General features: G+C 55.6%; 39 protein-coding genes. 15 read left to right on the top strand and 24 right to left on the bottom strand.

Annotated elements, in window-relative coordinates:
* Positions 1 to 68 precede the first annotated feature (68 nt).
* From JW953_03375 to JW953_03365, 3 genes are all read right to left on the bottom strand, one after another.
* Complete coding sequence (locus JW953_03375) at positions 69 to 305, bottom strand: hypothetical protein (protein MBN1991719.1); 237 nt, start codon at positions 303 to 305, stop codon at positions 69 to 71.
* Complete coding sequence (locus JW953_03370; protein MBN1991718.1) at positions 271 to 603, bottom strand: hypothetical protein; 333 nt, start codon at positions 601 to 603, stop codon at positions 271 to 273. Before JW953_03370 ends, JW953_03375 begins: the two co-directional genes overlap by 35 nt.
* A gap of 201 nt (positions 604 to 804) precedes the next feature.
* Entirely contained in the window at positions 805 to 966 is a 162-nt protein-coding gene (locus JW953_03365; GenBank protein MBN1991717.1) for a hypothetical protein, read from the bottom strand.
* Between the two features lie 188 nt (positions 967 to 1,154).
* Between JW953_03365 and JW953_03360 the strand changes: the two genes are divergently transcribed.
* Together JW953_03360 and JW953_03355 are read left to right on the top strand one after the other, a co-directional pair.
* Complete coding sequence (locus JW953_03360; GenBank protein MBN1991716.1) at positions 1,155 to 1,460, top strand: nucleotidyltransferase family protein; 306 nt, start codon at positions 1,155 to 1,157, stop codon at positions 1,458 to 1,460.
* Complete coding sequence (locus JW953_03355) at positions 1,450 to 1,794, top strand: DUF86 domain-containing protein (GenBank protein ID MBN1991715.1); 345 nt, start codon at positions 1,450 to 1,452, stop codon at positions 1,792 to 1,794. The genes JW953_03360 and JW953_03355 overlap by 11 nt, the downstream gene beginning before the upstream one ends.
* A gap of 93 nt (positions 1,795 to 1,887) precedes the next feature.
* Here the strand turns inward: JW953_03355 and JW953_03350 are convergent, their stop codons facing one another.
* From JW953_03350 to JW953_03340, 3 genes are all read right to left on the bottom strand, one after another.
* A complete protein-coding gene (locus tag JW953_03350; protein MBN1991714.1) occupies positions 1,888 to 2,061 on the bottom strand; it encodes a hypothetical protein in 174 nt (57 codons plus the stop codon).
* Positions 2,062 to 2,193: 132 nt separating this feature from the next.
* On the bottom strand, positions 2,194 to 2,877 hold the full coding sequence (locus tag JW953_03345) for an RHS repeat-associated core domain-containing protein (GenBank protein ID MBN1991713.1): 684 nt from the start codon (positions 2,875 to 2,877) through the stop codon (positions 2,194 to 2,196).
* A gap of 127 nt (positions 2,878 to 3,004) precedes the next feature.
* On the bottom strand, positions 3,005 to 5,377 hold the full coding sequence (locus JW953_03340) for a YfhO family protein (protein ID MBN1991712.1): 2,373 nt from the start codon (positions 5,375 to 5,377) through the stop codon (positions 3,005 to 3,007).
* A 133-nt stretch (positions 5,378 to 5,510) separates the two neighbouring features.
* Here JW953_03340 and lspA point away from each other — a divergent pair, with 133 nt between their 5' ends.
* Genes lspA through JW953_03325 form a run of 3 tightly spaced genes read left to right on the top strand, consistent with a single transcriptional unit; the run spans position 5,511 to position 7,322 of the window.
* Positions 5,511 to 6,095, top strand: a complete 585-nt coding sequence (lspA, locus tag JW953_03335) for a signal peptidase II (protein ID MBN1991711.1) — start codon at positions 5,511 to 5,513, stop codon at positions 6,093 to 6,095.
* Positions 6,092 to 6,376 (top strand): hypothetical protein, encoded by a 285-nt coding sequence (locus JW953_03330; protein MBN1991710.1) that lies wholly within the window; start codon positions 6,092 to 6,094, stop codon positions 6,374 to 6,376. Before lspA ends, JW953_03330 begins: the two co-directional genes overlap by 4 nt.
* 7 nt (positions 6,377 to 6,383) lie before the next feature.
* On the top strand, positions 6,384 to 7,322 hold the full coding sequence (locus JW953_03325; protein MBN1991709.1) for an RluA family pseudouridine synthase: 939 nt from the start codon (positions 6,384 to 6,386) through the stop codon (positions 7,320 to 7,322).
* Positions 7,323 to 7,334: 12 nt separating this feature from the next.
* On the opposite strand, the gene JW953_03320 is transcribed toward JW953_03325, so the two are convergent.
* Both JW953_03320 and ablA read right to left on the bottom strand, forming a co-directional pair.
* On the bottom strand, positions 7,335 to 8,474 hold the full coding sequence (locus JW953_03320) for a M48 family metallopeptidase (GenBank protein MBN1991708.1): 1,140 nt from the start codon (positions 8,472 to 8,474) through the stop codon (positions 7,335 to 7,337).
* 69 nt (positions 8,475 to 8,543) lie between these two features.
* Positions 8,544 to 9,950, bottom strand: a complete 1,407-nt coding sequence (ablA, locus tag JW953_03315; GenBank protein ID MBN1991707.1) for a lysine 2,3-aminomutase — start codon at positions 9,948 to 9,950, stop codon at positions 8,544 to 8,546.
* A gap of 346 nt (positions 9,951 to 10,296) precedes the next feature.
* Between ablA and JW953_03310 the strand changes: the two genes are divergently transcribed.
* Positions 10,297 to 10,752 (top strand): Lrp/AsnC family transcriptional regulator, encoded by a 456-nt coding sequence (locus JW953_03310; protein MBN1991706.1) that lies wholly within the window; start codon positions 10,297 to 10,299, stop codon positions 10,750 to 10,752.
* Positions 10,753 to 10,754: 2 nt separating this feature from the next.
* Here the strand turns inward: JW953_03310 and JW953_03305 are convergent, their stop codons facing one another.
* The 3 genes from JW953_03305 to JW953_03295 are packed head-to-tail and all read right to left on the bottom strand — an operon-like array spanning position 10,755 to position 13,240.
* Positions 10,755 to 11,939, bottom strand: a complete 1,185-nt coding sequence (locus tag JW953_03305; GenBank protein MBN1991705.1) for a glycosyltransferase — start codon at positions 11,937 to 11,939, stop codon at positions 10,755 to 10,757.
* A gap of 14 nt (positions 11,940 to 11,953) precedes the next feature.
* Positions 11,954 to 12,172 carry a DUF951 domain-containing protein gene (locus JW953_03300; protein MBN1991704.1) on the bottom strand — a complete coding sequence of 73 codons (219 nt, stop codon included), beginning with the start codon at positions 12,170 to 12,172 and terminating at the stop codon, positions 11,954 to 11,956.
* A 60-nt stretch (positions 12,173 to 12,232) separates the two neighbouring features.
* A complete protein-coding gene (locus tag JW953_03295) occupies positions 12,233 to 13,240 on the bottom strand; it encodes a flippase-like domain-containing protein (protein ID MBN1991703.1) in 1,008 nt (335 codons plus the stop codon).
* 105 nt (positions 13,241 to 13,345) lie between these two features.
* On the opposite strand from JW953_03295, the gene JW953_03290 reads away from it, so the two are divergent.
* Complete coding sequence (locus JW953_03290) at positions 13,346 to 13,609, top strand: hypothetical protein (protein MBN1991702.1); 264 nt, start codon at positions 13,346 to 13,348, stop codon at positions 13,607 to 13,609.
* 31 nt (positions 13,610 to 13,640) lie between these two features.
* Here JW953_03290 and queG read toward each other — a convergent pair whose 3' ends face one another.
* The 4 genes from queG to JW953_03270 are packed head-to-tail and all read right to left on the bottom strand — an operon-like array spanning position 13,641 to position 18,703.
* Positions 13,641 to 14,735 carry a tRNA epoxyqueuosine(34) reductase QueG gene (gene queG / locus JW953_03285; GenBank protein MBN1991701.1) on the bottom strand — a complete coding sequence of 365 codons (1,095 nt, stop codon included), beginning with the start codon at positions 14,733 to 14,735 and terminating at the stop codon, positions 13,641 to 13,643.
* A 60-nt stretch (positions 14,736 to 14,795) separates the two neighbouring features.
* Positions 14,796 to 16,340 carry a CBS domain-containing protein gene (locus JW953_03280; GenBank protein ID MBN1991700.1) on the bottom strand — a complete coding sequence of 515 codons (1,545 nt, stop codon included), beginning with the start codon at positions 16,338 to 16,340 and terminating at the stop codon, positions 14,796 to 14,798.
* Between the two features lie 11 nt (positions 16,341 to 16,351).
* The gene (locus tag JW953_03275; GenBank protein ID MBN1991699.1) at positions 16,352 to 18,211 is read right to left on the bottom strand and encodes a 2-oxoacid:acceptor oxidoreductase subunit alpha; all 1,860 of its coding nucleotides are present in this window, start codon (positions 18,209 to 18,211) and stop codon (positions 16,352 to 16,354) included.
* Positions 18,212 to 18,235: 24 nt separating this feature from the next.
* Positions 18,236 to 18,703 (bottom strand): CBS domain-containing protein, encoded by a 468-nt coding sequence (locus tag JW953_03270; GenBank protein MBN1991698.1) that lies wholly within the window; start codon positions 18,701 to 18,703, stop codon positions 18,236 to 18,238.
* A 360-nt stretch (positions 18,704 to 19,063) separates the two neighbouring features.
* On the opposite strand from JW953_03270, the gene JW953_03265 reads away from it, so the two are divergent.
* Positions 19,064 to 20,119, top strand: coding sequence for a BMP family ABC transporter substrate-binding protein (locus JW953_03265; GenBank protein ID MBN1991697.1), 1,056 nt, complete (start codon positions 19,064 to 19,066; stop codon positions 20,117 to 20,119).
* Positions 20,116 to 23,040 carry a SpoIIE family protein phosphatase gene (locus JW953_03260; GenBank protein ID MBN1991696.1) on the top strand — a complete coding sequence of 975 codons (2,925 nt, stop codon included), beginning with the start codon at positions 20,116 to 20,118 and terminating at the stop codon, positions 23,038 to 23,040. The genes JW953_03265 and JW953_03260 overlap by 4 nt, the downstream gene beginning before the upstream one ends.
* A gap of 121 nt (positions 23,041 to 23,161) precedes the next feature.
* On the opposite strand, the gene JW953_03255 is transcribed toward JW953_03260, so the two are convergent.
* Together JW953_03255 and JW953_03250 are read right to left on the bottom strand one after the other, a co-directional pair.
* Positions 23,162 to 24,445, bottom strand: coding sequence for a DUF418 domain-containing protein (locus JW953_03255; protein ID MBN1991695.1), 1,284 nt, complete (start codon positions 24,443 to 24,445; stop codon positions 23,162 to 23,164).
* A 22-nt stretch (positions 24,446 to 24,467) separates the two neighbouring features.
* Entirely contained in the window at positions 24,468 to 24,953 is a 486-nt protein-coding gene (locus JW953_03250; GenBank protein MBN1991694.1) for an SAM-dependent methyltransferase, read from the bottom strand.
* 252 nt (positions 24,954 to 25,205) lie between these two features.
* Between JW953_03250 and JW953_03245 the strand changes: the two genes are divergently transcribed.
* Entirely contained in the window at positions 25,206 to 25,739 is a 534-nt protein-coding gene (locus JW953_03245) for a GyrI-like domain-containing protein (GenBank protein MBN1991693.1), read from the top strand.
* Positions 25,740 to 25,755: 16 nt separating this feature from the next.
* Positions 25,756 to 26,613, top strand: a complete 858-nt coding sequence (locus JW953_03240) for an AraC family transcriptional regulator (protein ID MBN1991692.1) — start codon at positions 25,756 to 25,758, stop codon at positions 26,611 to 26,613.
* A 3-nt stretch (positions 26,614 to 26,616) separates the two neighbouring features.
* Here the strand turns inward: JW953_03240 and JW953_03235 are convergent, their stop codons facing one another.
* The 3 genes from JW953_03235 to JW953_03225 form a co-directional block, all read right to left on the bottom strand.
* Entirely contained in the window at positions 26,617 to 27,120 is a 504-nt protein-coding gene (locus JW953_03235; GenBank protein MBN1991691.1) for a DUF4332 domain-containing protein, read from the bottom strand.
* 173 nt (positions 27,121 to 27,293) lie between these two features.
* Complete coding sequence (locus JW953_03230) at positions 27,294 to 27,995, bottom strand: HAD family hydrolase (GenBank protein MBN1991690.1); 702 nt, start codon at positions 27,993 to 27,995, stop codon at positions 27,294 to 27,296.
* Between the two features lie 127 nt (positions 27,996 to 28,122).
* Positions 28,123 to 29,142, bottom strand: a complete 1,020-nt coding sequence (locus tag JW953_03225; GenBank protein MBN1991689.1) for an AIR synthase family protein — start codon at positions 29,140 to 29,142, stop codon at positions 28,123 to 28,125.
* A gap of 273 nt (positions 29,143 to 29,415) precedes the next feature.
* Between JW953_03225 and JW953_03220 the strand changes: the two genes are divergently transcribed.
* From JW953_03220 to JW953_03210, 3 genes are all read left to right on the top strand, one after another.
* Entirely contained in the window at positions 29,416 to 31,011 is a 1,596-nt protein-coding gene (locus JW953_03220) for a methionine--tRNA ligase (protein ID MBN1991688.1), read from the top strand.
* Positions 31,012 to 31,476: 465 nt separating this feature from the next.
* The gene (locus JW953_03215) at positions 31,477 to 32,832 is read left to right on the top strand and encodes a GNAT family N-acetyltransferase (GenBank protein MBN1991687.1); all 1,356 of its coding nucleotides are present in this window, start codon (positions 31,477 to 31,479) and stop codon (positions 32,830 to 32,832) included.
* A gap of 42 nt (positions 32,833 to 32,874) precedes the next feature.
* On the top strand, positions 32,875 to 34,527 hold the full coding sequence (locus JW953_03210; GenBank protein ID MBN1991686.1) for an ABC-F family ATP-binding cassette domain-containing protein: 1,653 nt from the start codon (positions 32,875 to 32,877) through the stop codon (positions 34,525 to 34,527).
* Here the strand turns inward: JW953_03210 and JW953_03205 are convergent.
* On the bottom strand, positions 34,524 to 35,390 hold the full coding sequence (locus tag JW953_03205) for a patatin-like phospholipase family protein (GenBank protein MBN1991685.1): 867 nt from the start codon (positions 35,388 to 35,390) through the stop codon (positions 34,524 to 34,526). The genes JW953_03210 and JW953_03205 overlap by 4 nt on opposite strands.
* A 42-nt stretch (positions 35,391 to 35,432) precedes the next feature.
* Positions 35,433 to 37,292, bottom strand: a complete 1,860-nt coding sequence (locus JW953_03200; GenBank protein MBN1991684.1) for a long-chain fatty acid--CoA ligase — start codon at positions 37,290 to 37,292, stop codon at positions 35,433 to 35,435.
* A gap of 861 nt (positions 37,293 to 38,153) precedes the next feature.
* Here JW953_03200 and JW953_03195 point away from each other — a divergent pair.
* Positions 38,154 to 38,918 (top strand): sugar phosphate isomerase/epimerase, encoded by a 765-nt coding sequence (locus JW953_03195; GenBank protein ID MBN1991683.1) that lies wholly within the window; start codon positions 38,154 to 38,156, stop codon positions 38,916 to 38,918.
* Positions 38,919 to 38,952: 34 nt separating this feature from the next.
* Here the strand turns inward: JW953_03195 and JW953_03190 are convergent, their stop codons facing one another.
* The gene (locus JW953_03190) at positions 38,953 to 39,540 is read right to left on the bottom strand and encodes a hypothetical protein (protein MBN1991682.1); all 588 of its coding nucleotides are present in this window, start codon (positions 39,538 to 39,540) and stop codon (positions 38,953 to 38,955) included.
* A gap of 67 nt (positions 39,541 to 39,607) precedes the next feature.
* Positions 39,608 to 41,767 (bottom strand): DUF2723 domain-containing protein, encoded by a 2,160-nt coding sequence (locus JW953_03185; GenBank protein ID MBN1991681.1) that lies wholly within the window; start codon positions 41,765 to 41,767, stop codon positions 39,608 to 39,610.
* Positions 41,768 to 42,503: the final 736 nt, after the last annotated feature.

Genomic DNA, 42,503 nt, shown 5'->3' with positions numbered 1-42,503 from the left:
TACACAGATTATGTCAAAAAAACTAAAGAAAAATCCGTGAAATCTGTGTTCATCTGTGTCCTCTTTCCTTATCCCGAACTGAGGTTAATATTATTTCGGTTTACAATGAGCCGGAAGAAGTCGCTGCTCAGGCTATACATCACCTCAAGATTGCGCTCCACCTCCCGCACCACCATCAAGGGCACCAGCACCCGTAATGTGTCAAGGCGATCAAGCAGTTGGACACAACTGGCCTTACTCCCGCTCAACCCAAAGATGTATTCGTTGCTATCAAGGATCAAAGGTGTAGTAGGGCCGATAGTCATGCTCCCAAATCTCCTGGCGTATTGTTCGTAATTGAGCCATCACTTCTGCTTCGCTCAAAGAAGAATGTCCCTGTTCGGCTTGCTTTTGCTGAATTTGCGCCCGTAGTTTTTCCAGGCTGATTTGCCAGCGTTCGGGTTCCAGTTCCAGGAGTCGTTGAGCTTCTCGTAGCTCCCGCCGCAGGCCGGCCCCAATCAAATCGGACAAGTCGCGAAAAAGGCCCAGGGCCATCATTCTCAGCGAGGCTTCGTAGAGATATTCAGGAATCGTGACCGTTATTTCCTTGGTATGGTTCATCATTCACCTCATCAACTTCATGCGGTCCTATCTTTATGGTTAGTTTAGCACACCCCCTGGCAATTGTCGAGTGCAGCCAAACATCTGTATCTCCTTTGTTTCCAGCCAAAAGCTTGCTCATTTCTGTTGAAAGTTTACCCCAGCTTGACCGAAGGGGCGATTCAAATTCCGGGCCGGGCAATTCTGTTTGCCCGCCCTGTCTCTTTACCCTGCTCCCGCAGCCCCCAACACTTGCCCCGCCCAAATGGGAATGGGTTGAAAGGGGAACCCAAACCGCTTGAGGCCATACCCGCCACCCCACCCGGCGCGAGCCTGGGGACGGCGACGGCGCGGCCATTGGCTAAATTGTTCAATTGCAGCCAGCATAAGATGGCCTCCTGGGGGGGTAGGATGGGTTGAATAGACACCGGCCATATTATTCCCAGGGGGCGGTTTTTTCCGGCGTTCATCGTTTCTGCAAAAACAGGTTATGTCACTTTGACATTCAAGGTCTTTGTCATTATGATGCCTTCAGAGACAAAATTCTGCGGTTAGCAACGTTTGCCGGAGTTATGATGACGGTCAAGATAGATATACCTACCATCAAAATTGTTAATTTCTGCCGGCGGCATCAAATCCGTGAATTGGCCCTGTTTGGTTCTGTTTTGCGAGGGGATTTTGAGCCTGACAGCGATGTGGATGTGCTGGTTGAGTTCAAGCCGGGGATTGAGGAAGAACTGACCTTGCTGGATTTGTCGGGGATGCAAATAGAGTTGTCAAAAATATTGGAGCGCGAGGTTGATTTGGTGCTGCGTGATGGTCTCAAGCCGTTCATCAAGGATGAAGTGCTGGCGAACCTGGAGGTGGTTTATGCGCTCTGAGCAACAATACCTGGCCGATATGGTTGAGGCAGCGGAGGCGATTGCCCGTTTTGTGGCTGACATTGATCGGGAAACGTTTCTGGCGGATGAATTGCGCCAGAGCGCGGTGATGCAGAAGATAGGCGTGATTGGGGAAGCAGCCGGGAAAATTTCACCGGAGTTTCGGCAGCGCCACCCTGAAGTTGAGTGGCCGGTGATTGTGGGGATGCGCAATATTCTGGTCCACTCCTACTTTTCGGTGAAACAGGGGATTATCTGGCAAACTGCCACCCAGGCCGTGCCGGATTTGCGGGTGAAGGTTGCGCGCGTTTTGACCCAAGAATTTGGCTTGTGAGTGACCCCTATCCTTTTCGTATCTCCTTTGTTTCCAGCCAAAAGCTTGCTCATTTCTGTTGAAAGTTTACCACAACTTGACCGAATGGGCGATTCAGATTCCGGGCCGGGCAATTCTGTTTGCCCGCCCTGTTTCTTGACCCTGCTCCCGCAGCCCCCAACAATTGCCCCGCCCGAATGGGAATGGGTTGAAAGGGGAACCCCACCCGGCGCGAACCTGGGGCTGGCGGCGCAGCCATTGGCTGAATTGTTCAATTGCAGCAAACATAAGATGGCCGCCTGGGGGACATAAGGTTGAAGAGACACCGGCCATATTACGCCCGGGAGGCGATTTTTTCCCAGGGGGGTCGGGGGTGGGGGAGAGTTCCCGGCCCCAAAGGGGATGATGGGTTTCCTTTCGTCAACCCATCCTACTTGCTACGGTCTCCGACGTAGCCCCTGCTTCTAAGCCTCCACCACCTATCATCGGGACAGACGCCCCGATCTCTAACGCCCCCTCTACTGCACTTGCTACTCCTCCGGCTAATCTTCCTGACTGGAAGGCTACATTATCCTGATTATCAACGGCTAATGCCTCGGCTTTTTGCCTATAACTGAACTCAGAAGAGAGTAAGGCAGCATCATAATTATTGGTCACCAATTCATAGGCAAACCCTTGCAGGAAATCATTGATAGGGCCACTATGGCCAGTAGGATCGCCCCCTTGTAACGGCCGATTCAAAACATAGCTGTATCGGTTCAGGCTTTGAGGATTATTTGGCCTTGGGACAATCGTATCCGCCGAGATAAAGCGGCCAAGATAAGGGCTGTAATACCGCGCGTTGTAGTCGTAAAGCCCAAAGCCCTCTTTCCGCTGGGAGGTGAAACCAAAGTCCGTCACCGCCGCGCCGTCTGCACACCGCTCCCGGCCGTAGGGCAAATACCTCGCCTCCGAGACCACCGCGCCCGTGCCGGCGGTGGTTAAAGAGGTGCTGCCCAGGCCTGTCCTGAGCAAAGCCGAAGGATGGTCGCCGTGCAGGTAGTATACCACATCCCCCTGGCGCAGTGCCACTCGCTGGCCGTTGAAGGTGTAGTACTTGCTCACTCCACTGACCTCCACCGGCCCCGCTTCGACCCCGGGCGCTGGGATTGTTCACATTGTTTACGGCTCGCACCTGGAAGGAGGAAGAAGGATGGCGAGAATCAAGAGGCCCTAAGGGATTGCCAACCCTTCAGGATTTTTTTGTGAGGGAAAAAATAGCCATTATCGCCAGGGTACTCACCACCAATGTCGCCAGCCCCAAGCCCAGCTTAAAAGACCCCGGTTGATATGCAAACCGGATCACGTGTTCCCCGGCCGGCGCAAAAACAGCCCGGCCAATATAATTGGCCCGGTAGATGGGTGTGGCTTGACCATCTATGGCGGCAATCCAGCCCGGATAGTGGGTGTCAAGCAAAACCAGGTAGCCGTCGTGAGACAGGCGGGCGGATATTTCAACCACTTGCGGATTTTCGTAGGTGATGGCGGCAACGCTTTTTTCCTGGGGGGACGCGGGAGAAGAGAGCATAGGGACCGGCCGGTCTGCTTCCAGGATAACCGTTTGGGCAGGGTCAATGGTGCGACTCTGAAAGTAACTCAACGCCTCGTCCGGAGTGTTGGCCTGGATGGCCTGATGGACAATAAAAACGCGGGGCAGCGGGTTTTTGTTTTCGTAGACAAAAGAAGCCTCGTCGCTGTAAACCAGGGGATAGGTGGCGGCCACGTCGGCCCCCATTTGGCCCAGGCTGAGCAGATAACGGGTGCCCGTTACCTGGATGGCCTGCACCGGGTGGGCTTTATGCAAAAAGGTATCATAGCGGGCCAGCAGCAAGGATGAGCCGTGCCCCCCGGCGCTGCGCGCGCGATACACCGAGGGGAAATATTGCCCCAAATGGCTCACCGTTGCCTGCTCGCTGCCCATGCCCAGGGGAAAAACGCGGGCCTGGCCCACATGGTCCAGCACAAATTGCGCCCCCCCCGATAACTGCTGCCACCATTCGGCGGGTTTGGTAGGGTTGATGGTAGTGCCGCCGGCCGCAATCAAATCCAGCGAAATGGCAATGATCAGCAAAACGCTAAAAACGCGAGCCGGTATTCGGCGCATAGCATAAAGCGTAAAAAGGACGAAGGATGTAATGAGGTTAGCGACCAGCAAAACGGCGGGTACGTGTAACCCCATCAGCCGGCGCGGCCAGAGCCGGTTTTCATAAAGGGGATTGAGGTTAAATCCATTGTTGAGAAAAGCGGAAAGGAGTTTGTGCTGCAAATGCTCGTTGTTCCAGGCCAGCAAGTTGGCCTGGAATTGCCATATTAAAATTACGCCCCCTATTAATAATAAACAGATAATGAACATTGCGGCCCAGGCGCGTCGAGATAACCCCTTTTGCCGTAGCCTTTCCAGGCCAAGCCCGGCCAAAATAGCCAGAGCCAGATTGACCGCCATCAGCCAGCGGGCTGGGATACGAAACAGGTCAAACGCCGGTAGATATTGCACCACAAACGCATACAGCGGCGTGAACCGCCCCATGGCCATTAAAATCCCGCCGAGCAGCAAAAGCCAGAAAAAGGGGACATCTCGTTGCCGGCGTTGAGACCAGCTAAAGGGGGCCAACAAGAGAGGTATCAAGCCCAGGTAAATAAAGACTTCTTGAAAAGGATCGCCCCCTTTGAAGCCGGCCACGTTGTTGCCAAAAGCGCCGGGCAGCAGCAGGTTGAGCCACATAGCCGGGACAAGCGAGGTTTTGGTGAGAAAATCCAGCCCGCGCTCTTGCGCCCGGACTGAAAGTTGTTGAAGCTCAAGCGTGGGCAGCCATTGCGGGGCCGCCAGCAGCAGGCCGCCCAAAATGGTTACGCTAAACAAGAGGCCGGTATGCAGGGCGTATCTAAAGTTATGGCGACGATGATCATCGGCCAAAAAATCGGCAATGACCCGATACGCCCCATAACCGGCCAAAATGACCAGGGTATAAAAAACAATTTGCGGCTGGGCGGTCAAAATTTGCAAGGCCAGGGGCATGCCGGCCAGCAGAGCGATGAACCACCGGCGCTGTCGCGTGGTTTGGATGGCCGCGGCCAGGATCAACGGCAGCCAAGCCGCGCCGGTCATAATATTAAGATTGGGCGTTTGGGCCATCAAAACGCCGCCAAAACCAAAGCATAGCCCGGCCACGGTTGAAGCGGCCCAACCCAGGCCCAACGAGCGAGCCAGAATAAGGGCGAACAGGGCGGCCAGGCTGAAATGGATCAGAATGAACACCGACAACTCCAGCGAGGGCGAAAGCGGGCTGAGGAACACAACGCTAAGGGGATACAACACCCCCACCTGGGTTTCGGCCAGCAGGGGAATGCCGGTGTCCTCGTAAGGGTCCCACAAGGGCACGCGCCTGGCCAGCCATTCCTCGGCGGCAAAAATGTGGCGAGGATAATGGATCCAGCTTAAATCGGTCCAATAAAGCGTTTGGTGATCAAAAATGATTTCGGGAAAGGCCAACACCGGCAGCAGCAAAAATAAGCTAACGCTCCACGTTAGCGGGTGAACAACAAGGCGTTTGAAAAAGTTTTTCAAAAAATATCTCCTGCGCCGGGTGTTTGGGCCTGGGGGCTTATTCTACCATTATTTTTTAGGAAGGAAAGATTATTGCCGATTGAGGCGGGGTGAGGTACAATTAAAAAGTATTACGCACAGGCGAGGTATTTTTTTGAGTAAAATTCAACAGGCGGACGACTTAAAAGCCGGGAGACGCTCGGCGTTTCCCACCATTTTGGGCCTGGCCGCGGTAGTGTTTGCGCTGGATCAGGCCACCAAGTTTCTGGTTTTGCAAAATCTGGCCGAGGGAGAGTCGTGGAGTTTTTTCCCGGCTATGGCCAAATTGTTTCAATTCACCCACATCACCAATACCGGGGCGGCCTTTGGCTCTTTTGCCGAGTTGGGCAATATTTTTAAATTTGTGGCTATTTTAGTCATCATTGCCATTATTGCTTTTTACCACCACCTGCCCACTGAATATATTGGCGTGCGCCTTAGCCTGGGTTTGATTTTGGGCGGCGCCATGGGCAATTTGTTGGACCGTTTTGTGCGGGTTGAGGAAACCGGGAGCAGTCTGATGCATCGTCTCCTCTTTGCCGACGGCACGGTGATTGATTTTATTGACATTGGCTTTTGGCCTATTTTTAACGTGGCCGACATGTCAATTGTGATGGGGGTTTGTGTTTTGGCCTATTATCTCTGGCATGAAGAACAGTACCAGGCCGAGAGGTTAAACCCCGAGGGAGGTCAGGCATGAGTGATTGGCAGAATGATGTTTTTGGACGCAAGACCCTCCTGGCCAGGCTTAACACTTACAGCCAAAAAGCGGGCGAGTTAGGCCGCCGGGCGCGCCAAAAGGTTTTTGGTTTTCGTTTGCGTTCAACCGCGCCAATTGACCGCTGGTCATTGCCCGTGAAACTGCGGCACGATCACCGGCTGGTGCAGCGCCAGCGCACTTTTCAACAAGGCGGAGGTCTTGGCTCCACTGTAGCCAGGTACGCGCTGAATAAAGCCCGCCGCCAGCAACAACAACTTTAGCCCTCCTATGCCCCCGGAGCAAGCTATCCAAATTCAGGTTGACCGCCCGGCCGCCCGGCTTGACCGGTTTTTGGCCGAGGCTATGCCCCATTTATCCCGCTCCCAAATTCAAAAACTTATCCGGCAAGGACAGGTTTGCCTATCCACCTCGCCCAACCGCGAATCCTGCCAGATTACTCGCCCCGGCGCCGGCGTGCAGCCGGGCCAGGTTATTACCCTGCACTTACCCCCGGCGCCAGAAAAGGACCTCCAACCGGAATTAATGCCCCTTGACATTGTATTTGAAGATGACGATTTAGTAGTGCTCAATAAACCGGCCGGACTGGTGGTGCATCCGGCCCACGGCCACGCCGCGGGCACGCTGGTTAACGCCTTGCTGGCCCGTTACCCTGATCTGGCCGGGTTGCGCGAGGCGGATGCCGGGGTCCGGCCCGGCCTGGTACACCGCCTTGACCGGGACACCTCCGGTTTGATGATTGTGGCCCGCACCCCTCAGGCGTTACAACATCTACGCCGGCAATTCAAAACTCGGGCTGTGGAAAAAACCTACCTGGCCCTGGTATTTGGCCGGCCCGAAGCGCCGGCGGGCGTGATTGACGTGCCGCTGGGCCGCGATCCTCGCCACCGGCAAAAGTTCGCTCCCCGGCCCGGCGGCAAACCCGCTCGCACTCACTACCGGCTTAGGGAGGATTTTGGCCGGTACAGCCTGTTGGAAGTGGGTCTGGAAACCGGGCGGACCCACCAGATTCGGGTGCACCTGGCCTGGCTCAAATGCCCCGTGGTGGGCGATCCGGTATACGGCCGCCAGAAGAATGCGCTGGGCCTGAAACGCCAGTTTTTACACGCCTGGCGGCTGCGGTTTGAGCATCCCCGCCGGGGAACGATGTTGCAATTAGAAGCCCCCCTGCCCGGCGATTTGCAGGCGGCGCTGGCCGGTTTGAGGTGAGTCCAACTTTATTCAACTCTCAACGCTGAAGTTTTTGGCCATGGTCACCCGTTTGTTGATGGAGGGATGGCTGTGCAGCAAAAATTCCACCCAGGCGGGCGGTTCGGCTTCGGCCAGGTTTTGGTTGGCCAACCGGGTCATGGCGTCAATAAAGGCTTGCGGTTTTTGGGTGATTTTCAGGGCGTAGGTATCGGCCTTCACCTCTCGCCAGCGCGACCAGGCGTTGCCTAGGGGCATGGTCACCAACCCAAAAACACTCAGCGCAATTATGAGCAGCGGCAGGGTGGCCGGATCCGTAATCCCGCTGTAGCCAAAAACAGCAAGGCCCCAGCGCATCACCAGATCGGCCAGCCAAAACCCGATCAGGGTCAACCCGGCTTGCACCAGAATACCCAGCGGCAGATCTTTATGAACGTGATGCCCCAACTCGTGGGCCAGCACGGTTTCAATTTCATCGGGCGAAAAGGATTCCAGCAGCGTATCGCCTATGATAATGCGGCGAGTATGGCCCAGGCCCATCAGAGCCGCATTGGCGGCCACGGTTTTACTGCTTAGATCAAAGGCATAAACCCCTTTGACGCGGTCGCCGGCTTTTTCCGCCAGCCGGGTGAGCCGGTCAACCAGGGCTTCATCCGCTAACGGTTGGTACTTATAAAACAGGGGAAAAATCAACACCGGGGCCAGATTGCCCAGAATAATGGTCAAGCCCAGCATGGCCAGCGCGGCCCACAGCCACCACGTTTGGGGCGCAATCGTGAGCAGCCAATAGATGATTTCCAGCACAATCACACCCAAAACGCCGCCAATGAGAATGCTTTTGAGTTTATCAATGAGCCAATCTTTTAGGCTTTGGGTTGACTGTTCGTATTGGTGGGGCAGCACAAAACCGCTGTAGTAGTCAAGCGGAGCAGTGAGGACGGCATAGGGCAGGCCAAAGCCCAGCGCAAACAGGGGCACGCTCAACCACGTGGCGGTGGTAACGCCCTGCACCTGATCACGCAGCCAGGGCGAGAGACCGCTGACAATCCAAAAGATCACGTAAACTGCGCCCAAAATCAGCTCTACCACAAACAAACGGCGGCTGAGGTGGGCATACTCTTTAGCCTTCTGCTGGCGCTCTTGGTCAAGCGTTACTTTTTCTTCTGGGGCCATTTAGGTTGACCTCCGGCGGGATGACGACGAACGACGGACGAGGAACGACGGATGACGAACGACGAACTTTTACTGGTCATTGTTGGTCGGCGGTCGTTCGTCGTTCGTCACTTGGGAGAGACGCCGGGCTTTGCCGTTGCCGTTGGCATGGTAGGGTTGCCATTTACTCTCATCCTGGTTGAGGCGGTGGGCGACGGCTTTGCGTTTATGGGTGCGGTCAAAGCCGCTGGGTTTGATGGCTAATTTTTCGCCGGCCAGCAGGCTTGAAACGCCTTCCTGGCCCGGTTCTGCCCGTTTTTGCAGCTTGGCTTCCCAATTTTTGATGGCTTCAGGGTCGTAGTCGGCGGCCTCGGTGTAGCTGGTGATGTAGCCCTCAAAGTTGCGCAGAACAACTTTGCCCGGACTCTGAGAGATGAGGTATTGGGGCGAGACCGGGATTTTGCCGCCGCCGCCCGGCGCGTCAATGACATAGGTGGGCACGGCAAAGCCGGTAGTGTGGCCGCGCAGCCCTTCAATAATTTCAATGCCCTTGCTCACGGTGGTCCGAAAATGACCGGCCCCGGCCACCAGGTCGCATTGGTATAAATAATAGGGCCGCACCCGCATTTGCACCAATTGGTGCACCAGTTCCCGCTGAATATGCACCGAGTCGTTAATCCCGGCCAAAAGCACGCTCTGGTTGCCCAGGGGAACCCCGGCCCGACTCAAGGTGTCGCAAGCCCGGTATAGCTCCGGGGTGATTTCTTTGGGATGGTTAACGTGAATATTGAGCCAGAGCGGGTGGTATTTGGCCAGGGTTTCGCCCAACTCTGCGGTGATACGCTGGGGCAGGAAAACCGGCACCCGGCTGCCAAGGCGAATAATTTCCAGGTGTTCAATTTGGCGGAGTTCGTTGAGCAGGTAATCCAGCAGCCGGGGAGCAAGGGTTAGCGGATCGCCGCCGGAAAGCAGCACATCGCGCACTTGCGGCGTGCGGCGGAGATAGTCAAGTTGTAACTCAAATTCGGTTTTGCTGAAGGTAGCTGCCGCGTCTCCCACAATGCGGCTGCGGGTGCAGTAACGGCAATAGCTGGCGCATTGGGTGGTAATCAGCATTAATACCCGGTCCGGGTAACGATGCACCAGCCCCGGCACCGGGCTGTGGCGGTCTTCCGCCAGGCTGTCTTTCATCATGCTTTCAAAAGCTTGCAATTCCCGGCCTTTGGGAATAATCTGCTGCCGGATGGGGCACATGGGGTCATCGGGGTCAATCAGGCTGGCAAAGTAGGGGGTAATGTCGAGGCGGAATTTGTTGTCGGCGCAAATACCTTCAATTTCCTCCGGCGTTAACTTGATAAAGGTTTCCAGGATTTCAAAATCATTCACGCGATGGCTCAATTGCCAGCGCCAGTCGTTCCATTTTTCATCCGGCACATCGGACCAGATGTGAGCGCGAGGGGTGGTCCCCCTGGCCCATGCCTGGGTTAATTTTGACATAGTGGTTCTCCCTGTTTTACAATAATTTCATTGTTACTGCTCAGGCCGGGTCAAATAACCGGCAATAAACGACCGACGACAAACGACCGACGACAAACGACCGAAGAAGAGTCTATTTGGTCGTTCGTCCATCGTCGTTCGTCTGGGACAGTAACCTTTTACCAATTACAACAATTCTCATAAGATATTGTACTTCTTCCCTGGGCCAATGTCAATACTGTTTTTGTAAAAATTGCGCCAAATATAAAAAATTACGCAAAAAATTGTAAAAAATAGAGATTTTGTGATATAATTTTTTGTAGAAAATCAATAAAAGCACAAAAATATGTAAAATCTGAGGTGCTATTTGTATAAATTAGATAAGTTGGATAAACAAATCTTAAATATCTTGCAAGAGGATGGACGGGCTTCGCACGTAAACATTGCCAGGCAGTTGGGCGTGGGCCATACCCGGGTGCGAGACCGGGTTTTGCGCCTGGAGCAAGCCGGCGTGATCAAGGGGTATCGCGTCGTGATTGACCCGGCCGTGTTGGGGCAAGGGGTGTTTTGTATTGTGCAGCTCAAAGTTGACCAGCAGTTTGATTTTGACGAGTTGGTTAAGGATATTTTGGAAATTGAGGAAGTGGTGGATGTGGCCAACGTGACCGGCGAGGTTGACGCGCACATCCGGGTGTGGGCCAGGGATGTGGCTCATTTGCGGGAGATTTTATATAACAAATTGAGCGTGCTGCCCGCCCACAAAAACACCAATTCCACCATTGTGCTCAAACATTGGCGAAAACCGTTGGGGCTGGGGGCATAGGTTTATTTGTTATTTTTTGTTTCAGCGGAACCGGCCTGTGCATATATCCGCCGGGCCATGGTTAAGGCCGCTTCTGGCCGGGCCAGGCCGGCGGCATTGTGGGTCATTTGGGCCAGGCTGGAGTTATCCGGTTTCAGCCACTCCCTTAATTGTTCGGCAATTTTTTCCGGTTCCGGCACGTAAACCCCGGCGTGGTGCTGAACCACATAATGCACATTGCCTTCTTCTTGCCCCGGAATGTAGTCAAAAAGAATAAGGGGCAGTTTGGCCACAAAGGCTTCGCTGATGCTGCCGGGGCCGGCTTTGCTAATAAAAACGTCGGCTGCGCCCATTAGCTCTGGTAAATTGTTGACAAAGCCGTAAATAGTGGTGGGGATTTCCCAGCGGACCGCTTCCAGCTTTTTTTGCAAGGATCGGTTCCGCCCGGCCACAACAATAAGTTGGGCCGGGGCCACGCGCCGGGCGATACATCGCGCAATTTCAAATACAGGCCCGTAACCTTCTCCTCCCCCCACCAACAACACCGCGGGCCGGTCCAAATCAAGGCCCAATTTGCGCCGCAAATGGGTTTTTTCGCCAATGCCGCCGGCAAATTTTAGGGCAACGGGCTGGCCAACCACTTCTACCCTTTCCGGCGGAATTCCCAAGCTGATGGCCTGTTGGCCGGCCGGTTCTGTGGAAACCAGGCAGAGGGTGGTTTGAGGGTGATACCATGTATGGTAGCCATGCACCATGTCGGTTACAACGGTGATAAAGGGCAGGTCAAGTTTGGCTCGTTTCAGGACAAGCAGGGGCAGCAGGGTTATCAGGGGATGGACGGAGACGATGACATCGGGCCGATAAGCCTGAAAGAGTTTTAATAAACCAGGGGCCACCAGGGGATAGGCTAATTTGAGGCACGTATCAACCAGGTTCGGTTTTTTTTCTAGCAACCAAAAAAATTTCCACAGCCACACGGCCTTATTAACAATCCAACCATAGCTATAGCTGGACCAATTGACCGGCCAGGCTACGTGATCCCGCCAGGCATCAACAATGTCAACCGTTACGGCATCGCCGTAAAGGTAAGTTAATGCCTCCGCAATAGCGTTGGCCGCGGTTTGGTGGCCGCCGCCTGTATTTGACATCAAGATGAGCACCCGTTTGGCGTTGCCGGGGATATTTGGCCGGTGGTTTAATGCTATCATTTTTTTAAGGGTCTTCATGGCAGGGTAAGCGGCGGCGTTTTTGGCCCCCGTTCCAAAAATGTTTTGACCTGTTTAATGAATTTGCCCCGGGGAATTAATACTTTGTGTTTGCACGTCAGGCAGACCAGGCCAATATCCGTGCCCAGGCGAACCACGCGCCAATCGGTGCCGCCGCAGGGATGGGGTTTTTTCATTCTGACAATATCGTCTAAACGAATGTCGGTTGGGTCCATCATCAATTTATCACGCCGGGGTTAGGAACATGTAAAGGCAACGTGAAAACTTTGTTAAATTTATACGCCCGCCTCTGTCTTTTGGCCGACCGCAGGGTCCAGGCTGGGTTCTGCGCCGGCGCTGCCAAAAAGCAGCTTATGCCAGAGGGCTATGGTCAAGATACCCAAAGTTACGCCAAACCACAACGTAAAAAAGCGAATCAACAGCGTGGCCGTAACCGCCGCAGTTTCCGGCAGATGCGTCAGGGTTTGTAACAACACGGTCATGGTGGCCTCGGCAGCGCCCAGGCCGCCGGGCAGGGTTGACGCCCCGCCCAAAATCGAGCCGAGGGCCAGGATGAAAATAGCAATCAGGGCCAGGTCAAAGGAGCCGGGCGCGTCCAGTCCCCGCAACACCAGGTAAAAGGCTAGACCTTCCGCCGACCAGGAAACCAGGCCGATGCTCGTACCCATCATCAAGTTTTTAAAACGGAGCAACTCAAAAGTGCTTTCGTAGAGGGTGCGCAGCGGCCGAACAAAATTTCCCCCTCCCGGCAACCGCTCGCCGAGCCGCAAGAGCCACAGGGCCAGGGGGCGAATCTGGCTAATGATAACCGCCAGCAGCAGCCCGGCCAAAATAGACAGCACGGCGGGCCGGTACTGGGGGTAAACTAACGCGCCCAACAGGGCCAAAATAGCCATGGCCAGGGCGTCGGCCATCCGGTCAATGATGGTGGCGGGGGCGGTTTGAGCCGGGTTGGCCTGGGCAATATTTTTGAGCCAGAGCACGCGAACCAGTTCGCCCACTTTGCCGGGGGTGATGGTTAAGGCAAAACCGCCAATAAAAACCCGCAGGCTGGCCCCAAACGAGATGCGCTTGAGGCCAATTTGGCGCAGGTAATAGTGAAAACGCACCCCGCGCAGCAGATAATTAAACATTGTCAGCCCCAGGATAAAGGGGAGCAGCCTCCAGCGAAAACTCTGGAGCAACTGGCCCACGGCCTTGATGTCGCCATACAACATCAGGCCCAGGAACACGGCAAAACCCAGGGCCAGGCCAATGGCAAATTTGCGATATAGCTTGTTCAAATTGGTTGGCCTCCCAATCCGGGCAAAGATTATATCAGATGAACTTAATTGGAGCAATGGGGCGTATGGCAGATGGGGCGGGCAAATTAGACGAGGAGAATATTCATGCCGATAATAAATACAGAATTTTTTGACGATCCGATCAAGGTAATTTGTTCCATAGATGAGCAGGGCCAAATTAATCTGAAAAATCTTACCTGGAAAGAAAGACCATACACCATTGTGGCCGTAGGTCGCCAGTGGGATGAAGACGACGGCCGCCACGTGATGGCCGAGGCCGGGGACAGGACCCGCTTTGAGTTGTTGTTGCGCCGCACAGATTTAACCTGGCGGGTTAGAAAAGTGTGGCGGGCGCAAATGTTTGCCTAAGGGGAGGCGAAGGCTTACCTACAAGTTTTTATTAGTTTGTGCGTTTGATTTGTTCAATAGCCCAGGCCGCGTGTTCCCGGATGAGCGGCTCGGCGTCGTGGGTGGCGGCTTGCTCTAAAACCGACAAGGCAGCGGGATTGCCCGCGTTGCCTAGGGCCACCGCCACGTTGCGCAGAAAACCGCGTCGTTTGGCGCGTTTGACCGGACTGTCCTGGAAACGGGCTTGAAAAGCGGCTTCGTCCATGGCCATCAAATCCACCAGTTTTGGCGCCGCCCATTCAGGATCGAACTTAAGAAAATCCTGGCGGCCGGGCCGGGCGTAACGCCGCACCCAGGGACAAATCTCCTGGCAGGCGTCGCAGCCAAAAATCCAATTGCCCAGCCGGGAACGCAGCTCCAGCGGAATGGAGCCTTTCAGTTCAATGGTCAAATAGGAGATGCAGCGATTGCTGTTTAAAATGTAAGGCGCGGGAAAGGCGCGCGTGGGGCAAATTTCCAGGCAGCGCGTACACCGGCCGCAGTCGCCCCTTCGTTTGGTCTTGTCTGAGGAGCCAAAATGGCAACCGGCTCCACCGTCAAGGGCCGGTTCGTCATGCTCCAATTCCAGATCAAGCAAAATTTCAGCCAAAAAGAGATAAGAACCCAATGGCGGATGAATTAGCAGCGTATTTTTGCCGATGAAACCCAGGCCGGCCTGGGCGGCGAAATCTCGTTCCAATACCGGGCCGGTGTCAACGTAGGCCCGCTGTTCAAGCGAACGATCCGCTTCTTTGGCCACAAATTCGGCCAATTCACGGAGGCGGGGCAGCAGTATGTCGTGATAATCCACCCCCCAGGCGTAACGGGCAATGCGCCCCCGCATGGGGTCGTTCCACAGCTCCGGCGGGGGGTTGAGCGTAAAATAGGAAAGGCCCACCACAATCACAGATTGGGCGCCGGGCAGTACCCGGCGAGGGTCTTCGCGCCGGTGAGGGTCTCGGGCCAGCCAGGACATATCGGCGGCGTACCCCCGGGCCAGCCAGCGGCGATAGGCGGCGGCGTGGGGGGCGCGTTGGGCGGGAGCGATGCCGATGAGGTCAAACCCCAGGTGATACGCTTTTTCTTTGATGTGTTGGGTGAGAGTCATTGTTGAACCATAAAAAACGGCCTCCGCCTTTGAGGAGGCCGTTTTGTTTGCCAATAAAAACTACCGGCCGTTGCCCGCCGAAAAATTCTGGCCCAGGTAGCGCACCACCGAACGGAAGGAGATCACGCTTTCCACCCTGCCCGCGCTATCTACAATGGGAATATGGCGGAAGTTGTGCAGGGCCATCAGGTGGAGGGCCTGGGCAATGGTGGCCTGGCCGGTGAGGGTGGTTACGGAAGCGGTCATATAATCTTTAACTTTTTCTTCAGCCAGGTGTTCCACTTGACAGGCTACTTTGGCCAAAACGTCGCCATCGGTGAAAACGCCCACCAGTTTGTCGTTGTTGTCCAGCAGGGCCATAAAGCCCACGTTTGATTTTTTCAGCCGGGCCACAGCTTCGGCCAACGAGATAGTGACGGGGGCGGTGAGCGGTGGGGGCGGGTCGAGATCGGCCAACGTATCGGTTAAGAGCGAGGGCTTGGCGGGGGTAAGGCCCCCTTCCTCGTGGAAAACGACGCCGGGGTATGCCTCGTCGAACTCGCCGGGGGGGGGGCTGTCTTCGCCAGCCTGGTGGCCGTTGCCGCGTTCGGCATCGGGAAAAACTTCCCAGGTATCGGCGGCGTGGTAAAGTTTACGCAAATCGCCTTTGCCTCTGCGTTTGATGGCTTCATCAATCTGTCGCATCACGCCCACCTCATAGATCGGCTCTTCTACTGCCCGAAAAACGCCAATGGGCTCGGGAAAGTCCGGCTGCCGCATCCGGCTCAACATATAGGCCAGGCTGGAAGGGGCGCGTTCATTATGGTAGAGCAGGTCGGCTTCGGCTACGTTGGCCAGGGAAACAATTTCAGGTTCCAAATAACCACTCAAGCGGATGCCCTTATCTTTATCTTTGCCAAAAATCATCGGTTTGCCGTCTTCCAGCATCAGAATATTTTCGTCTTTGGTGTTGCGGTCGGTGGCATAAGACCACGTGCCATCATTGAAGATGACGCAGTTTTGGTAGACTTCAACAAAGGAGGTGCCTTTATGCTCGGCGGCGCGTTTGAAGATTTCGGCCATGTGCTGAACGTGCGAGTCAACGGTGCGGGCCACAAAGGTAGCTTCTGCGCCAATAACCACCGAGGTAGGGTTAAAAGAGTGTTCAACCGTGCCCAAGGGCGAGGATTTGGTTTTGGTGCCGCGCAGCGACGTGGGTGAATACTGCCCTTTGGTGAGGCCATAGATGCGGTTGTTGAACAGGATGATGTTAAGGTCAACATTGCGGCGCACAACGTGCAACAGATGATTGCCGCCAATGGAGAGGCCGTCCCCATCGCCCGTAATCACCCACACGCTCAGGTTGGGGTTGGCAATTTTGAGGCCGGTGGCCAGGGTGGGCGCGCGCCCGTGAATGCTGTGGATGCCGTAGGTATTCATGTAATAGGGAAAACGGCTGGAGCAGCCAATGCCGGAGATGAAGACAAATTTTTCCCGGGGGATGCCCAGTTCGGGCAGCACTTTTTGCATCTGGGCCAGAATGGCATAATCGCCGCAGCCGGGGCACCAGCGCACGGTTTGATCGGAAACAAAATCTTTGCGGGTTAATTCAATGGTTTCGCTCATCGTACTCTCCGTCAGGCCAACATTGATTCAATTTTTAACAGGATTTCTTTAATGGCAAAAGGCCGGCCTTGCACTTTGGAGAAGGGGATAAAATTGTGCGTGCCGTATTTGCCCCTGAGCAGAATGATCAACTGGCCCATGTTCATTTCTGGAACCAGGATGCGCTCAAAGCGGGTAAGAATGTCGCCCAGGTTGCGGGGGAAGGGATTGATGTGGCGAATATGGGCGTGTGAAACCGGCTGGCCCCGTTTTTGCAGGCGCAAAACCGCGGACCGAACCGCGCCAAAGGTGCTGCCCCAGCTCACCACCAGCAGGTCGCCGCTCTGGGCCCCCAAAACCGGCTGTTCCGGGATAAAGTTGACCAGGCGGGCCACTTTGGCGGCGCGTTCTTCTACCATTTGTTCATTTTCGCTGGGCACGTAAGAAACACTGCCTGTTTCCGGCTGTTTGGCCAGGCCGCCCAGGCGATGTTCCAGGCCCGGCGTGCCGGGAATGGCCCAGGGCCGGCCCAGGGTTTGGGGGTCTCGTTTGTAGGGTTTAAAGCCATTGCTGCCGTTGCTGGAAGCGGTAGGATGTTTGACCTTAATCGGCTCGATCTCGTCCGGGTTGGGGATGAGCCAGGGTTCGGCGCTGTTGCCCAGGTAGCCGTCGCTTAAAATAAATACCGGGCTGCTGATCCGCACGGCCAACCGGAAGGCTTCAATGGCTGTTTCAAAGCAGTTGGCCGGCGAACAGGGGGCCAGGATGGGAATGGGGCTTTCGCCGTTGCGGCCATACATGGCTTGCAGCAAGTCGGACTGTTCGGTTTTGGTGGGCAAGCCGGTGCTGGGGCCGCCGCGCTGCACGTTAATAATCACCAGGGGCAGTTCCAGCATCAGGGCCAGGTTAATGGCCTCGCTTTTTAGGGCCACTCCGGGGCCGCTGGTACCGGTGGCGGCGAACGCGCCGCCAAAAGCCGCCCCAATCACGGAGCCTATGGCTGCAATTTCGTCTTCGGCCTGAAAAGTGCGGACGTCGAAATGTTTCAGGCCGGCCAGGGTGTGCAGAATGTCGCTGGCGGGGGTGATGGGGTATGAGCCGTAAAACAAGGGTTTGTTTGCTTTTATGGCGGCTGTCACCAGGCCCATGGCCATGGCTTCATTCCCCGTTATTTTGCGGTAAACACCCGGGGACAGATGGGCCCGGCTGATGCGGTAACGGGTCTGGAAGGCTTCGGTGTTGTGGCCCACGCTATAGCCGGCCCTGAGCGCGGTTTGGTTGGCTTTTACCAGGGCCGGATTTTTGGCAAATTTTTTGGCAATATAGTTCATTGAGGTGTCTAACGAGCGATCATAAATCCAAAAGGTCAGGCCCAGGGCAAAAAAATTCTTGCAGCGGTCAATGTCTTTGGCGCTCAGGCCCTCAATGCCTTCCAGGGCGTGGCGGTTGAGGGTGGTAATGGGCAGTTTATGCACCTCGTAACCTTTCAGGCTGCGGTCTTCCAGGGGATTGCGCTGGTAGTTGGCTTTTTTGAGATTGGCTTCGGTAAAGGCGTCGGTGTTGATGATAATTTTGCCGCCGGGGTCCAGATCGGGCAGGTTGGCTTTAAGGGCGGCGGGATTCATGGCCACCAGCACGCGGGGCGCGTCGCCGGGGGTGAGGATCTCTTCACTGGAAAAATTCACCTGAAAGCCGCTGACTCCGGCCAGCGTGCCGGCCGGGGCGCGGATTTCGGCAGGGAAGTCGGGCATGGTGCTGATGTCGTTGCCAAACACGGCGTTGGTATCGGTAAATTGGGTGCCGGTCAGTTGCATGCCATCGCCGGAGTCGCCGGCAAAGCGGATGGTAATTGATTCTACGTCTTCAAATTCCATGTGTTTAAAGTCTGCCATTTTTTCTTGCCTCTCTTTACTCCCTTAAGCGCCAATCCGTTGCCGGGTCGCTTGTTCCGGGTTGGGCGGCAGATTATAAACCGACTCTGGAAAACGGTCGCTCAAATATTTGATGATGGCCTGGTGGGTTAAATTGCCAATCACTTTGCCCTCATCGTCCAAAACGGGCACGTTGCGAAAATGTTTAAAGTCCATTAACGCCAGGGCCATATCGGCCCGATCTTTGGCTTGGACGGTCAGCGGAGTGGATGTCATCAGGTCGTCAATGGGCAAGTCCCAGGTTTCACGGGCGTCAACCACTTTGCGTAAAATATCCCGGTCGGTAAAAATGCCAACCAGCTCTCCTTCGTCAACAATAATGGCGCAGTGTCGGTTTTCGACCCGCATTTTTTCAACGGTTTTTTTAACCGACGTGCCAATCTCAACCGTAGTAAAGTTTTTTAGGTCAAGGTGTTGGACTTGTTCTAATTGTAAATCCTGCTCAAGGCTCATGGTGTCTCCTTTACTGCTAATTTTTATAAAAACCATTATAAATATTTTAGCCGGGTTTTTAGGAAATTAAAATAGGGCGGGCAATAAAAAAACCCCACCGGCCCACCAGGTGAGGATCATCGTTTAGGGCTATCATCAACGCTGATAATTGGGCCACATTTTTTTGACTGTATAGCATTATACCCGAAGCGGCGGTTAAGTCAAAGTGTTCTAAAATGGGTTAGCCGGAAAGGCGGGTGGGGCGGCAAAATTAAGAACTTTGTCCAATACTCGGTTGCGCTATTTTATGGTACAATGAGGCCGGTTGTGCAAAACAACTTATCGGGTTTTGTTTCGTAGTATTAGCGAGGAGCCGTAGCGATGAACCGACATTTTGTAATTCCCTTAGCCTTGCTGTTAATGGTTTGGGGCCTGTTGCCTGCTTGTGGGGGAAGCGCGCCTGCCGTCGCCCCGAAATCGGCTTTGCAGGTTGGCGTGGTGCTGGGCGTGGGGGGGGAAAATGATAAATCGTTCAACGAATATACCCTGAAAGGAGCCAGGCAGGCGGCGGAACAGGCCGGCCTGGCCTTTGAGTATGTGGTCACCGACTCAATTGACGATTACGAACGTAACGTGATGAACATGGCCGGTAAGGCGGACTTGGTGATTACGCCCGGCTACCTTTTTACCGAAGTCACGGCCAAAGCGGCGCGCGATCACCCCCACGTTCATTTTGTGATTGTGGACGTGCCTTATTTCCCGGGGCAGGGCTGCCCGGAAACGGTTGAAGATTGTTATTCGGCCGAGGGCGGGCTGACCAATGTAACCAGCCTGGTTTTTGCCGAAGACCAGATGGGCTATTTGGCCGGGGTTTTGGCGGCCTGTATGAGTCAAACGGGGGTGATTGCCAGCGTGTCCGGCATGGAAATTCCGCCGGTGGCGCGCCTGGTTACCGGCTACCGGCAGGGGGCCAAATCGGTTAACCGGGAGATAGTGGTGTTAAATCAATATGTGCCCAACTTTGACGACCTACCCACCGGCAAGCTGGTGGGCCAGGATTTTATTAATCAAGGGGCGGATGTTATCGCCGGTTTTGGCGGCAATACCGGCAACGGGGGGTTGTTGGCTGCTTATGAAGCCGGCATTATGGCCATTGGGGTTGATGTGGACCAATACTTCACCTACCCTGAAGTGCGAAGCGTTTTACTCACCAGTACGGCCAAATTTGTTGATGTGGCCGTGGCCGACGTGGTTATCCAATTTGCCAAAGGAGAACTGGCGGCCGGGATTCAGTCAAAAACGCTGGCTACCGGGGGCGTGGGCTTAACGCCTTATCACGCCTGGCAGGAAAAGATCATTGCCGCAGGATGCGCGGAAAAAGTGGAGGCCGCTATGACGGCCATCAGGGCTGATCCAACAGTGACCGGTGTAAAATGAAACTTACCCAACAGAAATTATTTTGGTCTACCAACCTCTTCTCCGGTTTGCTGCTATGCGTCATTACCATTTTTTTAGGGTTGACTTATAACCAAACCGGCCAATGGCCGGCCCTGGCCCTGGCCGGGATAACGGGCACGGTGGTGTTGGCGTATGGCGTGGCCGCCTGGGTGGTTTTTACTCAAAAACGCTTGCAAACCGGTTTAGGGCTGGTGATGGCCGTGCAGATTATGGGCGTGATGCTGGCGCCTCTCTTTGTGGCCGATTTTTGGTTGATCGGCTTGATCATTATGGCTACCGTTCCCCTGAAAACGGGCATAGCGGGCAAGTTGCAGCAAATGCCCAGGTTTGTTATTCTGGCCTTGCTCGCGGCTTCTCTGATGATTGGGCTTGATCTCCTGGCCCTGCCCAACCGTTTGCTGATTCTCACCACCCTGCCCCAAACCCATTATCTGGTGATCGTGACAGGCGGCGTGCTTTATCTGGCCGGTTTGATCTTTTTATTGTGGTTTGTCCGGTTGCGGCCCCAGGCGTGTTGTTATGTTCGGCCCAATTTGACCACCCAGTTGTCGCTATTGGTTACGGCTATTTTGGCCCTGTCCATTTTGGTTATCACCGGGGTGTTGATCGTCCAGATTCACGATATCCAAATCAAAAAAGTGGGCCAAACCTTTCAAACCACGGCCGAGGTTGAAGCGGAACGGGTAGGCAATATTTTGGAACGGCAGATCATTGACCTGGCCAACCTGGGCCAATCCCCCGACATCCTGAACCGGGTTGAGGAGGTGTGGGCCGGTTATCCCGGCAATGACAAAACGTTAATTCGTTCGTATCTTTGGACCCAGGAAAATCGCTGGCGACACGCCGCGGAAAATGACGAGTTTGTGCTGCAATACCGCACCGGCCCGGCCGTTATGGCCCTCACCGCGTTTCGGGGCAGCCATAATTCGCACAAAAATTTGTTTGTTACCGATCAGGTGGGCGGCCTGGTGGCCGCGCACGGGGAGAAGCCGGAAAAACTTTTTTATGGCGACGACGATTGGTGGCAGACGGTGTGGGACCTGACCCAGGACGGGGTTTACCTGGGCCGCTTGACCCATGATCCGGCCACGCAAAAAGTTTCCATCTTTATGGCCGTGCGCATTGTTAGCCCCAAAACGTACCAACCAATTGAGGCCCTGGCCTCAACGTATGATTTGCAATCCATTCAGCAGATTATTGCCCTGGCCAATGAAAACGCTTCCCACAAGGTCAGGCTGCTGGCTGCGGACGGCGTTGTTTTGGCCGGTCCCACCAAAACCGAAATTGGCCAACCCGCCCCGCCGTTGTTCAAGGATATTTTATCGGCGCAGGCCGACCGGGCCGGGCCGCCCTCCGGTTGGTTGTTAGAGAAACCGGGCCAAACCGTTTTGGCCTATTCCCGCCTGAACAGCACCAGCCAAAGCAATCTGGACCGGATTCGCAGTTTGGGCTGGACTGTGCTGGTTAGCGATAGCCAGGCCCACGCCCTGGCCGAAGTCAACCGCTCCACCGAAATAGCCACTTTGGTGGCCCTGCTGGCCCTGGCCGGCATCATCATTGTGGCCAATACCATGGCCAAAATCATCACCCGGCCGGTGGAGGATTTAACGGCTACGGCCAGAGAAATCAATGAGGGTAATCTTGACGCCCAGGCCCGGCCCGCCGGCCCCCAGGAGTTGGTGACCCTGGCCGAAACCTTCAACAGCTTGACCGCCAACCTTAATACTTACATTACCAATTTGCGGCAGAGTGAAAAGAAATACCGCGCTCTTTTTGAAGATTCCAAAGACGCCATTTACCTGACCGACCCCACCGGCCACATTATTGACGTGAACCCGGCCGGTTTGAGTTTGTTTGGCTACACTGAGGCAGAAACCCAGCGCGGCAACGTATTTCACGTTTACGCCAATCCCGACGACCGGCTCAGATTTCAACAGGAGATGGAGCTTCATGGTTCGGTGAAGGATTTTGAAGTAAAACTCCGCCGTAAGGATAACGCCGAAATAGATGGTCTGGTTACCGCCACCCTGCGCCAGGCCGAGGATGGGACCATTTTGGGTTACCAGGGCATCATCCGGGATATAACCGCCCAAAAACAGGCTGAAAAAGAGCGCTTGCAGCTCTCGGCCATTCAGCGCGAACTGGACATGGCCCGCAATATTCAAGTGAGCCTGCTGCCGCCCCCTCAGCCGGTGTGGGGCGGCCCGGACGTGGTCTGTTACAGCAAACCGGCCCAGGAAGTGGGGGGCGATTTTTACGCTTATCACGCCCTTGACGACAAACCGTTGGCTGGCGGTAAAACGGCCGGCGGTTTTGCCCTGGTAGTTGGCGACATCTCGGGGAAGGGCATGCCCGCGGCGTTGCTGATGGCCGTCAGCCTGGCTTCGGTGCAAACCGTGATTAACCAATCCTTTTCCCCGGGCGAATTGCTGGCCCATCTCGACCGGGTGCTGGCCCACTACACCCAAACCACGCGCCAAAATTGCGCGTTGTGTTACGTGGAATTTAAACCCGCCGGTAACGGCCAACCGGGGCGAATTTTGCATGCGGCTAACGCCGGCGGCGTTCTGCCGATCATTCGCCGGGGCAACGGCGCGGTGGAATGGGTTGAGGTCGGCGGGCTGCCGTTGGGCGTGGGTTTAGGGGCGGAAAGCGGCTACCAGGAAGTTACGCTGCCCCTGGCCCCGGGCGATCTGGTTATTTTGACCAGCGACGGCGTTATTGAGGCCATGAACCAGACCGGCGAAATTTTTGGCTTTGAGCGGTTAGAGCAGGCCGTCGCCGCCGGCCCCGCCCTCAGCGCCGAAACAATGCTGGGCCATTTGAAACGCCAGGTAACCGCCTTTGTTGGCCCCACCGAGCCGCATGATGATTTGACCCTGGTGGTGGTGCGGGTGTGAGAAAGAATTTGGATTTTCAGCCGGTAGGGACAAGACATTGTCCTGTGTCCCTACCAAAAACATTAACTGAACAACTATAGGGGCAAAGAACCCGGTGACGCGACGTCCTCCCCTGTATTGGCTAATGGCTTTCTTGAAGCCTCCCTGCGTCCTCTATGTTTGACCCTGCGCTTGTGCGGGCGGTTCTGATGGGCTGAAGCTGCCAGTAGGTTAAGGAACGCCACAACCATTCCGCCGGGCCAAAATGATAATACCGCAGCCACAAGGGGGAAATGATTAATTGGAACGTCCATACTCCCAGCACCAGCAAAATCTGCCCGCTGCGCTCTACCCGGCCAAATAACCCCAGGCCGTGGCCGTAAAAAATGGTGGTGCAGATGATGGTTTGCAGCAAATAATTGGTCAGAGCCATGCGCCCCACTGCGCCCAGAACGCCGGTGAGAGGGGTCAAATTTGGCCATTTGCAGAGTAGCATCACCAAACTCACGTAGCCCAGCGACACCGGCAGACTACCCCAATAATTGAATTGTGAGCCAAAGAACCGGGCGTAATCCATGGACCAATTGACGGCAAAATTTTGGCCAACGCCATAAATAACCGGGGGCAGGCCCAGGCCAAAACCAACCAGGAGCAGCAGACCATAAAAGCGCGTGGAGCGCGCGGCGGTCAGCACGCCCCATTTGAATAAGGCCATCCCCACCAGCATCAGCCCCCCGGCGCGCCACATGTTAAAAATCAAAAAGACAAGCGTTTGAAACGTCAAAGAGGAGGGAATACGCAACGTCATTTGGGTCAGCCAGCCGCTTTGATAAACGGCCAACTCGTGGCTGATCATTTCGGGGGGCGGCTGCCAGCTCAGTTGCATCCCGGCGTAGGCTTCGGGCGGCATATAGGCCAGGGAAAATCCAAAAAAGAGATACAACAGAGAGCCAACGGCCACCACGGCCAGCCCCAAAATCAACAAAACAGGAGCCGACCATTTTCGGCACAACACCACCACCAGGGCGCAGAGAGCGTAAGAAACCAGCACGTCGCCATACCACAGCAGGTAAGCGTGCAGCAACCCGATGACCAGGAGCCAGAACGTGCGGCGATAATGCCACGGCAGGGGCCGGCGCTCCTTGCTTTCCAGCCTGGCCGTAAAAAGCACAATCCCCGCCCCAAAAAGGGCGGCAAAAATGGTCATGAATTTTTGCTCGGCCAGGGTGTGGCTGAGTATCCACACCCATTTGTTGAGGCCGGTTAAATTGCCGTAAGCTGCCGGGTTGAGATAGGCGGCTTCAGGCATGGCAAAACTCTGGATATTCATGATCAGAATACCCAGAATGGCGAACCCTCGGAGCGCATCCAACGCCATAATGCGTTCCGAAGGTCGGGTAGGTTGGGTTATTTGTGTTTGTGACATTTTTTCTCCTCTTTAAGTTGTTTTATTCTTCTAAACCTAAGCCCTCTGGCGGCAGCCATTCCGGCCAGTCGGCGCACCAGGGTGGAACAGATACCTGCTGCACCCGGTCGTTCATAGGGATGTAGGCTTTTAAATCAAGCAGCGGCGTGCCGTCAAAGGCTTCAATGTTGGCAATTTCAACCAGGCCCTGTTGATGGTCAACCTTGAGGATTTGGGCCGTGGTCAACGCCAGGGGGTTGGGCCGAACCGGCGAACGGCAGGCAAACACGCCTAAAACCGGGGCTTCGTAAGGCGCTTGGTCGCTTTGAGTGACTTGCCTGAACATGTCGTCGTCAAATTCGCTGAACCACCAGAATACCTGCACGTGGCTGAAATGCTCTAATTCCTTGAGCGCGGGCACATAAGGCTCCAGGATTTCTAAAAATGTTTTGCCGTTGTTCCGGCGCACGTAGCCGATGGGAGAAATATTAAAGGTTTCGGTTTTTGAGTTGTTTGTTTGATGATCCATTGTTTCCTCCATAGTGATTAATTTGAATAGTGAATGACCAATGACGACCAACGACCAATGAATAATCTTTTGATCCATCGTCCATCGTCTTTCGTCCATCGTCCATCGTCCTTCGTTGTTTATCTATCTTACCAAATCCACTCTTTCCTGTCTTGATATTATTTGCTAAAATAGGGCCATAATTGCCCCAAATATAACGGGTCTTTGACATGATTTGCGCCGGGCCATTTTCCGGCAGCGAGGCATAAGATAATGGAACCAACAATCGTTGAAAAAGGACAGATCATCCTGCTGGGGTTTAGTTTTTATGGGGACCCCTTTACCAGTCCGGGCTGGACGGAGGGAAATGAGATCAGCCGGCTCTGGCATCGGTTTGAGGATTTTTTGAATCGCAATCGTGACCGGCTAAAGAATGTCAAACATGCCGGGGTCGGCTACGAGGTATGGGGCATGACTGGAGAAAGCGAAACCCAGGGGCAATTTGACATTTTTGCGGGGATAGAGCTGGCCAATTTAGAGGATGTGCCGGTAGAAGCCCTGATCAAAATTTTGCCGCCCACGGCCTACGCGGTTTTTACTCTGAAAGGATCGCTCATTAACTCTGATTGGTCTCGTTTGATTTACCAGGAGTGGCTGCCCAACTCAGGGTATGAAGAAGCTTATCGTTTTAATTTTCAACGGTACGATCAGCGTTTTAAGGGAGTTGACAAACTGACAGAGTCGGAGTTGGATGTTTACGTGCCCATCAGACCGGCGGGCAGTAACGGTCAGGCTGCCCAGGCATAAGGAATGAGGATGGTCAATGTCGCATATCGCCTCAATGGTCCAGGCCATTGACTTTATCGAAAACAATCTCAAAGAAGCCATCACCATTGCCGACGTGGCCGAAGCGGTCTCTTCCTCGCTGTATCATTTTTGCCGCATGTTCAATCGGTTTGTGCATCATACCCCATATGATTACCTGATCCGTCGCCGGCTTTCGGAGTCGGCCCGCGAGTTGCTTGAAACCGATAAAAAGATCATTGACATTGCCCTTGACTATCAATTCAATAACCCCGAAACATTTTCCCGCGCTTTTAAACGCATGTTTGACATGCAGCCCAACCAGTGGAAAAGGCAAAACAATATAGGCCGGCGTTTTTTACTGCCCCGGCTCACCGCAGTGTATCTGCAACACATCAACAAAGGGGATTATTTAAAACCCGTATTGGTTAAAAAGGAGGCTTTTTGCCTGGCCGGGGTGATGACCCTGGTGGTGGATGAACAACCGGATATTTCGGCGCTCTGGAAAATTTTTAAGCAGGAATTAGCCGGGCTGGCCGACAAAGTGAAGCCCCAAAAATATTATGGGCTGACCAGCTACCCCCAAGATACAGAAACAGGCGGTTATTTTTACATGGCCGCGATAGAGGTTGATCCCTCCCGGCCGGTTGGCCCGGCCCTGGTGGTTAAAACCCTTCCCCCCTTAAAGTATGCCCGGTTCATTCATAAGGGACTTTACCAGGAGCGCAAACTTACCCTGGACTATATTTATCAAACCTGGCTGCCAAAATCCGGCCAAAGCCTGGCTTATCCCCTGGAAATTGAATGTTATGAACAGGATTTTAGCGGCGCGGCGGGCGAGGAAGTTGAAAGCAAAATTTATATTCCCCTGGAATAGGCTTTATGTTTTCACCAATACCGGTAGTTCCCTGGCCTGCTCAATCCAGGCGGTGATTTGCCCCAGGGAGGGCAAACGATGGGTGAGGCGTTTTTCGGCATTGGCCCGGGTGAGCAGTTGGAGCAGGCGTTCCGGGTTTTGTTTGGGCAAATCGGCGGGAGCGGTGACGCCGGCCTCCCACAACAGGGCGCTGTAATCTTCGCCCACCCCCTCAAGGCGCATGAGGTCGGCCAGTTGCACCCAGTGCAGAATGATAGTTTCGTTGCGCCCGGTTTTTTGGGCCAACCTGGCCCGTTTGGCCGGCGTGGTCCCGGCTTCGCGCAAATCTTCTATAGACTCTATCCCGGCTTCCCGCAGCATGGCCGTGTATTTGCGCCCAATGCCTTTGATGCCGGTGAGAGTCGCGCCAGCGATGGTTTCGTTAGTTGTTTCCAGGTTTTCCAGAGCGGGGTGGAGACTTACGGTAAATTGCCGGCCCTCGTCATCTGCGGCGGCGTAAACACGCATGATCAAAAAAGATTGATCGGTAGCCACGAATTTCTCTCTGAATTCGCGCAGAGGCATCGTCGCGGCCACTTTGGCTTCAATTTTGGGCGGACGCTCAAAATTGCCTTCCAACCAAATGTAAAGTTGACGGGTGTTGCTCATGGGGGTTTCCTTTGATGCTGTCTGGGCCTAAATTAGGCCGGTGCTTTGTCTGGGAAAACAAACCGCTCTAATTCAAGCAGGCTGTCAATGACAAGGGGGGCGGTGCTGGGGTTGCGACCGGGGCGGTTGATGAGGATGGCGTCAAGGCCGGCGTTGTGGCTGCCGTCAATATCGTCGGTCACGTTGTCGCCCACGTAGAGAATTCGGTTCGGAGGAACACCTGCTTTTTCAATGGCTATTTCAAAAATGCCGCGATCGGGTTTGGCCACGCCTACCAGGGAAGAGACAATGACAAATTTAAAGTAATCATAAATATTGAGTTTGTACAGCGTGTAAATTAGGTGAGCGCCGTAATTAGACACAATGCCCATGCCCACGCCCAACTCTTGAAACCGCCGGAGCGTGGGCAAAGTGTCAGGAAAAAGGCTGTCGAAATAACTGTGCTTGAACAGCTCCCACATGTGCATAGCGGCGGCGGGGTTACCCGGAAAAAGCTCTTCAAAGATAGTGCGCCACCAATTGTTGATTTCGTTGTCGTCAACCATGCCAATGGCCTCGTGGCGGCGGGCCGAGAGGGTGTGAAGCATGCTCAAGCGTAATTCGTTGGCCGAGGTGAAACGGTGAGGCGGGTCAATCCGGGCCAGCACTTCGCCAAACGGCGCGTCATCTTCAAAGCCGACCAGGGTTCCGCCTACATCAAAAATTACCATATCATAACGACGTTTTTGGGTCACAAGCGGGTCAACCTCCCGAGGTCTGGCCTGTGTTGGCTGAAAAGCGCAATCTTGGTGAGATAGGCCACGACTGATTCAATTATAAACAGCTTGGGTGATTGGTCAAGTTAGGGCTAAAACCCAACCCTTATTCAAACAACCGCGTGATCTCGTCGCGGGCAAAGGCGGGCAGGGGATGCGAACCGTTTTGATCAACCAGCATGCGCCCCTGTTCCGGCGGTTGTGTCCGGCCAATCACGCCGGCGACAAGACCGGCTTGCGCTAATTGTTTGACAATTTCGCCGGTAAAATGCGGGTCCGCCGCAATGAGCAACGCCCCGGAAGCAATAACGCCCAACGGGTCCAGGCCAAAATGCTCGCAGAGCGCCACCGTCTCCGGCAGGTAGGGCAGTTTCGCGGCAAAGATTTCCAGGCCCACGTTGGCGGCCTCGGCCAACTCGTGCAGGCCGCCGGCCACGCCGCCTTCGGTGGGATCGTGCATGGCGCGCACGCCGCCAACGGCCATGGCCACGGCCGCATCTTTGACCACGCTGATGCCTGGCGCATGCAAGAAATTCGCGTAGCCAGTAAGGATATCTTCATCAAACAGTTCTAATAACTCTTGCCGCTTTTCCCTGGCAATGATGGCTGTTGCTTCAATGGCAATGCCCTTGGTCAAAATCAAATCATCGCCCGCCTGCGCCCCGTTTGTGCTGACCATTTTGGCCGGAGCAACCTCACCCAACATTTGCCCAACGATGATGGGGCGATTTAGCCCATAGGTGATTTCCGTATGCCCCCCGGCCAGGGTGATGCCCAACTCCTCGCAGGCCGAGGTAATCTGGCTGAATATCTTCTCAACCAATTCCGGCGAGGTTCGATTTTCGGGCAAGAGCAGGGTGGCCAGAAACCAGCGCGGCGCGGCCCCGGTGCAGGCCACATCATTGGCGTTGATATTCACCGCATACCAGCCAATTTCATCCGTGGCAAAAGTAATGGGGTCGGTGGCAACTACCAGGTAGCGGTCGCCCAGTTCAATCACGGCGGCGTCTTCGCCGATGGCTGCGCCCACAATCAACCGGGGGTCGCCGGGAGCATACCGGCCCAATAATTGAGCCAGGTCTGCAACGGGGAGTTTACCGATGGGGTAAGGGTGGTTTGTAGCCATGTTTTACTCCGCTAACTTTTTTAATTATACTAACCCTTGACGAATAACTCAATTCAGGTATAATTTAACCAGATCGTGAGGTAGCAGAAATGTTGAACGTTTTATCAGTTATTTTCTTAATGAGCATGGGTATGCGCATGCGCGGCCTGCCGCGCTTTATTTTGCCCATGCTTGCTGCTGCCCGCAAAAGTTGATGAAGTAACTAACCGTGAAAATTCAAGGGCCGCCCGGCAGAGGGCGGCCCTTTTTTGTTTTTATCCGAGGAGGAATATCATGACCAAGCAACATCCAAACGGTGCCAAACCGCCCTATTTTATCACCACAGCGATTCCTTACGTGAACGCCCGGCCTCACATCGGCCACGCCCTGGAATTTGTTCTCACCGACGCCCTGGCCCGCTACCATCGCCGCAACGGGGAGGATGTGCGCTTTTTGACCGGCACCGATGAAAACAGTCTCAAAAATGTGCAAGCCGCCGAGCGTGAAGGCGTCTCTACCCAGGCTCTGGTTGATCGCAACGCGGCCTACTTTTACGCCCTGCGCGACTTGTTGCACCTGTCGTTTGATGATTTCATTCGCACCAGCGCCGAAGCCCGCCACCTGGACGGCGTCCGCAAATTGTGGCAGGCTTGCGAGCAAAACGGCGACATTTACCGGCGCAGTTATCAGGGTCTCTACTGCGTGGGCTGCGAGCAATTCTACACCGCCGAGGAATTAATTGACGGCCTGTGCCCGGAACATCGCCTCCCGCCGGAACTCATCGCAGAGGAAAACTACTTCTTCCGCCTATCGCGGTACACTGACCCGCTGTCCGCCCTGATTGAGTCCGGCCAATTGCGCATTGTGCCGGACACCCGCAAAAACGAAGTCCTCAGCTTCATCCACGCCGGCTTGCACGATTTCAGCATCTCCCGCTCCCGGGCCAGGGCGCACGGCTGGGGTATCCCCGTGCCTCATGATCCTGGGCAGGTTATGTATGTTTGGTTTGATGCGTTAGGCAACTACATTACCGCCCTAAACTATGCCCAGGAAGATGACCTGTACCGGCGTTATTGGCAGGACAACCCCTGCCGGGTACACGTGATTGGCAAAGGGATCACCCGCTTTCACGCCGTCTACTGGCCCGCCATGCTGCTTTCGGCGGGCGTGCGTTTGCCGACCACCATCTTCATTCATGGCTATATCACCCTGGCCGGGGAAAAAGTGAGCAAATCACTGGGCAATGCCATTGACCCGGTGGCGGTAGCCCAACAATACGGCGCCGAAGCCCTGCGCTACTACCTGCTCCGCGAAATCAAGGCCACCGAAGACGGCGACTTCACCTGGGAGCGGTTCGTCCGCGCCTACAACGCCAACCTGGCCGACCAGTTGGGCAATCTCTTGAGCCGGGTGGTGGGAATGGTCACTCGCTATTACGATGGCCTGGTCCCGGCCCCGGGACCAACCGAAGCCATTGACCAGCTCTTGCTCAACGCCGCCCAGACTCTGCCAGAACGGGTAGACACGGCTATCGCCCGGTTTGCTTTGCACGAGGCCCTGGCCGCGATTTGGGACCTCATCGCTGTAGCCAACAAATACATCGTCGAGGTACAGCCGTGGGTTCTGGCCAAACAGCGTCGGCAAGACCCGACCATCGAGGCCAGATTGGCCACAACTCTCTACAACCTGGCCGAAACGCTACGGTTGGTGGCGGATTATTGCCATCCCTTCTTGCCGGCTACCGGCGAAAAAATCGCCCGGCAACTTGGCCTTGCTCTGGAACCCAACGGGGATTGGGCCGAAGTGTCAATCTGGGGCCGCTACCCGGCCGGCACAATGGTGCAACCTGACGGCGTCCTGTTCCCTAAACTTGCTTTGCCTGAAAAATAGTCACTGTTCAGCCCCCATGTTGCTCCGAGTGATAGCGAGGAATCTCCTTAATTTGGTGGTCAAGAAGAGACAGATTTGGCAAATCAAACCCAAAAAATCGAGGGCATCGGCCAAACTTTGGTTAATAGAAAACGCAAATTGACAAATTCCCGCAATCCAATATAATGTTCTCTAACATCGTGGAAAGGAGACGCACCCCATGGGTGACAAAATGATTAAACGGGTCATCCCGCAAGATTTCGGCGGCGGCAATGCGGCCGTATTTTGTTGGAGTGCGTCTACTGGCTTGTAGTTATGTCAATTTGACGGGGCAACTTGTTTAGTCCCCAAGCCGTGGGCACATTCCGCCCGCGGTTTTTTATTTTTTGAAACTTCACCTGTTGATGAGTCATCAAAACCGCGGAATCTTTTCGCGGCTTTTTTGTTGTCATCCAAAAATCCTAAAACACTACCGGAGGTTATGAAATGTCTGCACCACACGATACCCTAAATCTACCCCGCCCCCTGGGCGATGGCCTGGTTCTGCGCCTGGCCGCCCCGGAGGATACCGAAGCCGTGGCCGAATTCAACTCGCGGATTCATCTGATGGACGGGGAGCCGATGAGCTTTTTACCTGCCTGGACCAGAGTATTGATGTTAGGCCAACACCCGACCATGCTGGCCCAAGATTTTGTGCTGGTAGAAGATACTCAGGCCCACAAAATTGTCAGCGCCACCTGCCTTATTCCGCAAATATGGCATTACCATGGCATTCCTTTTAAAATGGGCCAGCCCGAACTGGTCGGCACCGACCCGGCCTACCGGCGGCGCGGCCTGGCCCGCCATGTCTTTGAGGCCATTCACACCTTGAGCGACGCCTACGGCCATCAAGTGCAGGGCATCACCGGCATCCCCTGGTTTTACCGCCAGTTTGGTTACGAGTACGCCCTGAACTTGGGAGGCGGTCGCAATTTACCCGTGAGCAGGGTGCCGGAGTTGAAAGAGGATGAAACCGAACCATACCGGGTTCGCCCGGCCACGGAAGCCGACATCCCTACCCTGATCCGTCTTTATCAACGCTGCGCCGTGGACAAATTGGTGACCGTGCCAATGGATGAGACTCGCTGGCTCTACGAACTGAGACACCGCCACTTTATGGGGCGGGTCAACTGCCTGACCAACGCCGACAACGACGTGGTTGGCACCTATTCCTATTCGGCTGAACTATGGGGGTCCCGGGTGGAAACCTGGGCGCTGGCGGTGGCCGAAGGGATTTCCCTACGGACGGTTTTGCCTACCGTTGCGCGCGCGCTCAAGGCGCACGGCGAAGCGCGTCTGGCCGCCCTTAATGAAAACAACAAGGATGGCCCAAAGAGAGAATTCACCACCATTCGGTTTGGCCTGGGCGCCGACCACCCGGCCTATGAAGCGTTTGACGCTCAATTGGATAAGTTGCAGAACCCTTACGGCTGGTACATCCGCGTGCCGGATGTGCCGGGTTTTATGCGCCATATTGCCCCGGCCCTGGAAAAACGACTGGCCGATTCGGTGATGAGTGGTTATAGCGGCGAATTAAAAATCACCTTTTACCGGGGCGGATTGCGCCTGGTATTTGAGCAAGGCCGGTTGGCTGTTGCCGAAGCGTGGCGGCAGCCTGCCGATGAAAAAGAACGGGCCGGAGCCGGATTCCCGCCCCTGGTCTTTTTGAAACTGCTCTTTGGGTATCGCTCCCTGGCCGAACTGCGCAACGCCTATCCCGATTGTTGGGCCGAGGAAGAGCCGGCGCTGCTGCTCAACGCGCTCTTTCCCCGGCAGGCCTCGTGGGTTATGCAAATGGTCTAGCGAAGACCGGGTCTGGATTAACTCAGAATAGAGAGACGCTGAATGTTACACGTCACCAAACTATGCAAAAGTTATGGTCTGGAGACCGTTCTGGCCGATGTCTCTTTTGTCGTCAACTTCGGCGAGCGGGTGGGCCTGGTGGGGCCAAACGGCTGCGGCAAAACCACGCTGCTGCGCCTCATCGCCGGGCAGGAGCAGGCCGATGGCGGCAGCGTGCGGTTTGACCCGCCGGAACTGGAGGTGGGCTACCTGGCCCAGGCCCTGATTTTTGAGGCCGGGGAAACGGTTAATGCGGCCCTGGCCCGCGCTACGGCCGGGCATAGCCAGGCCTGGGCCGATATGCAGCATTACGCCGGGCTGATGGCAAAACCTGCTTCTGCTACCCAGCTTGACGCCCTCACTACCGCCTACGCCGGGGCCGAAGCCCGTTTTGAGGCTGCCGGCGGTTACACGTTGGAAGCCCGGCGGGAGGCCATTCTCACCGGTCTGGGCCTGGCCGAGGTGCCGCGCGACCTGCCGGTTGAAAAATTAAGCGGCGGGCAAAAAACACGATTGGGTTTGGCCGGGCTGTTGACCCGCCGGCCGTGCCTGCTGCTGCTGGACGAGCCGACCAATCACCTTGACCTTGACGCCCTGGCCTGGCTGGAAGAATGGCTGCGTAATTACGATGGCGCGGTTTTGCTGGTGTCGCACGACCGGGCCTTTTTGGATGCCGCCACCACCCGCACCTTGGTCATAGACCCGGCCACCCACACCCTGCGCGACTTTGCCGGAAATTATACTGCTTACACCGAAACCCTGACCCGCGAGATAGAACGGCAGTGGCAAGCCTACCAGGACCAACAGGACGAAGTTTTCCGGCTGCAAAACGCAGCCCGCCGGCTGCGGGGTCAGGCCAAAATGAAACGGGGCGGCAAAGGCGACAGCGGCGACAAGTTTGCCAAGGGTTTCTTTTCCGACCAATCTACCCGGACGGTGGCCCGGGCCAAACAAATTGAACGGCGGGTAGAGCGACTGCTCACCGAAGAGCGCGTTGATAAACCGTCGCGCCGTTGGCAATTGAAAGTTGATTTTGCCGACGACGCCGGCGGCGCGCGCCAGGTGTTGCGCCTGGAAAACCTGGCTATGGCTTTTGGGGAGCGGGCGCTTTTTAGCCGGGTCAATTTAATCCTCACCCACGGCCAGCGGGCGGCCCTGGTTGGCCCCAACGGAGAAGGCAAAACCACCCTGCTGCGCCTCATCGCCGGGGAGTTGGCCCCGACAGCCGGGCAAGTGCAGTTGGGCGCAGGGGTTAAATTGGGCTATATGGCTCAAGAGCAAGAGATTCTGGAGCCGGACCTGACCCCTTATGATACTATCCGGGCCGAGGCCGTTAAGATGGACCAAACCGAGATACGCCGTTTTTTGCACTTTTTCCTCTTTAGCGGCGACGACGTGTTTGTGAGGGTGGGCGACCTTAGTTTTGGCGAGCGGGCGCGGCTGATGCTGGCTCTGCTGGTGGCGCAGGGCTGTAATTTTTTACTGCTCGATGAGCCGGTCAATCATCTTGACATCCCCAGCCGGGAGCGTTTTGAAGAGGCCCTGGCTCAATTTCCCGGCACAATGTTGGCCGTGGCCCACGACCGCGCTTTTATTCGCCGGGCTACGACGGGCATTTGGGAATTGCGGGACGGGCAAATCCGGGCGCGTTTTTAAACATTGGCGCGCGTTTCTGTGAGGGCTTTCAAGGCGGCCAGGTGTCGCTCCGTTTCAGCCACCCCGGCCTGAATAGGCGCGTCAATCTCCTTAAAATCAAGGGAGCGGTAATTATTTACCTGGGGCCGGAGCAGCACGTGCGCCGGATGCGCCGCCAGGCGTTGTTGGTGGAGATACCAGGTCATCACCCGCACCGAGCGCCACATCGAAGCCGCCGCCGTAGGGATTTTGTTTTTGCCGTTGCCGTTGGTGCTGAAAATAGGGGGAGGCAATTGCACGCCCAAGATGGCGCTGATGGGGTCGGTCCAGGGGTCATCCTTTTCCAGAGGCGGGTAAACGTCTACCGCAATCACCTTTTCCGCGCCCTGGGCGTAAGCCACGTGGGTGGCCAGGCTGTCAATCACGCCGCCGTCGGCCAGTTCCATGCCCTTGAGTTTGAGGGGCGGAAAAGCGCCGGGCACGGCGCTGCTGGCCAAAACCGCCGGCAGCAACGGCCCTTGAGATAAGGCTACTTCCTCACCGTGGATCATGTCCACGGCCATCAAGGTGACCGGCAAGTTGAGATCGGCAAAGGTTTTGCCTTCCATTACCCCGGCCAATTGTTTGCGCACCAGCCGCTGCCGGGTCCGCGCCCCGGCCACCTTCAGGCCCAGAGAATTACTCTGTAAGGCTTGCATCCCATCGGCTATTTGAGCCGGGCTAAGGCCCAAAGCAAAGAGCGAGCCGATGATCGCGCCCATACTGGTGGCCACAATCAAGTCAATGGGAATCTGCTCGCGCTGCAAAACTTCCAGTACCCCAATATGGGCCAGGCCGCGACTGCCGCCGCCGCCCAAAACTAAACCAATTTTAGGTGATTGCATGTAGCTTTGTTGCTCCTTGATCCGTGAACCCTCTCCCTGGTATTACTTTTTTGTTTCATTTTCTTCAACCGATTCTTCAACCGATTCCTCAACCAACATCCGCCGCAGCACTTTGCCGATAAACGATTTGGGCAGTTCTGGCCTGAACTCAATCTCCCAGGGCACGGCGTATTCGTCCAGCCGTCGCCGGCAGAGGGCCAACAATTCCTCTTGAGAAAGATGCGTGCCGGGACGCGGCACCACAAAGGCTTTGATTTTGGCTACCGGCTGCCCGTTTTCCAGGGTGGGCACGCCAACCACGGCCGCTTCTAAAACCTTGCTGTTTTCATAGAGCACTTCTTCTACATCCCGCGGATAAACGCTGTAATCCCCGGCCATAATGGTATCGCGTTTGCGGCTGATGATTTGAAAATAACCTTCGTTGTCCATCACGGCCACGTCGCCGGTGTAGAGCCAGCCGTTTTTGAGAACGGTTTGGGTGCTCTCCTCGTCGCGCCAATAGCCCTGCATCACCTGCGGTCCTTTGACCACCAACTCGCCAATTTGCCGCGCCGGTAGGTCTGCGCCGGTGGCCAGGTCAACAATTTTGACATCCGTGTTGGGAATGGGAACGCCAATGGAACCCACCTTGCGCACGCCATACAACGGATTGGCGTGGGTTACGGGCGAAGCTTCGGTTAACCCATAGCCTTCCACCAGGCGGCCCCGGGTCAATTTTTCAAACGCTTCCTGCACTTCAATGGGCAGGGGCGCCGCGCCGCTAACGCAGACTTTAATAGACTTTAAGTTATAAGAACGCACGTTGGGCGCTTGATTGATAGCCGTATACATAGACGGCACCCCGGGAAAAAGCGTGGGCTTGTATTTTTTGATGTGCTTGAGCACCTGTTCCAGTTCAAACACCGGCAGCAGCACAATGGTGGCGGCCAGGGCCAGGGGGATGTTCATGGCGTTGGTCATGCCGTAACTGTGGGTTAACGGCACCACGGATAGAAAGGTCTCTTCCCCATAATAAAGGTCCTTGATCCAATGGCGCGTTTGCAGGGCGTTGGCTACCAGATTGGCGTGGGTCAGGCACACGCCTTTTGGCTCGTCGGTGGTGCCGCTGGTGTAAAGGATGGCGGCCAAATCTTGACTGGACACAGGAACAGCCGGGGGCGTTAAAGCCGCGTCCAGCATCAGTTCAGACATCAACCAGCAGCCGGGGGGTAGATTCTCGGCTGACTTTTTGGCTTTGGGCCGTTTGAGTTCCCAGCGGGCCAGTAGTTTACGAAACACGCCGGGGGAAACGGCATCGCGCAAGTCGGCCAAAATGATTTTATCAAGGCCGGTGGCCTGTTGAATCTCCCCCACCAGGTGGGCAAAATCCCGCAGAGTGACCAACACGGCCGGCGTGGTTTGTTTGATCTGCCGGGTGATTTCGGCGGCGTCGGCCTCGGGGTTTGACATGACCACCACCCCGCCAATTTTGAGGGTGCCATAATAGGCCACAATCATCTGGGGCATGTTGGGCAAAATCACCATCACCCGGTCGCCTGATTTGACCCCCAGGCCGTGCAAAACATGGGCAAATTGATTCACCTGGCGGTCAAGTTGCTGATAGGTGAGGCGCGCGCCGTAAAAAATGGTGGCCGTGCGTTTGGGCAGCCAATCTGCCGCGCCTTCTAAAAATTTGGGCAAAGGCTGGCGGGGAATGGGCACGGTAGGCGGAATGTCTTTGCCATAACTGGGCAGCCAGGGCCGCTTTTTAATAAGTTCACCGCTGTCCCCCTCCAGGTCGCGCCAGGAACGGTATCTATCGCCGATGAATCCCTCAACGGCCCGGTTGACGGCCCGGTGGCGTTCTAGCTGAACCTTGTGTTTGGCGGAGCCGACGTCGTAAATTTCCGCCCCGGGCACCATCTGGCCGACGTCGTCAAAAACGTAACGCGGGAAATAGCGGTCGCGTTCGCCGGTGAGAATGAGGGTGGGGGTGGTGAGGTTGCGAAGCAGGGGCCAGCCCTGCCATTGGCGCATGTTGTTGAGCATCATCCGTTTCATTACGTGGATTTCGGCGTTCCAGCGGGGCCGGAATCTCCAAAAGGGGCGCAGGAAAGTGCTGGGGATGCGGTAGGCCAGCGCGGCTCGGCGCGGCAGCGGGTATTCCCCCGCCGTAGAAATTAAGACCAACTTTTCCAGGCGTTCCGGGTGGGCGTTGGCATACTCCACGCAAATTGAGCCGCCAAAGGAGTGACCGATCAGAATGAACTGATCCGGTAGATTAAGGACGGCGGTGATGGTCTCCAGGTCGGCCACCAACTCCGGCATGGTGTATTGGGTGAGGGGCGCGCCGCTCTGGCCGTGCCCGCGCAAATCCGGCACAAGCACCCGGTAGGAGCGGGAAAAATAGTTAATTTGATGTTCCCAGGTTTCGGCGCAGCCGGCGTAGCCATGCACAAACACCATGGCCCGGGTGACGCCTTCGGGCCAGATGTCAATTACGCTCAATTCGGCGTCGGCCAGGCCGCGAATGGGCACGTCAACCCGGTAGAGATTAAAATCCAGTTGAATGGCCGTCCGTTTGAGGCCGCGTAGTTTTCGTTTCATTGCCATTGTTTTTGCCGGTCAGGCGCAGGTAAAATAGTATCACGAACTCCCGGCGAATACAAATGGCGACCCGATTGGCTAACGGACGCCCCCCTCAACCAGAACAGACCAATGACGGCTGAACTTGCTCAAGTGTTTGATCAGGGCTATGATGCTGGAGCAAATAAGGAGAAAATTATGTCAAAATTACCCATTGCGGTGCAGATGTATACGGTTCGTGCGGCGGCGGCCCGGGATTTTCGCGGAGCGTTGCGGCAAGTGGCCCGGATCGGTTATCCGGCGGTAGAGCTGGCCGGTACGTTTGGTTTAAGCATTGCCGAGTTACAGCAAATCCTGGCTGATTTGGGCCTGAAAGTGGTCAGCGCCCACGTGTCGCTGGCCGATTTGCGGGCCAATCTTGACCGCCAGATTGAAACTTACCTGGCCCTGGGCGCGGAGTACCTGGTGTGTCCTTCGCTGCCGCAGGATGAGCGCAGCGATGAAGCCCGCTATCGGGCCGCAGCCGCTGAACTCAACGATATTGGCCGGCGCTGCCGGGCCAAAGGCCTGCTGTTCTGTTATCATCACCACGCTTTTGAGTTTGTTCAATTCAACGGCAAAACCGGCTTGGAAATTTTGTGGGGGAACAGCGACCCGGCCCATGTGCAACTTGAAACCGACACTTATTGGGCGCAAGCCGGCGGCCTGGACCCGGCGCAGATACTGCGTCGCTGGGCGGGCCGGGTACCGCTGGTGCACGTGAAGGATATGTCGGCCGGCACGCCGCCCACGTTTGCCGAGGTCGGCGCCGGTGTTTTGGATTGGCCCGGTATTTTTGCCGCAGCCAAAGAAAGCGGCGCAAAGTGGTACATCGTTGAGCAAGATACCTGTCCCGGCGACCCCCTGGCGAGTTTGCAGGTCAGTTTTGACAACTTGGTGCAGATGACCAATGACGGTGGATGACGAACGACGAACGACCAACCAACTTACTTTCCGGTCATTGTTGGTCATTGGTCGTTGGTCGGCGGTCGTTCGTCATCCCCGGGCGTTGGCCGGGTTGGGGCAGGATGATAACGGTTTCGGCTACCATGGTTTGCCCATTATTGGTAAAGTGGCCAAAGAGGGCCAGGTGGGTGTTGGGTTGCAACGTGTCCAATGTAAGGGATTTGCCCTGCGGATCAAAAATCTCCAGGTTATCGGCTAACTGGACCAGGCGCGGGCCGGGCGGGGTATCAATGGTCAGCCCTTCCGTATCCATCGAGCGTAACGTGCCAACCAGGTCGGGTGGCCCGGCGGGCAGGTTAGACGGTTTGAAATTGTTTTGCGGCGGCTGGTTGCCGGAGCCGGCCAGCCCTTCGGGAGCTGCTTGACCCGTCCCGCCCCCTGGCGATTCACCGCGGGGTTGCTGACCGGCTGGACCCGGCTGGCCTGGCGGCCCCCCGCCACCCGGCCCGGCGATATTGGGCGCGTCAGGGAAAATACCTTTTTGTCCCACGTAAAGTCCCAGGGAAAAAGCGCCTACGGCAATAATGAGGGCGATAATAAACGCTCCAACAGCGATGAGTAATTTTCGTTCCAGAGTCATTTGGGTTCACTCCTATCAAGGTAGATGGACGACGAACGACGAATGACGAATGACAAACGACGAACTTTTATTGGTCATTGTTGGTCGTTGGTCGGTGGTCGTTGGTCGTCAGAATAACAATGTTGGCCAGGGTGATGGTTTCTGCGGGTTGGTTCACCTTACCGTCCGGCTCGGCCAAACCAGGCCTCCCCACCGGCCACCGGCTTTGCAAACTGACCGTCAGCGGATATTCCCCCGGCGTGATGGTAGACGGCACCACCACGGTATACGATTCTACAATCGCGTCAGATGGGGGCGGTTGGACTTCGGCCAGGTAGCGGGATAAGTTTCCCAGGCCAAATTCATGTTGCTCCAGTCTCAACTCTCCCAGGCTGGTGGCAATCAACTCCGGCGGCGGGTTTTGAGCCTGCCAATAAAGGGTCAGTTCCAGGCGGCCCCCCGGCTGCGCCGTGGCCGAGGCTAAATCGTAGCCAAGCAAGGTTAACGAGCCAAATGATTGGTTAACCCTGAACTGGGGCGTTGGCTGTGCTGTTGATAATTGCGGCGGCTCGTTTTGCACCCGGTACAGGGTGAGGCCGGGGCGGGGGCGCGGCGCGGCGCCAACGTCATCGCCGCCGCCAATTAAAACCGGCACGTACCAGGCTTCGGCGGGCGACATGTTGGCGGGCGGCGACCAGGGCGTGCGGCCTTGTTGCGCCGGGCCGCCAAGATTTCGAGGCCCACCTGAGTTAGTAGGGGTGGTGGTGTAGAGAGTCCGCCCGGCCAGGATATTGGGATCGGGCCGGGGGCCTTCTATCATCGGCAGGGTTACGTCGGGCCGCACGTTGTAGACCAGTCGCCAGTAGAACATGTCATACCCAAACACGCCTCCCTGGCCCAGCAGCACGCTGTTCGCGGGCAGCATTGTCCAGACGTTGTGGTAGAAATCGTTGATGGCGGTGTCTTTGGAATAATCGTTAGACGCCCAATTGGCCTTGACCTGCCCGGCTACGGCCAGCCCCAGCAGGGCGGCCAGCAGGCCGGTTGCGCCAAGCCAAAGCCATTTGCGCCGGGTAGAATGTCGCCACCCGCTCACCACGTATCCCCCCAGGCAGGTGACGCCAAAGCCGATGAAAATAACGTAAAGCAGGTGGGCCGGGATGAAGAACACGTCCAGATCAAAAACACGGTATTGAATAAAAAACCAAACGTGAAATAGGTACATCCCGATCAAGAGAAAAAATCGTTTGGGCCGCCGCCAGAGCAGCTCGGCCATGCCATACAGACCCAGCAGAATTCTGCCCAGGCCGTACTGCTGGCGCAGTATGTCCTGGTAAAGCACAATACGTTCCGGCAATTGCCACCAGGCAAAGGCAAATTTGAATTGGGGGAACGCGCCTAGAGTGTAGTTATAGATTCCGGCCAGGGTGGCCGGCGCGCGTTGTAGCATAAAGGGATCGTTGAGGGTGGCGGCTTTATAGGGCAGCCACAGAAATTGCAAAACGCCCAGGCAAAAGCCCAATCCGCCCCCCATAATGGCCAGCGGACTCAGGGCCGTGCGCCAACTGACCAATATGATAAAGAGAGCAAAAGCCGGGGCAAAGCCCAAGTTGCTCATGTGGGTGCCCAACGACAGGCCAAAGAGCAGGCCAAAAATAAACAGCAGGGCCAGGGAGCGCCCGGAGGGCAGAAATCGCCGCCAGACCCCGGCGGTTGACCGCGCCCGGGCGCGCTCCTCCAGTCGCGCCCAGATCAGGAGGGTCAGGAGGGTCAAGATAATCATAAATACGTTGGGCGCGTAAACTTCGGCAATGCCCGTTTGCGACCAGAAGGTGAGGGAAAAGGCAAACAGCAGGGCTGTGAACATAGCCGTTATCCGGCGCATGGGGCGGTTAGCAGCCGGAGGGGATAACCCGGCGCCAGACTGGCCTGAATTCAACATGATGATCAAATAAAGCAGCCCCACGCCCATAGCGCCCAGGATGGCGCTCATCAGGTTCATGCGGTGGGCTACGTCGCCGATGGGGATGAAGGTAAACAGTTTGCCCAGCCAGGTGTAAAGTGGATAGCCGGTAGAATGGACCAGGCCCAACAGGTAAGGCACGGTGGCCAGTTCGTTACCGTCGGGGCTTTTGTAGCTCAGACTGGGGGTAAGGGTGGCGTTGTAGACGAGGAGGGCCAAGCTAAACAGAGCCGCCGTGATACCCAGGTCAATCCAGTAAGGGTGGGAGTGGTTTTTAGACATCATGGACACGTCTCGCTGCTTGAAAAATAAAGTTCCGGTCTTTCAGGATTTTCTATGGATACTCCCATCATAGCGCCAAATTGTAAAATATTGGGCCGGAAAATGTAAAAAAAATGCAAATTTTTGTTGGCCCAATCTCTATCAGGGACGACGAATGACCAATGACGACCACCGCCTCCCGATGTAGTTAAGTATCAAGGGGGTAAACCTTAAAACTGAGGAAAAAGCTCCCTTATTAAAGAAAAAAGGGACAGCCTGCCCTAAGCCCCCCAAACCAGGGTTTGAGGAGGGCGGTGGGGTCTCTTTTTTTGTCTCTCTCGCCGGCGGGTCAGCCGGGAGGGTGTCGCCGGACCAGCTCAGGCCGGGCGAGTCGCCTCGTCTTCAGCGGTGGGCAGGCTGGAGGACGGTAGTAGCCGATGCCGGGCAGTTGGAGGAGATAGGGCATTTGTTCACCAAGACGGGTTTAGAATAGACCCATGGGCAGCGCCGAGCCAGCCCGGACGCGGCACGTTCCCTTCGGCGTCCCCGCCCCGGTCACAGTATAGGGGGAGGATGCCGAATGTTCACGTTCCTGTAAAGTTGTTATAGTGACATATTAACAACATCCCATCTAAACCTTCAATTACAATATTGCGTTGTACAGTAGCTATAATGGCTCTTTCAGAATATCCGTGAGAGCCCCCAGATATAGTAGGGGCGTCACGGAACAATTAGGTAAAAAGGGCATAGCCTTCAAGAT

The sequence above is a fragment of the Anaerolineae bacterium genome (assembly GCA_016931895.1).
In the GTDB taxonomy this organism is placed as follows: Bacteria; Chloroflexota; Anaerolineae; order 4572-78; family J111; genus JAFGNV01.
The sequence above is the reverse complement of the archived record's forward strand: the minus strand, read 5'-3'. Positions and strand labels throughout refer to the sequence as shown.

Bases quoted from the DNA above. Each gene is read 5' to 3' on its own strand.
- JW953_03365 (MBN1991717.1), bottom strand. From the start codon at position 966: ATGCTGGCTGCAATTGAACAATTTAGCCAATGGCCGCGCCGTCGCCGT.
- JW953_03205 (MBN1991685.1), bottom strand. From the start codon at position 35,390: ATGCAATCACCTAAAATTGGTTTAGTTTTGGGCGGCGGCGGCAGTCGC.
- JW953_03190 (MBN1991682.1), bottom strand. From the start codon at position 39,540: ATGACTCTGGAACGAAAATTACTCATCGCTGTTGGAGCGTTTATTATC.
- JW953_03360 (MBN1991716.1), top strand. From the start codon at position 1,155: ATGACGGTCAAGATAGATATACCTACCATCAAAATTGTTAATTTCTGC.
- JW953_03250 (MBN1991694.1), bottom strand. From the start codon at position 24,953: ATGGATCATCAAACAAACAACTCAAAAACCGAAACCTTTAATATTTCT.
- JW953_03265 (MBN1991697.1), top strand. From the start codon at position 19,064: ATGAACCGACATTTTGTAATTCCCTTAGCCTTGCTGTTAATGGTTTGG.
- ablA (MBN1991707.1), bottom strand. From the start codon at position 9,950: ATGTCAAAATTAACCCAGGCATGGGCCAGGGGGACCACCCCTCGCGCT.
- JW953_03355 (MBN1991715.1), top strand. From the start codon at position 1,450: ATGCGCTCTGAGCAACAATACCTGGCCGATATGGTTGAGGCAGCGGAG.
- JW953_03225 (MBN1991689.1), bottom strand. From the start codon at position 29,142: ATGGCTACAAACCACCCTTACCCCATCGGTAAACTCCCCGTTGCAGAC.
- JW953_03260 (MBN1991696.1), top strand. From the start codon at position 20,116: ATGAAACTTACCCAACAGAAATTATTTTGGTCTACCAACCTCTTCTCC.
- JW953_03330 (MBN1991710.1), top strand. From the start codon at position 6,092: ATGAGTGATTGGCAGAATGATGTTTTTGGACGCAAGACCCTCCTGGCC.
- JW953_03290 (MBN1991702.1), top strand. From the start codon at position 13,346: ATGCCGATAATAAATACAGAATTTTTTGACGATCCGATCAAGGTAATT.
- JW953_03280 (MBN1991700.1), bottom strand. From the start codon at position 16,340: ATGAGCGAAACCATTGAATTAACCCGCAAAGATTTTGTTTCCGATCAA.
- JW953_03240 (MBN1991692.1), top strand. From the start codon at position 25,756: ATGTCGCATATCGCCTCAATGGTCCAGGCCATTGACTTTATCGAAAAC.
- JW953_03235 (MBN1991691.1), bottom strand. From the start codon at position 27,120: ATGCGTGTTTACGCCGCCGCAGATGACGAGGGCCGGCAATTTACCGTA.
- JW953_03325 (MBN1991709.1), top strand. From the start codon at position 6,384: ATGCCCCCGGAGCAAGCTATCCAAATTCAGGTTGACCGCCCGGCCGCC.
- JW953_03195 (MBN1991683.1), top strand. From the start codon at position 38,154: ATGTCAAAATTACCCATTGCGGTGCAGATGTATACGGTTCGTGCGGCG.
- JW953_03185 (MBN1991681.1), bottom strand. From the start codon at position 41,767: ATGATGTCTAAAAACCACTCCCACCCTTACTGGATTGACCTGGGTATC.
- JW953_03255 (MBN1991695.1), bottom strand. From the start codon at position 24,445: ATGTCACAAACACAAATAACCCAACCTACCCGACCTTCGGAACGCATT.
- JW953_03275 (MBN1991699.1), bottom strand. From the start codon at position 18,211: ATGGCAGACTTTAAACACATGGAATTTGAAGACGTAGAATCAATTACC.
- JW953_03375 (MBN1991719.1), bottom strand. From the start codon at position 305: ATGACTATCGGCCCTACTACACCTTTGATCCTTGATAGCAACGAATAC.
- JW953_03210 (MBN1991686.1), top strand. From the start codon at position 32,875: ATGTTACACGTCACCAAACTATGCAAAAGTTATGGTCTGGAGACCGTT.
- JW953_03350 (MBN1991714.1), bottom strand. From the start codon at position 2,061: ATGTTTGCTGCAATTGAACAATTCAGCCAATGGCTGCGCCGCCAGCCC.
- JW953_03270 (MBN1991698.1), bottom strand. From the start codon at position 18,703: ATGAGCCTTGAGCAGGATTTACAATTAGAACAAGTCCAACACCTTGAC.
- JW953_03245 (MBN1991693.1), top strand. From the start codon at position 25,206: ATGGAACCAACAATCGTTGAAAAAGGACAGATCATCCTGCTGGGGTTT.
- JW953_03305 (MBN1991705.1), bottom strand. From the start codon at position 11,939: ATGATAGCATTAAACCACCGGCCAAATATCCCCGGCAACGCCAAACGG.
- JW953_03200 (MBN1991684.1), bottom strand. From the start codon at position 37,292: ATGGTGCCCGGGGCGGAAATTTACGACGTCGGCTCCGCCAAACACAAG.
- JW953_03300 (MBN1991704.1), bottom strand. From the start codon at position 12,172: ATGGACCCAACCGACATTCGTTTAGACGATATTGTCAGAATGAAAAAA.
- queG (MBN1991701.1), bottom strand. From the start codon at position 14,735: ATGACTCTCACCCAACACATCAAAGAAAAAGCGTATCACCTGGGGTTT.
- JW953_03215 (MBN1991687.1), top strand. From the start codon at position 31,477: ATGTCTGCACCACACGATACCCTAAATCTACCCCGCCCCCTGGGCGAT.
- JW953_03220 (MBN1991688.1), top strand. From the start codon at position 29,416: ATGACCAAGCAACATCCAAACGGTGCCAAACCGCCCTATTTTATCACC.
- JW953_03320 (MBN1991708.1), bottom strand. From the start codon at position 8,474: ATGGCCCCAGAAGAAAAAGTAACGCTTGACCAAGAGCGCCAGCAGAAG.
- JW953_03370 (MBN1991718.1), bottom strand. From the start codon at position 603: ATGATGAACCATACCAAGGAAATAACGGTCACGATTCCTGAATATCTC.